The organism is Pseudomonas sp. SST3 (genome assembly GCF_003325755.1).
The window spans coordinates 1-57,191 of record NZ_QORI02000001.1; the positions used below are offsets into that span (position 1 = coordinate 1).

Annotated in this window: 52 protein-coding genes and 3 pseudogenes; 30 read left to right on the forward strand and 25 right to left on the reverse strand. The window is 59.1% G+C overall.

Going from position 1 to position 57,191, the window contains the following annotated elements:
* Positions 1-243 precede the first annotated feature (243 nt).
* Positions 244-897, forward strand: coding sequence for a DUF2931 family protein (locus tag DQ405_RS00005; RefSeq protein ID WP_168422707.1), 654 nt, complete (start codon positions 244-246; stop codon positions 895-897).
* Positions 898-1,037: 140 nt separating this feature from the next.
* Here DQ405_RS00005 and DQ405_RS00010 read toward each other — a convergent pair whose 3' ends face one another.
* The 10 genes from DQ405_RS00010 to glcD form a co-directional block, all read right to left on the reverse strand.
* Positions 1,038-1,424: a helicase gene (locus DQ405_RS00010; RefSeq protein WP_168422347.1), complete on the reverse strand. Its 387-nt coding sequence runs from the start codon at positions 1,422-1,424 to the stop codon at positions 1,038-1,040.
* 135 nt (positions 1,425-1,559) lie between these two features.
* Complete coding sequence (locus DQ405_RS00015) at positions 1,560-1,832, reverse strand: HU family DNA-binding protein (protein WP_168422348.1); 273 nt, start codon at positions 1,830-1,832, stop codon at positions 1,560-1,562.
* A 147-nt stretch (positions 1,833-1,979) separates the two neighbouring features.
* Positions 1,980-3,191: an NAD(P)/FAD-dependent oxidoreductase gene (locus tag DQ405_RS00020; protein ID WP_168422349.1), complete on the reverse strand. Its 1,212-nt coding sequence runs from the start codon at positions 3,189-3,191 to the stop codon at positions 1,980-1,982.
* A gap of 1 nt (position 3,192) precedes the next feature.
* The gene (locus DQ405_RS00025; protein WP_168422350.1) at positions 3,193-3,360 is read right to left on the reverse strand and encodes a rubredoxin; all 168 of its coding nucleotides are present in this window, start codon (positions 3,358-3,360) and stop codon (positions 3,193-3,195) included.
* 144 nt (positions 3,361-3,504) lie between these two features.
* Entirely contained in the window at positions 3,505-5,214 is a 1,710-nt protein-coding gene (locus DQ405_RS00030; protein WP_168422351.1) for an L-lactate permease, read from the reverse strand.
* A gap of 221 nt (positions 5,215-5,435) precedes the next feature.
* The gene (locus DQ405_RS00035; protein ID WP_168422352.1) at positions 5,436-7,619 is read right to left on the reverse strand and encodes a malate synthase G; all 2,184 of its coding nucleotides are present in this window, start codon (positions 7,617-7,619) and stop codon (positions 5,436-5,438) included.
* 25 nt (positions 7,620-7,644) lie between these two features.
* Positions 7,645-8,049, reverse strand: a complete 405-nt coding sequence (locus tag DQ405_RS00040; RefSeq protein ID WP_168422353.1) for a heme-binding protein — start codon at positions 8,047-8,049, stop codon at positions 7,645-7,647.
* A 129-nt stretch (positions 8,050-8,178) separates the two neighbouring features.
* A complete protein-coding gene (gene glcF, locus DQ405_RS00045) occupies positions 8,179-9,396 on the reverse strand; it encodes a glycolate oxidase subunit GlcF (RefSeq protein WP_168422354.1) in 1,218 nt (405 codons plus the stop codon).
* 186 nt (positions 9,397-9,582) lie between these two features.
* Complete coding sequence (gene glcE / locus DQ405_RS00050; protein WP_168422355.1) at positions 9,583-10,641, reverse strand: glycolate oxidase subunit GlcE; 1,059 nt, start codon at positions 10,639-10,641, stop codon at positions 9,583-9,585.
* Complete coding sequence (gene glcD / locus DQ405_RS00055; RefSeq protein WP_168422356.1) at positions 10,641-12,140, reverse strand: glycolate oxidase subunit GlcD; 1,500 nt, start codon at positions 12,138-12,140, stop codon at positions 10,641-10,643. The genes glcE and glcD overlap by 1 nt, the downstream gene beginning before the upstream one ends.
* Positions 12,141-12,377: 237 nt before the next feature.
* On the opposite strand from glcD, the gene glcC reads away from it, so the two are divergent.
* The 6 genes from glcC to DQ405_RS00085 all read left to right on the forward strand — a co-directional run bounded on the left by glcC (position 12,378) and on the right by DQ405_RS00085 (position 18,449).
* Positions 12,378-13,148 carry a transcriptional regulator GlcC gene (gene glcC / locus DQ405_RS00060; RefSeq protein WP_168422357.1) on the forward strand — a complete coding sequence of 257 codons (771 nt, stop codon included), beginning with the start codon at positions 12,378-12,380 and terminating at the stop codon, positions 13,146-13,148.
* Between the two features lie 105 nt (positions 13,149-13,253).
* The gene (locus DQ405_RS00065; protein WP_342030385.1) at positions 13,254-13,793 is read left to right on the forward strand and encodes a chorismate lyase; all 540 of its coding nucleotides are present in this window, start codon (positions 13,254-13,256) and stop codon (positions 13,791-13,793) included.
* 58 nt (positions 13,794-13,851) lie between these two features.
* Positions 13,852-14,748, forward strand: a complete 897-nt coding sequence (gene ubiA / locus DQ405_RS00070; RefSeq protein WP_168422358.1) for a 4-hydroxybenzoate octaprenyltransferase — start codon at positions 13,852-13,854, stop codon at positions 14,746-14,748.
* 136 nt (positions 14,749-14,884) lie between these two features.
* Positions 14,885-15,574: a phosphate regulon transcriptional regulator PhoB gene (gene phoB, locus DQ405_RS00075; protein WP_168422359.1), complete on the forward strand. Its 690-nt coding sequence runs from the start codon at positions 14,885-14,887 to the stop codon at positions 15,572-15,574.
* Between the two features lie 134 nt (positions 15,575-15,708).
* Entirely contained in the window at positions 15,709-17,010 is a 1,302-nt protein-coding gene (gene phoR / locus DQ405_RS00080; protein ID WP_168422360.1) for a phosphate regulon sensor histidine kinase PhoR, read from the forward strand.
* A gap of 98 nt (positions 17,011-17,108) precedes the next feature.
* Positions 17,109-18,449: a hemolysin family protein gene (locus DQ405_RS00085; protein WP_168422361.1), complete on the forward strand. Its 1,341-nt coding sequence runs from the start codon at positions 17,109-17,111 to the stop codon at positions 18,447-18,449.
* A gap of 77 nt (positions 18,450-18,526) precedes the next feature.
* On the opposite strand, the gene DQ405_RS00090 is transcribed toward DQ405_RS00085, so the two are convergent.
* A complete protein-coding gene (locus tag DQ405_RS00090; RefSeq protein WP_168422709.1) occupies positions 18,527-19,423 on the reverse strand; it encodes a peptidoglycan DD-metalloendopeptidase family protein in 897 nt (298 codons plus the stop codon).
* Between the two features lie 162 nt (positions 19,424-19,585).
* Positions 19,586-20,500, reverse strand: a complete 915-nt coding sequence (locus DQ405_RS00095; RefSeq protein WP_168422362.1) for a response regulator — start codon at positions 20,498-20,500, stop codon at positions 19,586-19,588.
* Positions 20,501-21,174: 674 nt separating this feature from the next.
* Here DQ405_RS00095 and DQ405_RS00100 point away from each other — a divergent pair.
* Genes DQ405_RS00100 through DQ405_RS00120 form a run of 5 tightly spaced genes read left to right on the forward strand, consistent with a single transcriptional unit; the run spans position 21,175 to position 25,773 of the window.
* Positions 21,175-22,383 (forward strand): ABC transporter substrate-binding protein, encoded by a 1,209-nt coding sequence (locus DQ405_RS00100; RefSeq protein ID WP_168422363.1) that lies wholly within the window; start codon positions 21,175-21,177, stop codon positions 22,381-22,383.
* A gap of 14 nt (positions 22,384-22,397) precedes the next feature.
* Positions 22,398-23,198, forward strand: a complete 801-nt coding sequence (locus DQ405_RS00105) for an ABC transporter ATP-binding protein (protein WP_168422364.1) — start codon at positions 22,398-22,400, stop codon at positions 23,196-23,198.
* Positions 23,191-23,901, forward strand: coding sequence for an ABC transporter ATP-binding protein (locus DQ405_RS00110; protein ID WP_168422365.1), 711 nt, complete (start codon positions 23,191-23,193; stop codon positions 23,899-23,901). Before DQ405_RS00105 ends, DQ405_RS00110 begins: the two co-directional genes overlap by 8 nt.
* Entirely contained in the window at positions 23,901-24,788 is an 888-nt protein-coding gene (locus tag DQ405_RS00115; RefSeq protein WP_168422366.1) for a branched-chain amino acid ABC transporter permease, read from the forward strand. Before DQ405_RS00110 ends, DQ405_RS00115 begins: the two co-directional genes overlap by 1 nt.
* Position 24,789: 1 nt before the next feature.
* A complete protein-coding gene (locus DQ405_RS00120) occupies positions 24,790-25,773 on the forward strand; it encodes a branched-chain amino acid ABC transporter permease (RefSeq protein ID WP_168422367.1) in 984 nt (327 codons plus the stop codon).
* An 11-nt stretch (positions 25,774-25,784) separates the two neighbouring features.
* Here DQ405_RS00120 and DQ405_RS00125 read toward each other — a convergent pair whose 3' ends face one another.
* The 3 genes and pseudogenes from DQ405_RS00125 to DQ405_RS27045 all read right to left on the reverse strand — a co-directional run bounded on the left by DQ405_RS00125 (position 25,785) and on the right by DQ405_RS27045 (position 28,337).
* On the reverse strand, positions 25,785-26,552 hold the full coding sequence (locus DQ405_RS00125) for a ParA family protein (RefSeq protein ID WP_168422368.1): 768 nt from the start codon (positions 26,550-26,552) through the stop codon (positions 25,785-25,787).
* A 92-nt stretch (positions 26,553-26,644) separates the two neighbouring features.
* Positions 26,645-26,929, reverse strand: a pseudogene (gene thyA / locus DQ405_RS00130) (thymidylate synthase); the annotation flags it as partial.
* 976 nt (positions 26,930-27,905) lie between these two features.
* Positions 27,906-28,337, reverse strand: coding sequence for a hypothetical protein (locus DQ405_RS27045; RefSeq protein WP_174824634.1), 432 nt, complete (start codon positions 28,335-28,337; stop codon positions 27,906-27,908).
* A gap of 85 nt (positions 28,338-28,422) precedes the next feature.
* Here DQ405_RS27045 and DQ405_RS00140 point away from each other — a divergent pair, with 85 nt between their 5' ends.
* Positions 28,423-28,701 (forward strand): helix-turn-helix domain-containing protein, encoded by a 279-nt coding sequence (locus DQ405_RS00140; protein ID WP_342030386.1) that lies wholly within the window; start codon positions 28,423-28,425, stop codon positions 28,699-28,701.
* Between the two features lie 1,022 nt (positions 28,702-29,723).
* Here DQ405_RS00140 and DQ405_RS00145 read toward each other — a convergent pair.
* The gene (locus DQ405_RS00145; protein ID WP_168422369.1) at positions 29,724-30,473 is read right to left on the reverse strand and encodes an MBL fold metallo-hydrolase; all 750 of its coding nucleotides are present in this window, start codon (positions 30,471-30,473) and stop codon (positions 29,724-29,726) included.
* Positions 30,474-30,484: 11 nt separating this feature from the next.
* Complete coding sequence (locus DQ405_RS00150) at positions 30,485-30,919, reverse strand: hypothetical protein (protein ID WP_168422370.1); 435 nt, start codon at positions 30,917-30,919, stop codon at positions 30,485-30,487.
* 195 nt (positions 30,920-31,114) lie between these two features.
* Here DQ405_RS00150 and DQ405_RS00155 point away from each other — a divergent pair, with 195 nt between their 5' ends.
* Genes DQ405_RS00155 through DQ405_RS00170 form a run of 4 tightly spaced genes read left to right on the forward strand, consistent with a single transcriptional unit; the run spans position 31,115 to position 33,148 of the window.
* Positions 31,115-31,444, forward strand: coding sequence for an ArsR/SmtB family transcription factor (locus DQ405_RS00155; RefSeq protein WP_168422371.1), 330 nt, complete (start codon positions 31,115-31,117; stop codon positions 31,442-31,444).
* Positions 31,441-31,872, forward strand: a complete 432-nt coding sequence (locus DQ405_RS00160; RefSeq protein WP_168422372.1) for a YeeE/YedE family protein — start codon at positions 31,441-31,443, stop codon at positions 31,870-31,872. Before DQ405_RS00155 ends, DQ405_RS00160 begins: the two co-directional genes overlap by 4 nt.
* 9 nt (positions 31,873-31,881) lie before the next feature.
* Complete coding sequence (locus DQ405_RS00165; RefSeq protein WP_168422373.1) at positions 31,882-32,307, forward strand: YeeE/YedE family protein; 426 nt, start codon at positions 31,882-31,884, stop codon at positions 32,305-32,307.
* A 52-nt stretch (positions 32,308-32,359) separates the two neighbouring features.
* The gene (locus DQ405_RS00170) at positions 32,360-33,148 is read left to right on the forward strand and encodes a sulfite exporter TauE/SafE family protein (RefSeq protein WP_174824635.1); all 789 of its coding nucleotides are present in this window, start codon (positions 32,360-32,362) and stop codon (positions 33,146-33,148) included.
* 232 nt (positions 33,149-33,380) lie between these two features.
* Here the strand turns inward: DQ405_RS00170 and DQ405_RS00175 are convergent, their stop codons facing one another.
* The 6 genes and pseudogenes from DQ405_RS00175 to DQ405_RS00200 all read right to left on the reverse strand — a co-directional run bounded on the left by DQ405_RS00175 (position 33,381) and on the right by DQ405_RS00200 (position 39,169).
* Entirely contained in the window at positions 33,381-34,184 is an 804-nt protein-coding gene (locus DQ405_RS00175) for a cytochrome c oxidase assembly protein (RefSeq protein ID WP_342030387.1), read from the reverse strand.
* 19 nt (positions 34,185-34,203) lie between these two features.
* Complete coding sequence (locus tag DQ405_RS00180) at positions 34,204-34,680, reverse strand: DUF2243 domain-containing protein (protein WP_206678888.1); 477 nt, start codon at positions 34,678-34,680, stop codon at positions 34,204-34,206.
* An 88-nt stretch (positions 34,681-34,768) separates the two neighbouring features.
* Complete coding sequence (locus DQ405_RS00185; RefSeq protein WP_206678889.1) at positions 34,769-35,647, reverse strand: OBAP family protein; 879 nt, start codon at positions 35,645-35,647, stop codon at positions 34,769-34,771.
* Between the two features lie 24 nt (positions 35,648-35,671).
* A complete protein-coding gene (locus tag DQ405_RS00190; RefSeq protein ID WP_168422374.1) occupies positions 35,672-37,054 on the reverse strand; it encodes an MBL fold metallo-hydrolase in 1,383 nt (460 codons plus the stop codon).
* Between the two features lie 68 nt (positions 37,055-37,122).
* Positions 37,123-38,477, reverse strand: a pseudogene (locus tag DQ405_RS00195) (ATP-binding protein).
* Positions 38,474-39,169: a response regulator gene (locus DQ405_RS00200; protein WP_168422375.1), complete on the reverse strand. Its 696-nt coding sequence runs from the start codon at positions 39,167-39,169 to the stop codon at positions 38,474-38,476. The pseudogene DQ405_RS00195 and the gene DQ405_RS00200 overlap by 4 nt, the downstream one beginning before the upstream one ends.
* Positions 39,170-39,362: 193 nt before the next feature.
* Between DQ405_RS00200 and dsbD the strand changes: the two genes are divergently transcribed.
* The 6 genes and pseudogenes from dsbD (at position 39,363) to DQ405_RS00230 (ending at position 45,916) form a co-directional block, all read left to right on the forward strand.
* Positions 39,363-41,108, forward strand: coding sequence for a protein-disulfide reductase DsbD (gene dsbD, locus DQ405_RS00205; RefSeq protein WP_168422376.1), 1,746 nt, complete (start codon positions 39,363-39,365; stop codon positions 41,106-41,108).
* A complete protein-coding gene (locus DQ405_RS00210; RefSeq protein WP_168422377.1) occupies positions 41,108-41,923 on the forward strand; it encodes a TlpA disulfide reductase family protein in 816 nt (271 codons plus the stop codon). Before dsbD ends, DQ405_RS00210 begins: the two co-directional genes overlap by 1 nt.
* Complete coding sequence (dsbG, locus tag DQ405_RS00215; protein ID WP_168422378.1) at positions 41,920-42,696, forward strand: thiol:disulfide interchange protein DsbG; 777 nt, start codon at positions 41,920-41,922, stop codon at positions 42,694-42,696. The genes DQ405_RS00210 and dsbG overlap by 4 nt, the downstream gene beginning before the upstream one ends.
* Before the next feature lie 56 nt (positions 42,697-42,752).
* Positions 42,753-43,400, forward strand: coding sequence for a c-type cytochrome (locus DQ405_RS00220; RefSeq protein WP_168422379.1), 648 nt, complete (start codon positions 42,753-42,755; stop codon positions 43,398-43,400).
* The gene (locus DQ405_RS00225) at positions 43,397-44,314 is read left to right on the forward strand and encodes a c-type cytochrome (protein ID WP_168422380.1); all 918 of its coding nucleotides are present in this window, start codon (positions 43,397-43,399) and stop codon (positions 44,312-44,314) included. The genes DQ405_RS00220 and DQ405_RS00225 overlap by 4 nt, the downstream gene beginning before the upstream one ends.
* A gap of 172 nt (positions 44,315-44,486) precedes the next feature.
* Positions 44,487-45,916 (forward strand): annotated as a pseudogene (locus DQ405_RS00230) (IS1182 family transposase).
* A gap of 281 nt (positions 45,917-46,197) precedes the next feature.
* Here DQ405_RS00230 and DQ405_RS00235 read toward each other — a convergent pair.
* Positions 46,198-47,748: a hypothetical protein gene (locus tag DQ405_RS00235; protein WP_168422381.1), complete on the reverse strand. Its 1,551-nt coding sequence runs from the start codon at positions 47,746-47,748 to the stop codon at positions 46,198-46,200.
* Positions 47,749-48,244: 496 nt separating this feature from the next.
* Between DQ405_RS00235 and DQ405_RS00240 the strand changes: the two genes are divergently transcribed.
* From DQ405_RS00240 to DQ405_RS00265, 6 genes are all read left to right on the forward strand, one after another.
* A complete protein-coding gene (locus DQ405_RS00240; protein WP_168422716.1) occupies positions 48,245-48,436 on the forward strand; it encodes an AbrB/MazE/SpoVT family DNA-binding domain-containing protein in 192 nt (63 codons plus the stop codon).
* Positions 48,437-48,795: 359 nt separating this feature from the next.
* Positions 48,796-49,407 (forward strand): ATP-binding protein, encoded by a 612-nt coding sequence (locus DQ405_RS00245; protein ID WP_241729722.1) that lies wholly within the window; start codon positions 48,796-48,798, stop codon positions 49,405-49,407.
* 463 nt (positions 49,408-49,870) lie between these two features.
* A complete protein-coding gene (locus DQ405_RS00250; protein ID WP_168422382.1) occupies positions 49,871-51,046 on the forward strand; it encodes an SAVED domain-containing protein in 1,176 nt (391 codons plus the stop codon).
* Complete coding sequence (locus DQ405_RS00255) at positions 51,046-52,272, forward strand: nucleotidyltransferase domain-containing protein (protein ID WP_241729724.1); 1,227 nt, start codon at positions 51,046-51,048, stop codon at positions 52,270-52,272. Before DQ405_RS00250 ends, DQ405_RS00255 begins: the two co-directional genes overlap by 1 nt.
* Positions 52,273-53,265: 993 nt before the next feature.
* Positions 53,266-54,066: a ThiF family adenylyltransferase gene (locus DQ405_RS27375; protein ID WP_241729726.1), complete on the forward strand. Its 801-nt coding sequence runs from the start codon at positions 53,266-53,268 to the stop codon at positions 54,064-54,066.
* Positions 54,063-54,554 (forward strand): Mov34/MPN/PAD-1 family protein, encoded by a 492-nt coding sequence (locus DQ405_RS00265; protein ID WP_168422383.1) that lies wholly within the window; start codon positions 54,063-54,065, stop codon positions 54,552-54,554. The genes DQ405_RS27375 and DQ405_RS00265 overlap by 4 nt, the downstream gene beginning before the upstream one ends.
* On the opposite strand, the gene DQ405_RS00270 is transcribed toward DQ405_RS00265, so the two are convergent.
* Positions 54,551-55,096, reverse strand: a complete 546-nt coding sequence (locus DQ405_RS00270) for a 3'-5' exonuclease (RefSeq protein WP_178113952.1) — start codon at positions 55,094-55,096, stop codon at positions 54,551-54,553. The two genes, DQ405_RS00265 and DQ405_RS00270, sit on opposite strands and share 4 nt — an antisense overlap.
* Before the next feature lie 80 nt (positions 55,097-55,176).
* On the opposite strand from DQ405_RS00270, the gene DQ405_RS00275 reads away from it, so the two are divergent.
* Entirely contained in the window at positions 55,177-56,094 is a 918-nt protein-coding gene (locus tag DQ405_RS00275; RefSeq protein WP_168422384.1) for a hypothetical protein, read from the forward strand.
* Positions 56,095-57,191 lie beyond the last annotated feature (1,097 nt).

A 57,191-nucleotide genomic window follows, 5' to 3' on the forward strand; every position in this document is an offset into this window, starting at 1 on the left:
GGAAATCCCGGCGATAAGGGCTATCGCGTCCGCTTAAAAAACGCGGACACCATCGCCCTTAATGCTGGAGTTCGGAAGGTGAGTTGGCTGGACGCTTACACATTACATTCATGTTTCGGCACACTGGAATAAGCCTGTTAAAAACTGGTCGCCCGGCGGGTTTAGTCTGTTGTATATCAACGCTCCCACCCCCGATGGCATCCGCCGACAACATCCTCATGTACCCGATTGGACCTTATTATGATGAGAGCTTTTCTTGCCTTCTTGGGCCTAATCGCTCTTTACGGCTGCCAGGCAGAACCGTTGTCAGCAAAGCACGACCCGAAGAATCGCTGGTGGAGCTTAGAGTTCTTTGGGCCGAACTATATGACCGGCTGGGTCGAATCAAGCGTTGTCGAAGATATCAACGGTAAGCTCTTTGACCACGGCAGTGGCGGGATTATTGGCAATGGAAACCCCGGATACTCAACCGAAACTGCTAGAGGTTGGGTCGGAGGGGTCGGCGGAAACATAAGAGGGGTTGTCGGCGCGGACCTCCCAAAACGTATCTACGTCCGCTGGCAGTCCGTAGTTGAATCACAAACCTATCGAGCCTGGATAGAAATTCCTGAAGAAGCCAGGAAGATCATGCACAACTCCACGCACCGACGCTGCCCCCAAGCACCCGAGCGGACTGCGCGATATATGGCCGCGGCCTACTTAGGGCTGGCCCCGGGCGGGGTTGTTCAAGTTTGGATAGTGGATAGCTGTGGTGATGCGATAAAAGTTGCTCGCGGCAAGGCAGAGATAGAACCACTAGGACCGCACCTTGGAAAGTCCGGCGGCAACTACTATCCGCAACCCGAAGTATCCAAACGTTATGTGAAGAAGTTCGGTATCCCTTATGGCAGCTGGTAAACCCTGTGACTATAGCGCTCTCATACCCTGGCGAGCGCCGCCACCCGCAGCTGGAAGCTAATCTAGCTATAAAATTGAATGGGTCGTCCAACCCTGCCAACTGTGCCTGCCTTACGGCGCCTCAGGTCGTCACCAGCGAATCACGCCGCCTCAAGCTTCTTCTTGCGCGGCTTTAGATATTTGGTCAGCCCCTGGAACCACATTACCAACGCCGGATTGCCCTGGATCTGGACGTCTTTGTTCTGGATGCCCTGCATAAAGGCCAGCTGCTTGTTCTTGGCGTTCATGGTGGCGAATCCGTATGCGCTGTCCTTGAAACCGATCGCAAACGCCGGCTCGGTGGCGGGGCCGCCGTGACTGGTCACGCGTTGATCCTTGACCACGTAATGCCGCGCGACTTTGCCGTCGAGCGTATGCAGCTGGAAGGTCAGGTCTTTATCGCCGAGTTGCTTCTGGAAGTCAGGGTTGGTGCGGCTGGCCTTGGTCATCAAGCGACCAAGCATCCAGAGAAGAAAGCGAAATTTCATGATGGCCGACCGTTAGCGGGAAAAGCGGCATTGTAACGGCTGGTCTGAGCGGCGGAAGCAGCAAAACAGAGGGGTCTGGAATGGACCGCACAGTCAGGCTGACCCGGAGCCTGGGCGGCCCCGGGCGGCGCGATTTTAATTGATCGCGTCTTTCAACATCTTTCCCGGCTTGAAAGCCACGGTGTTGCTGGCCTTGATGGTGACGGGCTCACCGGTTTGAGGATTTTTACCCGTACGAGCACCTCGATGACGCTGAACGAAGGTGCCGAAACCAACCAGGGTTACGCTGTCCTTGCGGTTGAGCGCGTTGGTGATCTCATCGAGTACGGCGTTGAGTACACGGTTGGCCTGATCCTTGGTGAGATCGGCCTTGTCGGCGATGGCGGCTGCGAGTTCCGGTTTGCGCATGGGTAGCCTCTAAGACTTTATTGTTTTTGTTCGCTGTTCTCCGAACAGCGTTCCGACGCGCTGCAACAGCTCTACACTGCGGCAGCGCCACAGGGAGCATGGCACGCTGCTAGCACTCACGCCAGCCCCCGCCGGCGCTTTACCGGATCATTCTTGAGACTTTAACGACAGAACCTGAGGCAGTTCCGCCAATACCGGCGGTAGCTGCTTATTCAAGGCCAGACGCTCCTGCACCGCCGTCCCGGTCAATGCATAACCCAACAGGCTGCCGTCCGCGGCGCGGAACAGCGCCTTGATATCGTTGCCCTCGCCTTCTACGCTCCAGCTTCCCTCGCTGCCGGCAGCGGGCGGCGATACCACCAGCGGACACACTGGGGTTTTTACGGTGATCGGCATCGGGCCGTAGGTAACCGAAGTCGGCTTGCCGGTGAGGGTCCGCGACAGCGCGCGCACGCCGCTCATCAATGGCATCACGTAAAGCAGGTTCAACCCACCCACCTCGGCGCAATCTCCGAGGGCATAGACATGCTCGGCCGAGGTCCGCAATTGCCGGTCAACGCTTATCCCGCGATTGACTGCCAAGCCTGCCGCCTCGGCGAGTTCGGTGCGCGGACGTAGACCGACGGCGCTCACCACCAGATCGCAGTTCAGCCTCTGACCGTCCGACAGCTGCGCTTGCAGCCCCTCGTCATGCCGATCCAGACGCTCCAGCACCGGCCCCAGATGGAAGCGCGCACCCAGCGACTCCAACCCACGCTGAACTGCCGCTGCAGCCTCTACCGGCAGCAGCGAAGGCATGATCTGCTCGCACGGCGCGACCAGTTCAACCTCGTAGCCGCCGTGCAGCAGATCATTGGCAAATTCACAGCCGATCAGCCCGGCACCGACGATCAACACCCGGCGCTTGCCTCGGGCGGCCTCGCGGAAGCGACCGTAGTCCAGCAGATCGTTGATTGGAAAGATCGCGTCCTGGGCATCCCCGGCAACCGGCACCTGGATGGTCTGTGCGCCCCAGGCGATCACCAGGTCGCGGTAAGGCACTGGCTCGTTGCCGATCCACACGCGACGATTCTCCGGATCGAGACGCGTCACCCTCGTATGGGTGCGAATCTCGGCGTTGAGCTGAATGGCCATCGGTCCCGCCATTGCCATGCCCAGCCCGTCGGCCTCTTTGTTCATGGCGAAGCCGGTGGACAGCATCGGCTTCGAATAGGAGCGGCCGTCATCGGCTGTGATCAGCAAGAGTGGCGTTTCGCTGTCGAGCTTGCGGAATTCCCGCGCGAGGTTGTAGCCCGCCAGCCCGGTACCGATGATGACCAGGGGAGCCGCCGGTGCGCTTTTGTTCTTCGATTCGTTCATATCAACCTATCGCGATCATCTCGAAGTCCATCTTGCCGACACCGCAGTCAGGACACAGCCAGTCCTCTGGCACGTCCTCCCAACGAGTTCCCGGCGCGATCCCATCGTCCGGCCAACCCTCGGCCTCGTCATAGATGAATCCGCAGACTACGCATTGCCATTTCTTCATTGCCCACCTCGATCGCTATCGAATGCGCTGCACGCCATACCAGAACAGCGAGGTCCGCCAAATCCTCGCGCTCTGGTGCCAAATATAAGTGGAGATAAACAAAACGGGCGGCCTGAGCCGCCCGTCCGGGACCACTTACGCCGATTAGCTGGCGGTAGCGGTTCCCACCAGCGGATCGGTAATGCCCATTACATAGAAGCCGATCATGCCGATGCTACCGGCCAGTATGAGGTAGTACAGGGTCGGCAGCATGGTCTTGCGTAGCGTGATGCCTTCGCGACCCAGCAGACCGACCGTCGCCGAGGCCGCCACCACGTTGTGAATGGCAATCATGTTACCGGCCGCCGCACCCACCGATTGCAGGGCCACCATCAGCGCGCCAGAAATCCCCAACAGCCCGGCAGTGTTGTACTGGAACTGCGACAGCATCAGGTTGGACACGGTGTTGGAACCGGCAATGAAGGCACCCAACGCGCCGACAGCAGGCGAGAAGAACGGGTACACGCTGCCTACGCTGTTGGCTACCAGCTGGGCCATAGCCACCGGCATAGACACCAGATCAGACTCGTTGACGCCGGAGTTGATCAGGATACGCACCATCGGGATGGTGAAGATCAGCACGAAACCGGCGCCCAGCAATGTTTTGCTCGACTCGGAAATTGCCGCCACCAGCTGGCGCGCCTGCATGCGGTGCAGGAAGAAGGTCACCAGCACCACCATGCAGAGAATCCCGCCTGGCAGATACAAAGGCTCCAGCGTACCGGACACACCGGTTTCACCGAGGATGTCCTTCCAGCCGAAGCTCACCGACATCAATGCGGCCTTGAGCTGCGGGAAGATCCGCGACATGACCAGGAATACCGCCAACAGCAGATAAGGTGCCCAGGCCATCGGCACGGAGATCGGTGTGCGACCGGCGACGTCGTCGATCTTCATCTCGATCTTGCCCATCCACTCCACCGGCCATTCGCTGGCCGGGGCGAAATCCCAGCTGTCCTTCGGCAGCAGGAAGCCTGCCTTGGCCGCCGGTACGACGATGGCCAGACCGACCAGCGCGCCGATCATCGACGGGAACTCCGGGCCGAGGAACACTCCGGCAGCGGCGTAAGGGATGACGAACGCCAGACCGGTAAAGATGGCGAATGGCGCCATGCTCAGGCCTTCGCTCCAAGAGCGGTTGCGCCCGAAGAAGCGGGTCATGATGCTGATCATGATCAGTGGCATCAGGATGCCGCACAACGCGTGGATGATGGCGACACGCGAGAAGATCAGATGGAAGAACGTCTCCCAGTTACTGCCCACCGCGGCCAGTTGGCCGCCGAGAGTCGCCTGATCCAGGCCACCGGCCACACCAACCAGAATCGGTGTACCCACCGCGCCGAAGGACACGGGTGTGGATTGCACCATCATGCCCAGCACGACGGCAGCCAGGGCGGGGAAGCCCAGCGCTACCAGCAGTGGCGCGGCGACCGCTGCCGGCGTGCCGAAGCCCGAGGCCCCTTCGATGAAGCAGCCGAACAGCCAGGCAACGATCAGTACCTGAACGCGTTTGTCAGGACTGACATTGGCGAAGCCGCGACGAATCGAGGCGATGCCACCCGAGTGTTTGAGCGTGTTGAGGAGAAGGATCGCACCGAAGATGATCCAGAGGATCGCGGCGGTGAGGATCAACCCTTGCAGCGTGGAAGCCAGGACCCGGTTGAAGGTCATGTCCCAAGCCAGCAGGCCGATCAGCGCGGTAAGTATGAAAACCAGTGGCATGGCGAACTTGGCCGGCCAGCGAAAGCCGATCAGTAGAACGCCCGCCAACACCAGCGGCACGAAGGCCAGTATGGACAGCAGTGTCTGACTCATTGTTGGGTTCCTTGTTTTTTGTTGTGAACCACTTCTTTATCCCGGGAAGCCCCGGCGCCCCGCATGAATGCCATAGTTTCATGACATCCAAAGGTGCTGATCGACCGTTACGCCGACCCGCCCCCCATGCTCGAAAGCCCCGAGCGCGATCAGGCGCCCGGGGCTTGCAATCTACGCTAATGGCCGACCTGGGCCAGCCATCAGCAATCTTCTGAATACCCTCAAAGTCCGTTTTGCTGCTTGAAGCGCTGGCGCCAAGCATGCAGCAACGGCTCGGTGTAGCCGCTCGGCTGCTCGCGCCCCTTGAAGACCAGGTCGCACGCGGCCTGGAAGGCAGCGGACTGTGCATAGTCAGCCGCCATCGGACGATAAACCGGATCACCCGAGTTCTGCTGATCCACGACCTTGGCCATACGCTCCAGGGTCTCGCGGACCTGCGCTTCGTCGACCACACCATGACGCAGCCAGTTGGCCAGATGCTGGCTGGAGATACGCAGCGTGGCGCGGTCTTCCATCAGGCCGACATCGTGGATATCCGGCACCTTGGAGCAGCCGACGCCCTGCTCGACCCAACGCACCACATAACCGAGGATGCCCTGGCAGTTGTTGTCCAGTTCCTGCTGGATCGCCTCGGCCGACCAGTTGCGCTCCGGCGCAACCGGGATGGTCAACAGATCGTTGGTCAGCTGCTCGCGCTCGCTGGCCAGATCGATCTTCTCGAGCTCGGCTTGCACCGCTTGCACGTCCACTTGGTGGTAGTGCAATGCGTGCAGCGTGGCGCCAGTTGGCGACGGTACCCAGGCAGTGTTGGCACCGGCCTTGGGATGCGCGATTTTCTGCTCGAGCATGGCAGCCATCAGGTCCGGCATGGCCCACATGCCCTTGCCGATCTGCGCCTTGCCACGCAGGCCGCAGTTCAGCCCGACCAGCACATTGTTGCGCTCGTAGGCCTGGATCCATGCGGTGCCTTTCATGTCGCCCTTACGCAGTACGGCGCCGGCTTCCATGATGGTGTGCATCTCGTCGCCGGTGCGATCGAGGAAGCCCGTGTTGATGAAGGCCACACGATTCTTCGCCGAACCGATGCAGGCTTTGAGGTTGACGCTGGTACGGCGCTCCTCGTCCATGATGCCAACCTTGAGGGTGTGGCGTGGCAGGCCGATTAGGTCTTCAACGCGGCCAAACAGCTCATTAGCGAAAGCGACTTCGGCAGGACCGTGCATCTTGGGTTTTACGATGTAGACGCTGCCGGTGCGCGAGTTGCCCTTACGCTGCAGGTCGTGCTTGGCGATCAGACTGGTGATCACGCCATCCAGAATCCCTTCGGGAATCTCATGCCCGTCGCCGTCGATGATCGCCGGGTTGGTCATCAGGTGACCCACGTTGCGGATGAACAGCAGCGAGCGGCCGTGCAGGGTCAGGTTCGAACCGTCCGCTGCGGTGTATTCGCGATCGGCGTTGAGGCGACGGGTGATGCGCTTGCCGCCCTTCTCCAGATCTTCGGCCAGGTCGCCCTTCATCAGGCCGAGCCAGTTGCGGTAGACCAGCACCTTGTCGTCGGCATCGACCGCGGCTGTCGAGTCTTCGCAATCCATGATGGTGGTGATAGCCGCTTCGATCAGCAGATCCTTGACGCCAGCGGCGTCGGTCTGCCCGATCGGGCTGTTCGGATCGATCTGGATTTCAACGTGCAGGCCGTTGTTCTTCAGCAGGATCGCCGTCGGCTCGACCGCTTCACCCTGATGGCCGATGAATTTCTCTGGCTGCGCCAGGCCGGTAGCGTTGCCGTTCTCCAGGGTGACCTTGAGCTGGCCATCCTGTACGCGGTAGCTGACCGCATCGGCATGGCTGCCTTCGGCGAGCGGCGCGGCCTGATCGAGGAAGTTGCGTGCAAAGCCGATGACCTTGGCGCCACGTACTTCGTTGTAACCCGGGCCCTTCTGCGCGCCGTTCTCTTCGCTGATGGCATCGGTGCCGTAGAGTGCATCGTACAGCGAGCCCCAGCGGGCGTTGGCGGCGTTCAGCGCGTAACGGGCGTTGCCGATCGGTACGACCAGCTGCGGGCCGGCCTGGCTGGCGATTTCGCTGTCGACGTTGCTGGTGCTGATCTTCACGTCGGCCGGCTCAGGCAGCAAATAGCCGATGGACTCGAGGAAGGCGCGGTAGGCCGGCATGTCGCTGATCGGGCCAGGATTGCTGCGGTGCCAGTTGTCCAGCTCCACCTGCAGGCGATCACGCTCGGCGAGCAGGGCACGGTTCTTCGGCGCCAGGTCGTGGACCAGCTGATCGAAGCCGCTCCAGAAGGTCGACGATTCAACGCCGGAGCCCGGCAGGACTTCGTCTTCGACAAAACGATGCAGATTGGCCGCCACTTGCAAACGGCCCAGGGTTACGCGCTCGGTCATGTTCTCTTCTCCTGAAATTCGTCTGTCAGTTGCCGATGGCCGCGGCACCGGCCTTGGCTACCTGCGCGTCCTGTGTGGCGGTCACGCCGGATACGCCGACCGACCCGATCACGCTGCCATCGACGATCACCGGCACGCCACCTTCCAGCGAGCAAACCACCGGAGCGGACAGAAACGCGTTACGCCCGCCATTGACCATGTCCTCGTAACCCTTGGTTTCGCGGCGACCGACAGCCGCGCTACGGGCCTTCTCTGTTGCGATGTAGGAGGCGATCGGCGCGCAGCCGTCAAGACGCTCCAGCGCCAGCGGGTGGCCGCCGTCATCGGCGACGACGATGGTGACGGCCCAGCCGTTGTTCTGCGCTTCGGTACGCGCGGCGGCGAGAATGGTGGTGACTTCAGTCTGGGTCAGTACCGCTTTGGTTTTCATGTTCTCTCCTGTCGAATGGTTTGCGTCACGGCGCATAGGGTTTGTCGGAACGAGCTTGCTGACGAATCGATGCGACACCGAGCTGCGGTTATTCGCGACCTGCGGTCTCTCGCTCCTACGGGTTCGGGCTTACTGCATCGCCTCCTCGACGACCTCGATCCAGTGCCGTACCGGCGTCCGCCCGGCACCATCGAGGTGCGTCTGGCAGCCGATGTTGGCAGTGACGATGACTTCCGGCTTGCCGCTTTCCAAGGCGGTAAGCTTGTTGTCGCGCAACTGCTTGGAAAGCTCTGGCTGGGTGATCGAGTAGCTGCCGGCAGAACCGCAGCAAAGATGCGCATCCGGGACCGCAGTGAGCTGAAAGCCCAGCCGGGTGAGCACGTCTTCGACCGCACCGCCGAGCTTTTGTGCGTGCTGCAGCGTGCATGGACAATGGAACGCCATGCGCTTGTCGGCCTTGACGCGAAGACGCTCCAGTTCGGCGCTGCGCAGCACTTCCACCAGGTCCTTGGCCAGCGCACTGACCCGAGCGGCCTTGGTCGCATAAGCCGGATCGTCGCGCAACAGGTGACCATAGTCCTTGATGAAGGCACCGCAACCGCTAGCGGTCTGCACGATGGCTTCGGCGCCGCCTTCGATGGCGGGCCACCAGGCGTCGATGTTGCGGCGGGCACGGTCCAGGCCGGCTTGCTGGGCGTTCAGGTGATAGTCCACGGCGCCGCAGCAACCTGCTTCACGGGCAGTGGAAACACTGATACCAAGACGATCGAGCACCCGCGCAGTGGCCGCATTGGTGTTCGGCGACAGGCTCGGCTGCACACAACCCTCCAGCATCAGCACACGGCGCGCATGCATCACCTGAGGCCGCGGCTTGGCCGGGGTGACCTGGCGCGGCATGTGCGATTTCAGCGTCGCAGGCATCAGCGGGCGCAGCGCGTTGCCGGTACCGAGCAACGCCTTGAACAGGCCAGGACGCGGGATCACGGTACGCAACCCAGTGCGCAGCAGACGCTCGCCGGCGGAGCGTTGGACCTGTTGCTCCATGAAGTCCCGGCCGATATCCAGCAGGTTGTGATACTGCACGCCGGATGGGCACGTGGTTTCGCAGTTGCGGCAGGTCAGGCAGCGATCCAGGTGGGTCTGGGTGCTCTCGGTGACTTCGCCGCCCTCGAACATCTGCTTCATCAAATAGATGCGTCCGCGCGGGCCGTCCAGCTCGTCGCCGAGCAACTGGTAGGTCGGGCAGGTCGCATTGCAGAAGCCACAGTGCACGCAGGAACGGAGGATGCTTTCGGCTTCCTCGGCACGCGGCAGTTTTTTCGCGGCTTCGCTGAGATTGGTTTGCATAATTAGGTCGTTCTCAACACGAATGGCTCTTTGCGTTGGCGCTTCGCGCCAACCCTTCGGGACATGCGCCAGAGGGCGCAATCCATCGTTGTTCGTCGCTCATTTGAATCACCAAACTTCTCTCCTCACGCCTCGTCTTGCACCTTCTGGCACAGCGTCGCAGCGGCCAGTCGCGCTGAGCACGACCTAGACCTCGGAATACATTCGGCCGGGGTTGAAGATCCCCTGCGGATCGAGTTGCGTCTTCAGCTGGCGGTGATAGCGCAGCAGCGGCTCGCCCAATGGCTGGAACGGACTAGCGCAAGCGCTAGCGGTGAAGCAGATGGCGTGGCCGCCGACTTCAGCGGCAATGCCGCGAATGGCCTGCGCATCGGCATCGGACTTCAGCCAGCGCTGAGCACCGCCCCAGTCGATCAGCTGTACGCCGGGCAACGCCAGTTCGGCCGTATTGGTCGGCAGCGTCAACCGCCACAGCGGCCGTGCATCGGCGAAGAAGCCCAGGCGCTGTTCACGCAGGTCCTGCCAATACCCGCCATCGAGGGCTTCGCCACCGATACGCTCACAGGCGGCATTGACCGAGCCTTCGCCGCCCTCGAGACGCAGATGCAGCGCACGGCCATCATGGCTGGCGGCGGTGATCGGCACGGGCTGCTGGCCCCATTCGGCGAGTTTGAGCAGCGCCCGATCGACGCTCATCTCGACCCGCAGACTGCGGCACAGACGTGGCTTGGGCAGCACTTTGAGCGAGACTTCGGTGAGCACGCCGAGACAGCCGAAGCTGCCAGCCATCAGCCGGGATAGGTCGTAGCCGGCGACGTTCTTCATCACCTCGCCGCCGAAGCGCAGATGCTTGCCGTGTCCAGTGATCACTCGCGAGCCCAAGACGAAATCGCGTACCGAGCCGGACCAGGGCCGACGCGGTCCGGACAGGCCCGCGGCGATCATACCGCCGACGGTGGCGCCCGGCCCGAAGTGCGGCGGCTCGCAGGGCAGCATCTGCCCAGCCTCGTCGAGAGCCGCCTCCAGCTCCGCCAATGGCGTACCGGCACGAACGGTGACCACCAGCTCTGTCGGGTCATAGCTGACGATGCCGCGGTGGCTGCGGATGTCCAGCAGCGTGCCCTCGACCGGACGGCCGAGAAACGCCTTGCTGCCGCCGCCCTGAATGCGCAGTGGGGTATTGCTGGCCAACGCCTGGTTGACCTGCTCGAGCAGCTGCTTGCTGTCGTCGAAGGAAACCGTCATCAGAAGCGCTCCAGTTCGGGGAAGGGCAACTGCCCGCCGTGCACGTGCATGCCGCCGAATTCGGCGCAGCGGTGCAGCGTGGGAATATTCTTGCCGGGATTGAGCAGGCCACTCGGATCGAAGGCCGCCTTCACGGCGTGGAACAGGGTCAGCTCGTCGGCGTTGAACTGCGCGCACATCTGATTGATCTTCTCGCGGCCAACGCCGTGCTCGCCGGTAATGGAGCCGCCGACTTTCACACACAGCTCGAGAATCTTGCCGCCCAGCGCCTCGGCGCGTTCCAGCTCGCCTTCGGTGTTGGCGTCGAAGAGGATCAGCGGATGCATGTTGCCGTCGCCGGCGTGGAACACATTGGCCACGCGCAGGCCGTATTCTTCGGACAGATCGGAAATCCCCTTGAGCACGCCTGGCAATTCGCGGCGCGGGATAGTCCCGTCCATGCAGTAGTAGTCCGGTGATATCCGCCCGACTGCCGGGAAGGCGTTCTTGCGCCCGGCCCAGAATTTCACTCGCTCGGCTTCGTCGCGCGCCTGGCGCACTTCGGTGGCACCGGCCAGTTTCAACACCTCGCTGACGCGCGCGCAGTCATCGACCACATCGGCTTCGACGCCGTCCAGCTCACAGAGCAGGATCGCCTCGGCGTCCACCGGATAGCCGGCATGAATGAAATCTTCGGCGGCACGGATCGACAGGTTGTCCATCATTTCCAGGCCACCGGGAATGATGCCCGCGGCGATGATGTCACCCACCGCGCGACCGGCCTTTTCCACCGAGTCGAACGCGGCCAGCAGTACCCGCGCCACCTGCGGCTTGGGTAGCAGCTTGACCGTCACTTCAGTGACGATGCCGAGCATGCCTTCGGAGCCGGTGAACAGCGCCAGCAGGTCGAAGCCCGGTGAATCCAGCGCGTCGGAGCCGAGCACCATGCGCTCGCCCTCGACGGTAAGAATTTCGACCTTGAGCAGGTTGTGCACGGTCAGGCCGTATTTCAGGCAGTGCACACCGCCAGCGTTTTCGGCGACGTTGCCGCCGATCGAGCAGGCGATCTGCGACGAAGGATCGGGCGCGTAGTAGAGGTCATAGGGCGCCGCGGCCTGGGAAATAGCCAGGTTGCGAACGCCGGGCTGAACACGGGCGAAGCGACCAGCCGGGTCGACTTCGAGAATCTTGTTGAAGCGCGCCATCACCAGCAGGATGCCCTGCTCCAACGGCAGCGCACCGCCGGACAACCCGGTACCGGCGCCGCGAGCGACGACCGGCACGCCGCGCTTGTGGGCAATCTTCAGCAGCGTTTCGACCTGTTCGATACGCTCGGGCAGCACTACCAGCATCGGCGTGGTGCGGTAGGCAGACAGGCCATCGCATTCGTAGGGTTTGAGATCTTCCCCGCGGTGGAGGATGTCCAAGCCAGGCAGCTGGGCCTGCAACTCGGCAAGCAATGCCGCCTTGTCGACCTTGGGCAGCTCACCGTCGACGCGTTCGTCGTAGAGAATATTCATGGGCAGTTGGTGCTCTTGATTGTTCACCGCCAGCACGGCCAGCTGCGGTGGATTGCCGCATCATTAGCTCGTCACCCCCTGATCGTCCACCGACAAAACCACTGGTCCTACCAGTTTCTTTCGTCATGCTTTCATCATCCCGGCGTGAAATAGCCATATATCAGGCCTACAACCACCCTCACCTGCATTGCGGTAGACTTTTGCCGTACTGGTCCTACCAGTGAAAGGAGACCCTTAATGCTGTCCGAAAACACCCAGGAACGCCGCCAGCTGGCCGATATCGTTGCCGAGCGGATCGAGCGGCTGATCGTCGACGGCGTGCTCAAGGTCGGTCAAACCCTGCCGTCGGAGCGACGCCTGTGCGAGAAGCTCGGCATCTCGCGTTCGGCCTTACGCGAAGGGCTACGCGTGCTGCGAGGGCGCGGCATCATCGAAACCGCGCAAGGTCGCGGCTCCCATGTCGCCAGGCTGTCCGGCGAGCAGGACGCCAGTCCGCTGATGCACCTGTTCAACTCGCAACCACGTACCCTGTTCGATCTGCTCGAGGTCCGCGCGCTGCTGGAAGGCGAGTCGGCACGACTGGCGGCACTGCGCGGCACCGACGCCGACTTCGTTCTGCTACGCCGGCGCTACGAAGAAATGCTCGCCGCGCATACCGAAGAAGGCGCTGATCCACGAGAGCACGCACGGCTTGACCATGCCTTTCACCTGGCCGTCAGCGAGGCATCACACAACCCGGTGCTGGTTCATACCCTGCAATCGTTGACCGATCTGATGCTGTCCACGGTGTTCGCCTCGGTAAACAACCTCTACCACCGTCCGTTGCAGAAGCGGCAGATCGATCGCCAGCACTCGCGGCTGTTCCACGCCATCACCGAGCGGCTGCCAGACCAGGCCCAGCGCGCCGCGCGCGACCATATCCACAGCATTCGTGACAACCTCAAGGAGATCGAGCAGGAGGAGCAGCGCCTGGTCCGCGCCACCATGCGCCTGGAGGGCTGGACATAAGATCCATCGTGAACGGCAGGCGTAAGGTGTGCCTTGGCTCGGGTTTGGAGCGGCCTTCGTGCCGCATGCTAGACTCGGCGCTTCTTTTCGCTGCCGCTATCGCTCGTGCCCGACTTCCAGACTTGGCTGACCGCCGACCGCTTCTCCGTTCCGCTCGATCCTGCCCTTCACGACTGGCTATTTGTCGATAGAGGCTCGCTGACGCGACGCCTTACCCTTCTCGCCGATGGCGCCTTCAGTGTGCTGCCGCTCGCAGAAGGCTGGCAGACACTGCGTGATGACGAATGCGCGGCGCTGGGCGTGGCGAGCGGCAGCCAGGGCTGGGTTCGCGAGGTGTATCTGCGCGGGCAGCTGCAACCCTGGGTTTTTGCCCGTAGCGTCGCGGCCCGCAGTGCTCTGGAGCACTCCGGCCTCGACCTGCAAAGCCTCGGCAGCCGGTCGCTGGGCGAGCTGTTGTTCAGTGACCGCGCCTTCGCTCGCGGCCCGCTGGAAGCCTGTCGTTATCCAGCCGCCTGGCTCCCCGAAGAGATTCGTCAGGAGCAGCTGTGGGCGCGACGCTCATGCTTCACCCAGAAGGGGCTGGGCGTACTGGTGGCTGAAGTGTTTCTGCCGACCCTGTGGCGCGCGGCACGGATCGATGGCTGAAGGCTGAGCAGACTGCGCGTCACCTGCCGGCACCCCGTAACTGTTTGGAGACCCGCCGATGTATCAGAAGCTTCTGCAATCGAGCAATCGCCTGCATCCGCGCGCCTGGGATTTCATCCAGCTGATGCGTCTGGATCGCCCGATCGGCACGTATCTGCTTCTATGGCCGACCCTCTGGGCGCTGTGGATCGCTGGCGAAGGCTCACCCAGCGTCAAAAATTTGGTGATCTTCGTCCTTGGCGTAATTCTCATGCGCGCCGCCGGCTGCGTCATCAACGACTTTGCCGATCGCAACTTCGACGGTCACGTCAGCCGCACCAAGAGCCGCCCGCTGGCTACCGGCAAGATCACAGTGAAAGAAGCCTGGACGCTGTTCGCCGTTCTCGTCGCCCTGAGTTTCGTTCTGGTGCTACTCACCAATGCGGCAACCGTCTGGCTGTCCTTCGGCGCGCTCGGTGTCGCGGCGCTCTATCCCTTCATGAAGCGCTACACCTACTACCCCCAGGTCGTGCTCGGCGCGGCCTTTTCCTGGGGCATGCTAATGGCGTTCACCGCCGAGCGTGGCGAGCTGCCGCCGGAAGCCTGGCTGCTGTTTATCGCCAACGTGGTCTGGACCGTGGGCTACGACACCTACTACGCCATCGCCGACCGTGATGACGATTTGAAGATCGGCATCAAATCCACCGCGATCCTGTTCGGTGAAGCCGACCGGGTGATCATCCTGACCTTGCAAGGTCTGGCGCTGTTCTGTCTGATTCTCGCCGGCGTGCGCTTCGAGCTGGGACAGTGGTTCCACCTGGGCCTGACGATTGCAGCGCTGTGCTTTGCCTGGGAATTCTGGACAACCCGCTCACGCAAGCCGCAGGTCTGCTTCAAAGCGTTTCTGCATAATCATTGGGCGGGGCTGGCGATTCTTGCCGGAATCATTCTGGATTACGCGACAAAGGCGAGTTAAGAGCTGGAAGCCGTGAGAACCGAGCCAGACAGCGTTTACTCCTGCTCCAGGCGTCAAGCTTCCGACTACTCTGTAACATCCCTGCAATATTTCCGTTATCTAATGCCGAGCGACAAGAAACGGACCGAGAGCGGACATGAACGGTAAATGCATACTGATCGTCGATGACGAAGCACCGATCCGGGAGATGATTGTGGTCGCCCTGGAGATGGCCGGCTACGAATGCCTCGAAGCAGATAACACGCAGCAGGCTCACGCGCTGATCATCGATCGTCAACCAGATCTGATCCTGCTCGACTGGATGCTCCCCGGCACTTCCGGCATCGAGCTGGCCCGACGCCTCAAGCGCGACGAAATGACCGTCAACACACCGATCATCATGCTCACTGCCAAAGATGCCGAGGACAACAAGATCCAGGGGCTGGAAGTGGGCGCCGACGACTACATCACCAAACCGTTTTCGCCGCGCGAACTGGTGGCGCGCCTGAAAGCGGTGCTGCGCCGCGCAGCGCCCAATGACACCGAGGCGCCCATCGAGATTGGTGGTTTGCTGCTCGACCCCATCAGCCACCGCGTCACGATCGATGGCACCCCGGCCGACATGGGCCCTACCGAGTACCGTTTGCTGCAGTTCTTCATGACCCACCAAGAGCGCGCCTACACCCGCGGGCAATTGCTAGATCAGGTCTGGGGCGGCAATGTGTATGTCGAAGAGCGCACCGTGGATGTGCATATCCGCCGCCTGCGCAAGGCGCTGGGCGACACCTATGAAAGCCTGGTGCAGACCGTGCGCGGCACCGGTTATCGTTTTTCCACCAAGAGCTGAACCGATCCGCCTCCGGGCCGCTATGGCGATGTGGTCGCCCAGCCGGTCACTCAGGGTCCGAACCGCCGAGCCTTGGCCGGCGTTGTACAGCATGATTTCCGGCCGGCCCCAAGCTGCCTCAAGGAGCGTTAGCGGTGAACCAAAACTGGCAAGGCGCGCTGGTGCGCCAGCTGCTTCTGCTGTTGGGCGGCGGCCTGCTGCTGGGCCTGATCACTGGCGAGTACGCCTGGGCCCTGGTCGTGGGTCTGATTGCCTATCTCAGCTGGACGCTGCAGCAAATGCGACGCTTGCTGCAGTGGCTCAAGCGCAACACACCGGACGACCCTCCACCGGACAGCACAGGGCTGTGGGGCGATATCTTCGACAACCTCTATCAGATGCAACGCCGAGACATTCGCCTGCGCGGTCAGCTGCAATCGGTGATCGACCGCGTTCAGGGCTCTACTACGGCACTGAAAGATGCGGTAGTCATGCTCGACAGCGACGGCAATCTGGAATGGTGGAACCCCGCCGCAGAGCGCCTGCTGGGTCTGAAGAAGCCACAGGATACCGGGCACCCGGTCGGCAATCTGATACGCCACCCAAGCTTCAAGGAATATTTCGACAGCGGTCGTCATGAAGAGCCTCTGGTGCTTGCATCACCGGTCAATGAGCGCCTCTGGCTGCAGTTCACCATCACCCATTACGGCAACAGTGAGCACCTGATGGTTGTGCGCGACATCTCCCGCCTTCATCAGCTGGAGCAGATGCGCAAGGACTTCGTCGCCAATGTTTCCCATGAGCTGCGCACGCCGCTGACGGTAATTTCCGGCTATCTGGAAACCATGCTCGAACACACCGATGAAATGCCACCGCGATGGCCGCGGGCGCTGAATCAGATGAACGAGCAGGCCGGACGCATGCAGCATTTGCTCAACGATCTGTTGCTGCTGGCCAAGCTGGAAGCCACCAGTCCCCCAGCCAACGCTCAACCGGTGGCCATCGCCACCGTGCTGCAGTCGATTAGGAGCGACGCCCAGGCGTTGTCGGCCGATCGCAACCATGACATCCATCTCGAAGCCGACCCCACCCTGCTACTCAAGGGAAGCGAAGCCGAGCTGCGCAGCGCCTTTTCCAACCTGGTGTTCAATGCGGTGAAGTACACCCCGGCCGGAGGCGAGGTTCGGATCCGCTGGTGGTGCAGCGAGCATGGCGCGCACCTGGCCGTGGAGGACTCGGGGATCGGCATCGAATCCAAGCACTTGCCGCGCATTACCGAACGCTTCTACCGGGTCGACTCGAGCCGCGCCAGCAATACCGGCGGCACCGGACTGGGTCTGGCGATCGTCAAGCATGTGCTGCTTCGCCATCACGGGCGTCTGGACGTTAACAGCACGCCGGGCAAAGGCAGCATCTTTACCTGCCATTTCCCACTGTCTCAGGCCACCACGCAGTGAGCTCCGGCTCTGGCCACTGATCGACGCCCTTATCGGCGCCTTGAATTTACCAGGGGACGGCCCCATTCTTGGGCCGTCATCCACTACCCGAAACCTTCATGGACCCCTCCCCTAGTTACGCTGCAACCTCCTACTTTGCCGATTTCGGCCTGATTCTTTTTGCCCTGCTCCTGGTTCTGCTCAACGGTTTTTTCGTTGCTGCAGAGTTCGCCATGGTCAAGCTACGCGCCACCAAAGTCGAAGCCATTGCCAAACAACACGGCTGGCGAGGACACATCCTGCGCAAGGTGCACTCGCAGCTCGACGCCTACCTGTCCGCCTGTCAGCTAGGGATCACGCTCGCGTCCCTCGGCCTCGGCTGGGTCGGTGAACCGGCCTTCGCCCACCTGCTCGAGCCACTGCTGGCGGCCGTTGGCGTGCAATCGCAGGCCGTGGTGCACGGCATCGCCTTCTTCACCGCGTTCTTCATCATTTCCTACCTGCACATCGTGGTTGGCGAGCTGGCGCCGAAATCCTGGGCGATTCGCAAGCCCGAGCTGTTGTCGCTGTGGACGGCCGCACCGCTGTACCTGTTCTACTGGGCCATGTACCCAGCCATTTATCTGCTCAACGCCAGCGCCAACGCGATCCTGCGCGTCGCCGGTCAGGGCGAGCCGGGGGGTCACCATGAACATCACTACAGCCGCGAGGAGCTGAAGCTGATCCTGCATTCCAACCGCGCGCTGGACCCGGCCAATCAGGACATCAAGGTGTTGGCCTCCGCCGTGGAGATGAGCGAGCTGGAAGTCGCCGATTGGGCCAACTCACGCGAAGACCTTCTGCAGCTGGAACATGACGCATCGCTGGCCGATATCCTCGACCTGATCCGCCGCCACAAGTACAGCCGCTATCCAGTGTTCGATACCGCACAGGGCGAGTACATCGGCCTGCTGCATATCAAGGATTTGCTGTTGGCCCTGGCCAGCGACGAACAGCTGGCGCAGCACTTCGACCTCACCGCCCTGCTGCGACCGCTGGAAAGAGTGCCCCGGCACCTGCCGCTGAATGCGCTACTGGATCAGTTCCGCCAAGGTGGTGCCCATTTCGTGTTGGTGGAGGAAGGCGACCACAAGGTGGTGGGTTTCCTGACCATGGAGGATGTGCTCGAGGTGCTGGTCGGCGATATCCAGGACGAGCATCGCAAGACCGAGCGCGGCATCCTCGCCTACCAGCCAGGCAAGCTGCTGGTACGCGGCGATACGCCGCTTTTCAAGGTGGAGCGGCTGCTGAATGTCGATCTCGACCACATCGAGGCGGATACCCTCGCCGGCCTGATCTACGAAACCCTGAAGCGGGTTCCAGAGGAAAACGAAGTCGTGTTCGCCGAGGATCTGCAGATTGTCATCAAGAAAATGCGCGGCCCGAAAATCGTACTGGCCAAGGTGCTGAAGCAGGACTAGTGGCAAGCCAATCAGCCAAGTGACCGATGAATCTCGGGCAGGCACTGCCGCTCAGGGCATGAAGCTTGACGCCAGCCTCAGTCGCCACCCACAGCAAAGTTCGGCAGGCTGTTGACTGGCTGGGAAAAGTCGAAGGGAATCGACTCGACGGCGAGGCCAACGTTGCGTTGGACCACGAAATGCAGATGCGGGCCGGTGCTGTTGCCAGTATTGCCGGATCGTGCGATGAGCGCCCCGGTATCGATTCGCTGACCCTCGCGAACTTTCACCGACCCCTTCATCAGGTGCAGGTAGACGCCCATGGTGCCGTCATCGTGCATGATCCGCACAAAATTGCCGGAGGGATTGTTGCCGCGTCCGCTCTGGCTGTTCTCTATCCGCACCACCATGCCGCCGCGCGCCGCGACGATCGGCGTTCCTTCGGGCATGGCGATATCGGCGGCGTAGCGACCCTTGGGCGTGAAGTGGCTGTACTTGCCGTTGGCGCCCTGAGTCAGCCGGAACGGACCACCTCGCCAAGGCAGCGGATAGCGGTAGGGTTTCGGCAGCAGGCGCGGATCACCCAGCGCATGGCGCAGCCTGGGCGTGTATCTCAGCGGCTTGCTCGGATCGAGCGGCGCCAGAGTCGCCAGGCGGATCTGACTGCGCGGCGGCAACACCCAACGAATCGGCTTGTCCGGTGCACCGGCGGCATTTTCAACACCGCTCAACTGAAGCTCGATATCCACCGGCGCGAATAGATCGTTGCGCACCAGCAAGGTCTCGCCTGCCGCGTGCTTGCGGGTTTCCAGCCTCACCTGGGCGTCTAGCGTCTCGACCATCCGGTCATTGAACGTAAACACGCGCGCGCCCGGTGCGGCCTGGTCGCTGTAGGTGACCACGCCGTTGGCGTCGGTGTACTTGTAGATGGTCAGGGCCGAGGCCGATGAGGCCAACCAGAACAGCCCGAGACAGAGAACGATGCGCCCCAACATAACGGCAGACTTCACGGTGGTTATGTATTCAGAAGGCGAGCAGCCTAGCAGCGCAACGGGGCATGCGCGAGCCACCGACCGTCGGCCTGTGAAATCGTTCCTTTCGGTGCTCTGCTTTTCGGATGATCGGCAGCTTAGGCGCTCGCCTGGATCGCGCCTCGGTCAGGCACCCGGTACGAAATGCCGCTGCGCGGTGCCGCGAGCAATCAATCGCGACAAGTAGTCGAGTTTCTGCGGGTCGCGGTCGACGAAACGGAAGGTCAGCTGCAGCCACTCGCTATCAGGTTTAGGCTCCAATGCCGCAACGGCGTGCAGATAGCCATTGAGACGGGCCACCTCGCCGGCCTCACCCTGCTCCAGATCGAGCACGGCGCTTTCCAGCACCTGCGGCAGGTTCTCGCCGCGCTTGACCACCAACAGGCCTTCCTTGAGGCTCAGCCCCTTGATTACACAGGCGAGCGTACCCGACGCCAGACGTAGCTGGCCCTGGCCACGGCCATTCTTGGACGCGGTGGGTTTGGGCGCTCCCGGCTGCAACAGCGGCGAGGCGAAAGCCGCTGCCGGGGAGCTGGCCGGTGCCGCGGCCGCAGGCTTGACCGCCGCTGCCCGGCCACCGGTCAGCGCAGAGAGCGAGTCATTAGCCATCCCGGTGCTGGTAGGCCGTACCGGGGCACTGGCGGCCAGTGCGTCGAGCTTGCCCGCGCGGCCCAGCGCCTTGCGCACCTTAGTGGTCAATTGCTCGTTGGAAAAAGGCTTGCCGATGAAATCGGACACGCCGGATTGAATCGCCTGCACCACGTTTTCCTTGTCGCCACGGCTGGTAACCATGATGAACGGCGTGGTCTTCAGCGCATCCTGGGCGCGGCACCAGGTAAGCAGTTCGAGCCCGGACATCTCGGGCATTTCCCAGTCGCAGAGAATCAGGTCGAAGCGTTCGCGATCAAGCATCTGCTGGGCCTTGCGACCGTTCACCGCTTCCTCGATGCGAATACCGGGGAAATGGCTGCGCAAGCCTTTCTTAACGAGATCCCGGATGAAGGGCGCGTCATCCACTACCAGCACATTGACCTTGCTCATCAAACGCTCCTGCCTGAAGAGTCGCCAGCATAGCGGTAGCTGCCAATTGAACAAAGCACAGCCGACCAACGTGGCACTTTGACTCCCCTTGGCCGGACGATCGCCATTCGCTTGGCGGCTCCGCCCTTGGGCGACGTTCGGCTGGCTCGAAATTCCGCCCCACGACAAGCACAGCCATGGCTGGGTGATTCGACTGCCGAGCCGAAACCGCAGGCACGCGGTAGTTTTTCAACGCCTGCTCAGCCCTGACGCGCGCGTCAAGCTCGCCTGCTGCATCGAACGGGCAAGCGAAACTGGATCCTTATCGCCTGATCGGCCAGTTGCGCCTGGCCGATCCCCTGCTACGTTTAGTTCTAAACAATAACTAGAAGAGTCGTATGCCAGGCCGAATGAGCACAGCCCCAGCGTCCAACGACTACCCGTGCCCCGACACGACGACTGACCTTTTTTCCGGCGCAATGCTCATTGCTGCCGCCCCCCGGATTTTCTTGTATGGCCCGTATCGCCGCCTGCGCCCGCAACCGTTAGCGCGGCACCCGTCGACATCCGATCGCTGCGAGGGCTGGCGGCCTCTTCTGCCTCACCCCCACGACCCCGTTACCCACCGAACCGTCCAGTCGTGGCGGCCCGTACGGGCCGCCCTGGAAGCGGTCAACCCTGCAAGGAGATAGGCGATGAAGCTTCTGGCAATTACAACGGCAGTACTGAGCGCAGCAGCCGCGATTCCCGCGTCGGCTGCGGAGATATCCGATGGCAAAGTGAAAATCGGCATCCTCAACGATCAATCCGGTGTCTACGCCGACTTCGGTGGCAAATGGTCCTATGAGGCGGCGAAAATGGCGGCCGAGGACTTCGGCGGCAAGGTTCAGGGCGCTCCCATCGAGATCGTGACTGCCGACCATCAGAACAAGCCGGATATCGCCTCCAACATCGCTCGCCAGTGGTACGACCGCGAGCAGGTCGACTCCATCATGGAACTGACCACGTCATCCGTGGCGCTCGCGGTGCAAGGCATCTCCAAGGAGAAGAAGAAAATCGATCTGGTCACCGGCGCCGCCACGGTGGAGCTGACCGGCAAGCAGTGCTCGCCCTACGGCTTCCACTGGGCGTATGACACCCACGCGTTGGCGGTCGGCACCGGTGGCGCGCTGGTGTCGCAGGGCGGCGACAGCTGGTATTTCCTCACCGCCGACTATGCCTTCGGTTACTCGTTGGAAGAACAGACCAGCGAATTCGTCAAAGCCAAGGGTGGCGAGATCAAGGGCGCCGTGCGGCACCCATTGGCGACCAACGACTACTCTTCGTTCCTCTTGCAAGCGCAGTCCTCCGGTGCCGAAGTCATCGGCCTGGCCAACGCCGGGATGGATACCGCCAATGCCATCAAGCAAGCCGCGGAATTCGGCATCGTCGCCAGCGGTCAACGTCTGGCCGCGCTGCTCTTCACCCTCTCGGAAGTGCACGGTCTCGGCCTTGAAGCCGCGCAAGGGCTGACCCTGACCGAGAGTTTCTACTGGGACCGCGACGACCAGTCCCGTGAATTCGGCAAGCGCTTCTTCGAGCGCACCGGACGGATGCCGAACATGGTTCACGCGGGGACCTATTCGGGCGTGATGCAGTACCTCAAGGCGATCGACAAGGTCGGCACCGATGAAACCGAGGCGGTTGCCAAGGCAATGCACGAGATGCCAGTGAACGATCTCTTCGCTCGCAATGGCAAGGTCGGCGCCAACGGCCGCCTGATCAGCGACGTCTACCTGATGGAAGTGAAGAAACCCGACGAAAGCAAGGAGCCGTGGGATTACTACAAGGTCCTCGCCACGGTGCCGGGCGATGAAGCCTATATCAAGCCGGCCGAAAGCGGCTGCGACCTGGCCAAGCAGTAAGCATGATGGCCAGCATGAGTGACACAACCGGGGAAGCTGCGGTCTCCCCGGACGCTGGTGAACAGCCCCGCGTCGTGCTGTCGGCGCGCGGGCTGCGCCGCGATTTCGGCGGATTCGTGGCGGTGAACAACGTCGATCTGGACGTGCATCATGCCCGCGTCCATGCGCTGATCGGGCCCAACGGCGCGGGCAAAACGACGGTGTTCAATCTCCTGACCAAGTTTCTGCAGCCTTCGAGCGGCAGCATCAGGCTGCTTGACCAGGACATCACCCGCACCGACCCGGCTAAGGTGGCCCGCATGGGCCTGGTGCGGTCATTCCAGATATCCGCGGTATTTCCGCATCTAAGCGTGTTGGAAAATGTTCGCGTGGCGCTGCAGCGGCCCGGCGGACTGGCCACCCAGTTCTGGCTACCGCTGCGCTCATTGAACAAGCTGAACGACCATGCCATGGCGCTGATCGAGTCGGTCGGCCTGCAGGATGACTACAACAGCCCGGCCGCAGACCTTTCCTACGGCCGCAAGCGCGTGCTGGAGATCGCCACCACCCTGGCTCTGGAACCCAAGGTATTGCTGCTGGATGAACCGATGGCGGGAATGGGACACGAAGACGTACACATCGTCTCGGACCTAATTCGCGAAGTTGCTCGCAGCCGAGCGGTGCTGATGGTTGAGCACAACCTGAAGGTCGTCGCTGATCTCTGCGATCAGGTGACCGTCCTGCAGCGCGGAGAGATCCTCACCTCCGGTGATTACCGCAGTGTGAGCCAGGACGCACGCGTGCGCGAAGCCTATATGGGGACGGAAGATGAATGATGCGACCCCGCTGTTAAGTGTTCGCGAGCTCAATGCCTGGTATGGCGAAAGCCACGCCTTGCATGGCATCGACCTGGACGTCCATCAAGGCGAGACCGTGACGCTGCTCGGCCGCAACGGTGTAGGCAAGACCACGGCGCTGCGCTCGATCATGGGGATCATCCGCAAACGGACCGGCACCATCCAGTTCGATGGCCACGACATGATGCGCGTGCCACTGCATCGAGCCGCCCATACAGGGATGGGCTTCGTGCCGGAGGAGCGCGGCATTTTTGCCACCCTGACGGTGGACGAGAACCTCAATCTGCCGCCGATCATCGCCAAGGGCGGCATATCCACGAGCGAGATCTACGATTTATTCCCCAACCTCAAGGAGCGCCGCAACAGCGCCGGCACCAAGCTTTCGGGCGGTGAACAGCAGATGCTGGCGATCGCACGGATACTGCGGACGGGGACAAAACTGTTGCTGCTGGACGAGCCCACTGAGGGCCTGGCGCCAGTGATCGTCCAGCGCATCGGAGACGTGCTGCAGTCGCTCAAGCAGCGCGGCATGACCATCCTGCTGGTCGAGCAGAACTTTCGCTTCGCCAGCAAGGTCGCGGATCGTTTCTACTTGGTTGACCACGGGCGGATCGTCGATAACTTCCATGTCAGCGAGCTGCCGGATCGCATGACGATACTCAACGAAACTCTGGGGGTCTGATGACGGAGATCTTCGGCGTACCTATCCAGGCGTTTCTCGGGCAGCTACTGATCGGTCTGATCAATGGCTCCTTCTACGCCATGCTCAGCCTCGGTCTGGCGATTATTTTCGGCCTGATCAAAGTGATCAACTTCGCCCATGGCGCGCAGTACATGATGGGCGCCTTCGCCGGTTATCTGCTGCTGGCGGTTCTGGGCATCGGCTACTGGCCGGCGCTGATTCTGGCACCGCTGATTGTCGGCCTGGTCGGCGCGGTGGTCGAACGGCTGGCGCTATCACGGCTGTATAACCTCGATCACCTTTACGGTCTGTTGTTCACCTTCGGCCTGGCGCTCGCGCTGGAAGGCGCCTTTCGTTACTTCTACGGCTCGTCCGGCCAACCCTATGCGGTGCCGAGCCTGCTGTCGGGCGGCTACAACCTCGGATTCATGTTCCTGCCCAAGTACCGCGCCTGGGTCGTGCTGGCGTCGCTATTGATCTGTTTCAGCACCTGGCTGCTGATCGAGAAGACCAAACTCGGCTCCTACCTGCGGGCCGCCACCGAGAATCCTACATTGGTGCGCACTTTCGGCATCAACGTGCCCTTGTTACTGACCTTTACCTACGGGCTGGGCGCCGGCCTGGCGGGACTGGCCGGGATTCTCGCAGCGCCGATCTATCAGGTCAGCCCGTTGATGGGGTCGAACCTCATCATCGTCGTATTCGCCGTGGTGGTGGTAGGCGGCATGGGCTCGATCTTGGGAGCAGTCATCACCGGTTACATGCTCGGAATCCTCGAAGGGCTGACCAAGGTGTTCTACCCCGAGGCATCCAATATCGTGATCTTCGTGGTCATGGCGATTGTGCTGCTCGTGCGCCCTGCGGGCTTGATGGGAAGGGATGGCTGACATGCAGCAAACGACCGCAATATCCGCAGCAAAGCGAAAGCGCTGGAATGTCGAGACGATCCTGATCCTCATCGGTGTCGTCGGGCTGGTCCTGGCGCCCCTGCATTTCTACCCCGTGTTCCTGATGAAGGTGATGTGCTTCGCACTGTTCGCCTGCGCCTTCAATCTGCTCCTGGGCTATACCGGCATTCTCTCGTTCGGCCACGCGGCGTTCTTCGGCGGCGCCGCCTATTTCACCGCCCATGCGGTCAAGGAGTGGGGGCTGACGCCGGAGTTGGGCGTTCTGGTCGGCGTGGTAGGCGCCGCGTTGCTGGGGTTGGTGATCGGTTTTCTGGCGATCCGAAGGCAAGGCATCTATTCGACGATGATCACCTTGGCGTTGTCGCAGATGTTCTTCTTCTTTTGCCTGCAAGCCCCTTTCACGCACGGCGAAGACGGCATCCAGGGCATTCCGCGCGGCCATCTGTTCGGCCTGATCGACCTGAAAGAACCGCTGAACATGTACTTCTTCGTGCTGACGGTGTTCCTGCTCGGCATGTTGGCGATCTGGCGAATCATCAATTCGCCCTACGGCATGATCCTCAAGTCGATCCGCGAGAACGAGAGCCGGGCGATTTCCCTTGGCTATTCCGTGTCCCGCTACAAGCTGGGCGCCTTCGTCATGTCAGCAGCCCTGGCTGGCCTGGCAGGCGGCCTGAAGGCACTGGTGTTCCAGTTCGCCACGCTCACCGACGTGAGCTGGCAAATGTCCGGCGAAGTGGTGCTGATGACGCTGCTGGGCGGGATCGGCACGCTGGTGGGCCCGGTATTCGGCGCGGCGCTGGTGACCACGCTGGGCAATTATTTTGCGACCTCGGAACTGCCGGTCACGCTGGTCACCGGCATCATCTTCATGGTCTGTGTGTTGATTTTCCGCCGAGGCATTATCGGCGAACTCTATGCGTCACGCCTGGGCCGCAAGATCGAGGGCTCGCGTACGGAGTGATCGAGCTCAGCTCAAGCTTCGAGATAATCGTGCAACGCGACGAATTGTTGCGTCAGCTTATGCCTCGGGTCGAAATGGATCAGTGGCATGCAGACCTGATGCGACTCGCGCATTCGCACCGAACTCATCAGGTGTACCGGCAAAACAGGCAGTCCCTCCGCCAGCAGCTCGTCGATCATCTGTTGCGGTAGCGCCGCCCTTGGCTGGAACTGATTGACCACGATGCCTTCGACTTTCAGCCCTTCGTTATGGTCTTCCTGCAGCTCCGCGATTTCTTCCAGCAGGCTGTACAGGGCCTGACGGGAGAAGCTGTCGCAGTCGAAGGGAATCAAGCAGCGGTCCGCGGCAATCAATGCAGACACGGTAAAGAAATTCAGCGCCGGTGGCGTGTCCAGATAGATCCGCTCGTATTCTTCGGAAAGGTTTTCCAGAAGTTTTCGCAACTTGTTGATCTTGTGCCTGGCTTCAAGCTTGGGCTGCAGATCGGCCAGCTCGGCCGTCGCGCTGATAAGATCCAGATTCTCAAAGCGCGTTTCGGTGATCGGCGGCCGCGCCTTCTTGCCCGCTGCGCCGCCGGCCAGCACCTGCTTGAAGAAATCTGCGATGCCAGTGGGCAAATCATCGCCCGCTAGACCAGTGAGGTAATAGCTGGAATTGGCCTGCGCATCGAGGTCGACCAACAGTGTCCGGTAGCCCTGTGCCGCACTCACCGCGGCGAGGTTACAGGCGATGCTGGACTTGCCGACCCCGCCCTTCTGATTGAACACGACCCTGCGCATGCCACAGCCCTCAAAAATCCCTGGGCGGTCGAGTCTATACGGCAAATATGACAATCAGGTGATACACCAGAAAAAAACGACCAGCGCATCACTCAGACAGCGACGGATGCCTTGATGTGCGGGTGCGCTTCATACCCCACCAGTTCGAAATCCTCGAAGCGGAAGGCGAACAGATCCTTCACAGCGGGATTGAGCTTCATTGTCGGCAGCGGCAGCGGCTCGCGGGTCAGCTGCAGGTCGGCCTGTTCCAGATGATTGGCATACAAGTGGCAATCCCCACCGCTCCAGATGAACTCACCCGGCTGCAGATCGCAGACCTGCGCGACCATCAACGTCAGCAATGCATAGCTGGCGATGTTGAAAGGCACGCCAAGGATGTTCATCACCCCAGAATACCGCTCACAACGCCTAATAAACTGACTTCCAGACCATATTTTTATATGTGCATTAAATATGTGCATGGTATGACCGCAACTCCCATACTGTAAAAATAGCCAGTCCTATGCAAGGGATTTCGTTGCGTGCGGCCAAGCCTTGGGGCTTCACTCATTATCATCGCAATATCGTTAAAGATGCTTCTCGTGCTGTGCTTCTCCTCTGATGGCTCAACGGCCCCGAGGATTCGCGTTCTTACCTTTGGCCCTGGGGCTCCGCCTCGGCTCCAGTCATGTGCGAGATTTGTTTTCTCGTTCAATAATCTTGACTGCATCTTCGTCCTCGCCGAATCGTTTCTTAAGAGTGCTGAACGACTCGAGAAGATTCTGCATGTGCTCGTTCGGTGGTTCGGAGAGATCATGGTTGCTGCACGTTCCTCCGCACATCTGCCAGCTTAGGCAAAAGCTCCGTGCGCACTGACTGAACCAGTTCCTCAAATTCGCTTTCAGTGAAAACCCTACGCATGCCGGCATCGTCCAATGCGAGTACGTCCTCACACACATGCTGGATATGAGCCGAAGCACTTGCTCATGGGGCCATGAAGCTAAAGGTGAATCCGTTAGTTTGAGTTGCAGCTTTAGGAAAACCAGTGCACAACATCGGGTGTATCAGAAATAAAGGCGTCGAAATCGAACTCGACAGCACTGTGACAGGCCATGTTCAATCGAGGGAATTACTTGGAGCGCCGTCCGGCAACCAGGCTCCTTAATGAGCGGATTTGCGGCTCATTCAGACGCGAGTCTCAGTTGGTGGCCGCGCGACGCGCTTAGCAATGCTCATCCTTCGCTAACCGAGAACAACCCTGATTCACCGCGCTACGACTACTTAGGTGACGGACATCTCGACTGCAGGCTTAATTCAGGCTGGCACCGACTACCCTGAAGGAGTGCCGCAGCGAGACTGCTAATGCCCGTGCAGTTAAGGGGTCGTTGAACAATAGATTTGAGCGCGCCCTACATCAACCGAGCTGATGTGATCTCTATCCGAGTAGACAACCCCTGACGCGGTTCTAAGGTCATAGCCCAATACGTTTTCATCGGTATCGGAGATGCGAACCAGCTCAGCAAGCGGTTCCATCTGCCATACGCCGGATCCATTAAGGCGAGAGGGAGTGATGACCTGCACGTCCTCTATCTTGGCTTTGGCAGCGATACCTTCAAGCATTTGTTCCAGCTCTGCCTCGGACGCTACAAGGTACATCGTTCTCCAGCTAGCATTACCTTTGCCTATATTAAGGGTTACGCAAAACCAGGGACGATGCTGCTCGAGCTCAACAAAACGCCACAACTGATAGGGTTCCCCAAATATAGGCACAAGCGGGATTTCAGCATGCCGGTGGGTGGTGAACATCAATGATCTCTATATTTAAGCTATACACAGCATAGCTCATTCAGCTTCGAAAAGGCTTCATCGTTCCTTTTGCGAGGCAGCAAAAGTGGAACTGAATGATGCGCTTGGGCTGGTGATTAAGGAGCTTCGGCGACAGAGGGAATTACCTCAGGAAGGACTGGGACCTAGTCAGAGCTACATCAGCGCGATTGAGCGCGGCAAGTGGAAGCCATCGTTGGAGAAGATAGAGCAAATCGCAGCAATTTTGTCGGTTCATCCCGCTTCCTTGCTTATCCTGGCCTATCTAAGACAGGCACCAGCGGGAGAGGCGGATCAGATCCTCAGCTGCATCCAAACTGAAATCCAGGAGCTACGATCTACCTGAAAGCGGCTCGGTGGCATTACCTCCGCAGTGACGCTTTGATCGGTGATCCTTGGCTCGCTGCCCAAGGAACCGCCTGATAGCTCCATGGTAACCTTGGTGAACTCCGTGACTCGCTTCCCGCCGAAGGGCTGTGCCAATGGACCAAAACAATAGAAATCAGATTGAGAGCCTTTGAGCATCAGCCATCGAGGCTGCCATTGAGAGGACTAAATCCATGGCTGAACTCAGCGATAGCGAAATGGACCGTGACGAGGAAATGATTCCTAAGCTCGCAGCGGCCGCCACGCATGCTGCTTACCTACGTTCAGTTGCGGCAGGCCATACCCTGCTAATAGCGAAGAATGGTGTACTTGTTCGGGTTGAGCGGGACGGTTCGGAGATACCGCTCCGCGCATTAAGTGCCAAGCATAGGGTGAAACCTGGGGAGGTTTTCCGCATAAAGCAACTATCTAGTAGCTAGCAAGAATGTGGTAAGAGATGGCTCTTGTCGCTTGACAGTAGTTGCCAAAAAGCAGCCGCAATGGAGATATCTTCATTCTGTAGCCGGAGCGAGTGGCGCTTATCGTGCACTTCGGGTACGCAGGGTTTGCCGTTCAGAGATTTACGTCCTTGCACAATGACGGCGTTTAGCTAAACAAGCCGTGCGTGAGAAATCATCAGATACGGTCGGCCTGGTTGTTGGAGGATCTATCCGGCTCGCTCCGACTTGGCGCCAGGTTTCTGCCCGCCGGTGTTTCGCTCTCCGGAGGGCGCTTCGATCGAAGATGGGTTTTCCTCGTCCAGCTGACAGATCTTGCAGTTCTGGCTATCTGGCCGATTGGTTTCGACATAGCGAACGCGACGGCTTGCAGACTGCCGGTCTGCACTCACGCGAAAACGGGGTCGATCAGGGTTGTTCATATTCAAAGCCTCGTGTAGCGAGATGGATGCTTGAGCCCTGCCTGTCCTTCCGGAACGGTTGTTCGTTTTAGCGGAACCGTCAGGGGGCTCCAGGCGCTGATACTGGCTTGGCATGACGGTGGTCAGCCCTGAGGGCTGTGCTCAACCTGTTCGCAATAGCGACGGAGATTATCCGTAAGGTCGGGTGGGCATACACCGCACTGGCGATTTCCGGGCACGGCATGATCAATGAACTTGGGATACGGCAAGTTCAACCCCGCCATGATTTCCTTGAATCGCTCCAGGGATATCGCTTCGCCTAGCCGAGGGTTGCGCTGCTTTTCCTGAGCGATGGTAGAGACTCGACGACTACTGTAGTCATGGCCGGGATAGACCAGAGTGTCGTCTGGCAGTGTGAAGAGCTTGTTTCTAACACTGTGAAACAGGTCATCGGCACTGCCGTTCTGAAAATCGGTCCTGCCGCAGCCGTCGATGAGCAAGGCATCACCGCTGAACAGGCGATTCCCTAACAGATAGGCGAAGTGCCCATCGGTGTGCCCCGGTGTATGCAGGGGCGTGAACTGCAGACTGCCAAGTATGAAAGGAACGCCTTCTTCGATACCCACATCCGTGCAGGGCAATCTATCGATTGCTGGCCCCGCAATGCGGCAACCCGTCCGCTTCTTCAGCTCCAACGCGGCGGTAATGTGATCGGCATGTATATGGGTGTCCAATGTGAACGCCAGATTCAAGCCCAGCTCGGCCAGCTCGGTCAGGTCGCGGTCCGTTGCTGAAATAACCGGATCGATGAGGACGGCTTGCCGGGTGTTCTCGCACCCAAGCAAGTAAGTGTAGGTGGACGACACGGGCTCGAACAGCTGGCGGAATATCATAATGGTCTCGGCTAGTGGTGAGTGCTCAGCGGTGCCTGTTCCAGGGCACCTAGCAATTCATATTTTTCCTGATCAATCTCGCCTCGCGTGCGAACACCCAGGCGGCGCAGAATTGCCAGCGGTGGGCACCATCCCTGCAGGCCGTGTTGCAGAAGAAACGGCAGCACGACGCCAGGCAACAGGAACCACTTTCTATTCACCGTAAGTCCAAGCACTAGCCCGGACAGCGCAAGTGAGGAGGCATTGACCTCGAGTACACGCTCGACGTCCCACTCACGGTCAAGGACATCGATGCGCTGAAGAATCGCGCTTCGCCCCATCGCGCTGAATCGACGAATGTTCTCGTCGGTTTGGCGATCGATTTCCTGGTTAACAGGTTGGGACGTTGAGCGGCGGACCCGGTCCGCCTGGTCATGGTTCGTACTGTTTTGCTGTATCGATGACATTTCGATCTCCTGATTCGCGCCGACGGGTGGCGCTGCGGGGTGAAGAGCCAAAGCGATGCTGCACTTTTTTAGGGACTGTATTGGACGCGGAGTTCCGACCGGGCATCCGCTGTCTCTGCCCATACGTAATATTGAAATATATATAGATAAAGTATATTGTCAAATCTACCTGACACACTGAAGAAAAAGACCTTTATGGCAGATCTCGATATCGAAACGCTTCGTCGCAGCGCCACGGATGCCTGCGGTTTATTGAAGGCGCTGGGGAACCCTGACCGTCTATTGTTGCTGTGCCAGCTGACCCAGGGTGAGTACTGCGTGGGTGATCTCGCTAGTGCGACGGGCGTTGAGCAACCGACCTTGTCTCAACAGCTCACGGTCCTGCGTCACAATGGCTTGGTCAGCACGCGACGCGTGGGCAAGCAAGTTCACTACAGCATCGCCAGCCATCAGGCGATGGAAGTCATGCAGGTGCTTTACCGGCTTTACTGCCAGCACCCAGAAATCGAGGACCCATCGAAATGACGATCGACTGGGCAAATTTCACACCGTGGTCTTCGTTCGCCGGAGGCGCGCTTATCGGTCTCGCTGCGACCCTGTTTATCCTGCTGAACGGGAGAATCGCGGGCATTAGCGGTGTGATTGGCGGGTTGCTGCGGCCAGCCAAAGGTGATGTGTTCTGGCGTGTTTCATTCATCGCCGGACTGGTCATCGCACCGGTGCTGTTTCAGGCGGCTTTCGAGCAACCAGACATTGAGATTAGTGCGAGCACCTTGACTCTGATTGCTGCCGGATTGTTGGTCGGCGTCGGCACACGGTACGGCTCCGGTTGCACGAGCGGGCATGGCGTATGTGGATTGTCGCGACGGTCGCCGCGCTCGCTGGTCGCGACGGCCGCGTTCATGGCCAGCGGCTTTCTGACCGTGTTCGTCATCCGTCACTTGCTGGGCTGAGGAGTTGCCATGAAATTGCTGAGCGCATTTGTAGCGGGGCTGGTTTTCGGCCTGGGCCTGCTCCTGTCAGGGATGGCCGACCCATCCAAGGTGATCGCGTTTCTCGATCTGGCCGGGGCGTGGGACCCCTCGCTCGCGTTCGTCATGGGCGGTGCGATCATAGTCGCCAGTATCGGCTTCTTCTTCGCGTCAAAACGATCCCGGGCGGTGCTGGGAGATGTCATGCGGATGCCTACCGCTACTCGGATAGATCGCCGTCTCGTACTGGGTAGCCTGGTATTCGGAGCGGGTTGGGGGCTGGCCGGTTATTGTCCGGGGCCGGTAGTAGCGTCGCTCTTGAGCGGCCGGAGCGAGCCACTGATCTTTGTCATCGCGATGCTGGCGGGCATGACGCTATACGAGCTGCAGACGCGCTTTTCGGGCAAGCCGCAGTGATCGGTTGCACTCTAATTCGCGAAGCCAAGGCGTGCGAAAGAGAACGGTGCCGATGATTATTGAAATGGGGCTCGGACTATCGGTCGGAGTCGTCTTGGCGCTGACCGGTGCCGGTGGCGGTATCCTCACCGTACCGTTGCTTATATTCGTGGTTGGCCTCGACCTGCCCCAGGCTGCGCCAATCGGCCTGATGGCGGTCGGCCTTGCCGCATGGGTCGGCGCGATGGTCGGACTACGGGACGGTATTGTCCGTTACAAGGCCGCGGCGCTAATGGCCTGCTCCGGTGTGCTGCTCGCCCCTGCCGGGGTCTGGGTGGCTGGGCGGGTAGCGCACGATATGCTCGCCCTACTGTTTGCACTGGTGATGTTCTGGGTCGCGTTCAGAGCATTCAGGCGTCCGCCGACCGATGATTCGGCCCGAAAAGCGGTTCCATGTCGGCTGAATCCGCAGACCGGCCGCTTTCATTGGACCTACCGCTGCGCGGCAATCGTCGCAGCATCCGGCACCTTGGCGGGTTTCCTCTCGGGATTACTGGGCGTAGGCGGTGGCTTTGTTCTGGTTCCCGCACTGAGCCGCTTCAGTGACCTCCCTATGCGCTCGATCACGGCAACGTCTTTGGCCGTCATAGGCCTCGTATCGGTCAGCGGCGTGTCGTCTTCGGCCTTAGCGGGGAACATCGACTGGGCGGTGGCCATACCCTTTTCGGTGGGTGCGGTTGCTGGCATGTTAATGGGTCTTCTGATCTCCGCCCGATTGCCCGGACCACTGCTGCAGAAAGGTTTCGGTCTGATTGCAATCATTGCTGCCACTGCTCTGGTAATCCAAAGTCTGGGCCAGTGAGGCACGGAGCGATAGTTGCTAGTTTTTTCCCCTAGCGGGTGGAAACTCGCGGTCCTGCTCTGCCGGTAATAGCGGAGATGCAGAATGATAGAGCCGACCGCAACATAGCAGAATCAGAGCCGGCATTGAGGAGTGGTGCCCCACGCCTGGGAGAGGAGACTCACGTCGAATCTCCGATTTGAACCCGATCGTTTCTTACCGCTATATCGGATCTGCTTGCTGCTACTGCTCTTTAGTACAAGCCCTGCCTTCGATCGGCGAACGCCACTGGAAGAATGTTCCGACGGCGAAACCACATCGCAAAGAACGCGATTATCAGCAACAGCTCAGCAAGATCACCGCCGTAATACATCCATTGTGCAGCCGCTTGGAGTTCGCTTAGATCCGCCATGGCGCCGCGTGGATAGCCGTAGCCGTACATAAGCTTACCTAGATTTGCGTGCGCTGCTGTCGCAAGAAATACCACCGTTAGCCTCATAGTCATACCGGCTCGGTGCGGAGCGGGGTCGGGGCCGGCGATTGACCACGTGAAAAGATAACCTGAGATCACAAAATGCAAGTGCAAGAGAACATAAACGAGCGGGTCCGTCATGCTTAAGACATACAGAGGCGTCAGGTAAAGAACATACATACCACCTATGTCGAGTAAGGCTGCCGTTATAGGGTGTATCAAGAAGCGGATTGGACGCGTTGCGAGAAACGCCACAATACGGCGCGCGATAGTAACGGGAATATTTCGAAGCAAAAGCGTACCAGGGGCACCGAGAACTAGCGCGAGCGGACCGAACATACCGAGAAGCAAATGCTGGACCATATGACCGCTAAGATCCCGGTGAGCCCAATCAGAGAGCGGGGGTGATATCGCGGCAATGATCAGCAGAATTCCGACAGCGAAGCTGGCGGTTCGCCAGCCGCTCCACGTTGATCTTCTGAGCTCCCGGCCCGCAACGACCAAATAAATGATGAGTAAGACAGACGGTAGAACTACCAACAGCACAACGAGCGCGGCGGAGCCACCCATGCTGACGTTATGCACTCCGTGATCCACCAGGCACCTATTTGCTGAGTTGCGCAGTGATATGGTGCCGTGCTCTGCGGAGGAGTACGAAACCGATCACAAGCAAAAGAACCCCAAAACCGTTCCATGCCAAGTCATACGGTAAAAGGTTATCGACGTAGCGGACTTGATGCAGGCCAAGCAGCTTATGATCAACGATTCCGTCAAAGAGCTGGAAGATACCCAGCCCGAAAAAAAAACCTGCCCAAGCATGGGTTCGCGCGAGTGAATGACGGGCACGCAGATCGGAAAACATGAAAAAACCTAGCACGAAAAAAATTAGCTCTGCCGAATGCAGTAGACCGTCGGAAACCAAGCCAAGTGCTGGAGTAGATAGGTCGTAAAAGTGGTGCCAAGCCAATATTTGGTGGAACACAATCTCGTCTATCGCAGCCATAACGCCAACACCGAGCAGTATCGTTGCCAGCATTGAGCGACGCGTGTCTAAGGTGGGCCTCGATTCGGAAGCAGCCATAGTCATCACCTGTTATTGGTTTGAGCAATCGCTCCTAATGATCCCGTGTTGTCACTTGTAAGCTGCGAACTCAAACTGCGCGCCCCCTCTATCTGGAAACCGGTTCCGATTGCGCCGGAGACTGACTTGCGGCTTGTTTATCAACAACACCGGGGATGGGCCGGGTTGGCTCTTCAAATTGGCCCTTGAGCGCATCAACACCGTCCTGGGGCTTGGCCAGTGGTACAAGATCCTGTCTGGCCTTACGACGTTCCTCAGTATTGATATCCATACGTTTGTCTCGGCTTTCCACCAATCCCTCTTTGGCCTCACCAATCCGATTAAACGACCACGCCAACCTCGGCTCTCCTAATGGCAGCGACTCACCTGGTTTGCCTTGGGTAGCGTCCCAGGTATGCCAGGTTTTGCCGTAGCTATTCATCTTGCTCTTCATCAGTGCGTGATCAGCCTGCTCCGGCAAACCGGGCGCAACCAACTGTCCGGACAAAATTTCGCCATTGTGCGGATGCCAGTACTGCTTTTCGGCGGTCGGCAACTGCTCAAACAGGCGCTCGGAGATGATGTACTCGATACCGTTGAGGTTAGCGTCTCGAGTATTGCCATCAAACAATGCGCATTGGGCAAGATCTTCATTGACCTGATTACAAAAATGGTGCGCTTCCATTTGGTGAGATGGGTCATCTTTCATGGGATGAAAGCCGACCAAATAGACGTTCATGGGATCCAGAGGCGAATCCGTTTGGAGCATGGCTGCTCCTGCCTCCAAAACATTGGTTTTGGTAGATTCTGCTCTTCCAGCGGGTTCAGTTGACGAGCTGACCGTGCCGAAACCGGTACAGCCCGAGACTACCGCCATGGTTGCGATGCAGAAAATTTTCCTGTTCTGCTGAACTAAATATTTTCCGCAAGCGGGCAGACGCTGATAGGTTGTTTTCAGCGAAAAAGTTTCTGGCTGCATGTTTTTCATCCTCTTTTCTTGTTGCTTGGTTTGTTATGCCACAGGCAAGTCTGCTGCCCTCCAGGCAGCCCATGAGCCAGGCACATTGACTACTTTTTTAAAACCGTTCTTTTTCAAAATGCTCGCCGCGATCGATGCTCGGTATCCAGAACCGCAATACGTTGCGATAGTTTTATCCCGGTCCAGGTTGCCAAGGGCTGTGTCTATATGAGCGACGAACGCATGATGGGCATTGGGGATATGGCCTGCCTCGTATTCAGCAGGACTGCGCACATCAAGCAACATCACATCCGAATCGTTTCGTTTGCGATCGAGCTCATGAACCGACCATTCACCAATGGACTCTAGGGGTAGCGCCGCGTTCTGCCAGTCCGTCATGCCATTACGCAAATAGCCCTTAATATCGTCCAGGCCTATCCGGTAGAGTTGGGTGACAGCCTCATGAACATCGTCAGCCGACTCGCCCACCAGCAGGATCGGGCGAGTGCCATCGAGCATCCAGCCAGCCCAGTTCACGAATTCGTTACGCAACGCAATGTTGATCGCCCCGGGCACATGCCCGCCACCAAATGCGAGGATCGAGCGGAGGTCTACGACCTGCACGTCTTGCGCGGCAAGTGCCTTGAAGCCGGACGGCGCGAGGGGTGGCGGAATCGAAGGTCCTTCCATCTGTACGGCGGGACGCACGTTCAGTTTTTTCAGGCGCGCATAGTGACGGGGTGGCTCCGGCATGTCGGCCAGCAGCCAATCGATGAATTCCTCTTCGCTGCGCTGCTCGCACAAGGCTGGGTTGAAGAGACGCTCGTTGCCGATCGTGGAGTGGCGTCGGTCGCCGATGGACTTGCCGCAGGCCGAGCCGGCGCCGTGGCAGGGGTAAATTTCCGTCCGGTCGCCAAGCGGCAGGTAATGATCGAACAAGGTGCGGTATAGCTCGCCTGCCAGCTTTCGCTCGCTGCCTTCGCCAAGCAGATCGGGCCGCCCTACGTCCAGATTGAATAGGGTGTCGCCAGTAAATAGCGCGAATGGCTGGTTTCCCTGCTGGGCGTCAAACAGCTGCAGGGAAATGTGCTCAGGCGTATGTCCCGGCGAATGCATGACCTGCAGCCTCACCTGCCCGAGCTCTATCGTCTCTCCATCGCTGGCCTGACGAAGGTCGAACTGATAGCTATCCGAGCGGCCACCGATGATCTGCGCCCCGGTGCGCTTCGCTAATGTTTGGGCACCTGAAACGAAGTCCGCATGGATATGTGTTTCGATGGCATAGGCGATTCGCAAACCCCGCGCTTTCGCCATTCGCAGGTAGACGTCGATATCGCGACGGGGATCGATGACCGCAGCCACGGCAGCTTTGCTGTCGCCAACCAGATAGGAAATCTGCGCCAGGCCGTCCGTATAAACAGGCTCGAAAACAAGCATCGTCACCTCCGATGATAGTTAACAGGATTGTTCAGTTAACTATTCGGACGGTGTGGATGGCCGGACGTTCAGGCTATCGACTTTTCATCTTCAGATTGATCGGTGAGTTGCAGGCTGACAACCAACTCGACGACGAGGCCATCCGCTTGCACGAAACGCAGATCGCAGCCACAGCGCTCAGCGATCGCCTTGACGATGGACAGGCCCAGCCCACTGCCTTCACCGTCGTCACTCCGCCAGAAGCGTTCTGTCAGGCGCTCGACCAGTTCCGGTGCGACGCCCGGTCCGTGGTCCTGCACGCTGAAGCGAACCCTGCTTTCGTCTAACTGTGTGAGCGTCAAGTGAATGACAGTGCCATCACGGGTATGGCGGCGGGCGTTGTCGAGCAGGTTGCGCAATGCTGCGACTGCCAAAGCCGGCGGTATCGCCAGAGGACAGAGCGAAACGTCTTGCGCCCCGCACAGTTCGATGCGCGGCCCAGGCTGCTGACTGGCGTCAGCGATCGCCAGCCGCGCGACTTCGATGGCCGCGCAACGGAGGCCGTCATCAAAGGACACGCGACCTTCCACCCGTGCCAGCATGAGTAACTGCTCCAGGATCCGGTGCAGACGATCCGTGCCGATCTCGGCCTGGGCCAATGCCCGTTTCGCGGTGTCGCCCTCGGTCATGGCCGCCACCTGCAGGTGGTCTTGATGGCGGTCAATGGGCTGCGCAGTTCATGGGCGGCGTCATCGGTCAGCCGACGTTCACGTTCGAGCATTTGCGCGATTCGGGCAAACAGCTGGTTCTGTGTTTCGACCAGGGGCGTCAGTTCTCGCGGCAACCGATCGATGTGCAACGGCTCCACTGAATCGGCGCTGCGTTGCGCCAGGGCCGTGCGGATTCGTCTGAGGGGCGCAAGCCCGTTGCCAATTCCGATCCACAACACGATCAGGCTGCCTAGCAACGCGACGAAAACCGGCAGCGCCGCAGCCAGAAGGACAGAACGCTGCAGCGTGGTGCGCTCGTCGAGGCGATCGGCGGTGGTGATGCGCATGCCGTTTTGGATGAAAGTAAAGCTACGCCAGGCGGTATCGCCAATCAGTTGGTTATGAAAGCCGGTGCGCTGGGCATCGAGAGCGCGATCGGGCGCTGCATGGCTACGCGCGAGGATCTCACCCCGTAAGGAGCTGACCTGGCACGCCAGCCCGTTCTCGATACCCAGCTGCTCTGCGCTCAGACGCCTAATGCCGCCTTCGCTCAGTTGCGGCTGTGGCAATTGCACGAGCAGACCCGCCACCATTCGGGCCGACGCGGCAAGGCGCTGATCGAAGGACTGCATCAATTGATTGCGAACGTCAAAGAGCATCCATGCAGCGGCGAGCGCCCAGAGCAACACGAAGGCGGAGCCAAGAGTGAGGGTCAGGCGAAGGCGCAAGCTCATTGGTCGGGTGCCCCGGTGGGGTCTGGCGCATGGCCGGCAGGCCCCAGGCGATAACCAAGCCCTCTGACGGTTTCGACGATGCCATTACCGAGCTTGCGCCTCAGATGGTGGATGTGGACATTCAGGGCGTTGCTTTCGACGTCATCAGCAAGACCGTAAATCGCGTCCTTGAGCTGCTCGGCCGATAGCACGTGGCTGGGGTTTTGTAGCAGCGCCTGCAGCAGTGCCTGTTCGCGGCGCGACAGGTCGACGGGTTCGCCTGCCATGAACGCCGTGCAGGCGGCTGGGTTGTAGCTCAGCGGACCGTGCTCGATAACTTGCGTTGCCCGGCCGGCAGCACGGCGCAGCAGGGCATGCAGGCGGGCGGCGAGTTCACGCAGGTCGAAGGGTTTGACGAGGTAGTCGTCAGCGCCTGCCTGAAGCCCGGAGACACGCTCGGCCACTGCATCCCGGGCGGTCAGAATGAGTACTGGCAGCTCGAGGCCCCGACGGCGCAGGCGCTGGAGAAAGCGCAGCCCGTCTTCGTCTGGCAAGCCCAGATCGAGAATCATCAGGTCAAACCTGGCGGTGCGCAGCAGCGAGTCGGCCCGTCCGGCCGTAGCGGCATGGGCCACGCTGAAGCCCTGGGCTTCGAGCCCAGCGACGATGCCACTGGCGATGAGTGCGTTGTCTTCTGTCAGCAGTACGTACATGGGTGGGATCGCTAGATATACAGCGGTCAGTATGATCCGCCTGGATTAACGGCGCGTTAGCAGATGGTACGCCGAGCTGATCATGCCTAAACGCTTCACCGCCTTACTAATTGTGTCCGGACACGCCTTGTTAATCGCCTCTTAATCCCGAACCGCCAAGCTCGCCTCCGAATCGGGTAATCGGATGTGGTGCATGCGAGCGATCATTATCTTTTTGGCCTGTTGCCTCTGGGTCATGCAACTGGCGAACGCTTCGCCGTTCACGCTTGATCCAAAGCAGGAGGACTTCCTGCCTGTGGACCAGGCATTCACGCTGCATATCGAAAGGCCCGACGCTGGCGGCACCGTGCTTCGATGGGACATTGCCCCCGGCTATTACCTGTACAAGGAGCGGCTGAGATTCGTAGGGCTGCCATCGGCGAGCGAGCCCGTGTTACCGCCGGGCGAGCCTTACCATGACGAGTATTTTGGTGACTCGCGAATCTATCGCGACAGTCTGGAAGTTGAGATCCCAGATGGAGATGTTTCGACGCTCGAACTCGGCTGGCAAGGCTGTGCCGATGCCGGGCTGTGCTATCCACCGCAAACTCGCACGGTAGAACTGACAGGTAGCAGCTCTCCTCCGCCCGCGCCTGTTCAGGCTGACGATCAAGCCTTGGTGAGTGGTTTGCAGCAGCAGTCGCTCGGCTGGAGCCTGCTGATCTTCTTCGGACTGGGCCTGCTGCTTGCCTTTGCACCCTGTTCGCTGCCGATGTTGCCAATTCTGGCGGGCATTGTGGTGGGCAGCCAGGCCGGTCCTCGCCGCGGCATGGCGTTGGCTGGATCCTATGTCGTCAGCATGGCGTTGGTCTATGCCGCCCTTGGTGTGGTGGCGGCGCTGCTTGGCGCGAATCTGCAGGGATGGCTGATGCAGCCTTGGCTGATCGCGAGCTTCGCTGGGCTTTTCGTGCTGCTGTCCTTGCCCATGTTCGGATTCTTCGAGCTGCAACTGCCGGCGGGCCTGCGCGATCGGCTGGAACAGGCCGGACGCAAGCGTAAGGGGGGCAGCCTCGCGGGGGCCAGTGCGTTGGGCGTTCTGTCCGGGCTGCTTGTAGGACCTTGCATGACCGCACCACTGGCCGCGGCGCTGCTGTACATCGCGCAAAGCGGTAACGCCGTGAACGGTGGCCTCGTACTGTTTGCGCTGGGATTAGGGATCGGTACGCCGCTGGTGTTGCTGGTGACAGCGGGCAATCGCTTCCTGCCCAAGCCTGGGCCATGGATGGACCGCGTCAAGGTTTCGTTCGGTTTCCTGTTTCTGGTCGCGGCCCTTTATGTACTCCGTCCGCTGTTGTCTGACTCCTTGTGGGTGGGGCTGTGGGGTGCGCTGCTGGTGGTGGGCGCCAGTGGATTGCTGCAACTGTCGCGTCAATTGGTGCGGCATCAGGCGTTCAGCCGGTCAGTCGCGGCGCTAGCCGGGGTATGGGGCGTAGCGCTGCTGCTGGGGGCGGCAGGCGGCGCGCAGGATGTCATGCGACCGCTCGGTGTGTTCACAGGCGGCGTTGCGTCCGTTCAAGGTATAGAGCCTGCACACGGATTTGTCGGTTTCAGCGAGCCGGCTGTTCTCGATCGTGAACTGGCTGCCGCCAAAGCCGCCGGCCAGTGGGTATTGGTGGACTATTACGCGGACTGGTGCGTGTCCTGCAAGGTCATGGAAAAGGAAGTGTTTGGCGACGCGCAGGTGCAAGCCGCGCTTACCGGCGTGCGGATTCTTCGCCCGGATGTGACGCAAACCAATTCCGCCAGCCGTGAGTTGCTGAGCCGCTATCAGGTCATGGGGCCGCCGACGCTGCTCTTTATCGGCCCGGATGGGATCGAGCGGCGCCCGCAGCGCATCACCGGCGAGGTCGACGCGATCCAATTTCTAAGCAGATGGAACGAAACAATGGAGCGAGGCTGATGCTTACGATCAACGTGGGGCCCTTGGCACTCGCCGTTCCGCATGTGCTGATGGTGGTGAGCCTGTTTCTGGCGATGCTCACCGGCTGGTGGGTCGGGCGGCGCAGCGAGCGGAATCCGGAGCAGCAGCTGTTCAGGCTACTGCTGGTGGCGCTAGTGGTCGCCCGGCTGGCCTTCGTACTGATGTATGTCGAGCATTTCAGAGAAGAGCCCTGGCGCGTGATCGACATACGTGACGGCGGCTTTATTGCCTGGCCGGGCCTGCTGGTGGCCGTACTGCTGGGCACTTGGCTCGCTTGGCGCGATGGCGGGCTACGCAGACCACTTGGCGCTGCGGTGATGGTAGGTATGCTCAGTTGGGGATTTGGGATATTCGCATTGCATGCCTTCGAGCAGGGCACGCGACTGCCCGAGATGGGGTTGCGGGACTCCCATGGCAAGCCGGCCGCCTTGCAGGATTACGTCGGCAAGCCGCTTGTGGTCAACCTGTGGGCCACTTGGTGCCCTCCCTGCAGGCGGGAAATGCCGGTCCTTGCCAAGGCGCAGCAAGACAACACCGAGGTGAATTTCCTGTTCGTCAACCAGGGTGAGGGCGAGCGATTGATCGCCGACTTCCTTGAAGCCGAAGGGCTCAGCTTGGAAAACGTCCTGCTCGACACCGGCGGTCGCCTCGGCCAGCACGTAGGTTCTGCAGCTCTGCCCACCACGCTTTTCTATGACGCCGAGGGACGCCAGGTTGGCAGTCATCTCGGTGAGCTTTCTCATGCCAGTCTGGCGCGCGCTCTTGAGCAACTTGAGGTAAAAAACCAGCCATGAAATCCGTACGATCGCTTTCCTTTTTTATTTCTACGCTGGCCTTGCTACCGGCGCCCCTGGTGCTGGCAGAGGCTCTGCCTCCTGCGGTTCAGGCCATTGAAGCGCGTGGGGCCAAAGTAGTCGGCAGCTTCGACGCACCGGGCGGATTGAAGGGCTATGCGGCGCGTTATAACGGACAGGGTATCGCGCTGTACCTGACACCGGACGGTGATCATGTCTTGATCGGCAGCCTGCTGGATGCTAACGGGGAAGACCTGACCAAGGCCCCACTTGAAAAACTAGTGTACGAGCCGATGAGCAACGAGATGTGGCAGCGACTGGAAAGCAGCACCTGGATTGCTGACGGCGCGGCAGACGCACCGCGAACCATCTACATGTTTTCCGACCCGAACTGCCCGTTCTGCAACATGTTCTGGAAACAGGCGCGGCCCTGGATTGAAGCCGGCGACGTTCAGCTTCGTCACGTCATGGTTGGCATGCTGCGTCCGGATAGTGCCGGTAAAGCCGCCGCATTGCTGGCGGCAAAGGATCCCGAAGAGGCCCTCAATGCACACGAAGCAGCGGGCAAGGCGAGCAAGCTCAAACCGATCGAGCGCATATCGCCAACGGTGAATGAGCAGCTAGAGGCGAACCTCACCCTGATGGGTGAAATGGGCGCCTCGGCTACGCCAGCGATTTATTACCTGGACGATGACGGACGGCTGCAGCAACATCAGGGCGCACCTCGGCCCGATGCGTTGAATGGCGTCATGGGGCCGTTGTCAAAGCGCTAGATCGGCAAAGGTCCGCCAGCACCGATGCTGCTTAAAATAATAATGATGGAGGCTACATGAACGTCCCCCTCTTGCCCTTGGCTGGGCTCTTCCTTGCGGTTTCCGTGCCCGCGCAAGCTGCGGATGCGACTGCGGTCTACAGCAAAGGCGGGGCCAACCCCGCCGCCATGGCGTGTGCTACCTGTCACGGAGCCGAGGGTGAAGGGATGGCCGCTGCGGGCTTCCCCCGCCTTGCGGGCCTGTCAGCCGAGTACATGCGTAAGCAGCTGGCTGATTTCGCGTCCGGTGCACGCGCCAACCCAATCATGCAGCCCATTGCCGCAGCCTTGAGCCGCGAGGAAGCCGAAGCCGTCTCCACGATGCTGGCTGACAAGCCGCAACCACGAGTCGAGCGAATCGACCGCACCGCTTTGGCCGATGGTCCTGGCGAGACACTTGCATTGCGCGGTGCGTGGGATCGCAATATTCCAGAATGTGTCGCCTGCCACGGTCCCAGCGGAACAGGTGTAGGCGACGCCTTCCCACCACTGGCCGGGCAATCCGCGCAATATCTGGCCTCGCAGCTGACTGCCTGGCGTCAGGGGACCCGCAAAAATGATCCAAACGATTTGATGGGGCACATTGCACGTAGCCTGACAGAGGACGAGGTCAAGGCCGTATCGGTGTATTTCGCAGGTCTGACCGACACAGGAGCAGCCAAATGAAGCCCCATACAAGCGCACTGCTGTTGATTGCATTTGCCTTCCCTGTCTTGGCGGACGATATCGCGATGGAAGATCAGTCGCAGATCCTAACCGGGGCCGGGGATCCGGCCAGCAGCAAGTACTTCCAGCCGCCAAAAGAAAGCGAACTGCCTGACAACGCGTACGGGCAACTGGTACAGCAAGGACGGGCCATATTCGTCGATACCAAGACGCATGCGCCCGACTATGTTGGCAACGGCCTGGCCTGTGCGAACTGTCACCTCGAACAAGGCCGGAAAGCCAACTCCGCACCGCTCTGGGCCGCCTATACAATGTATCCGGCGTACCGAAAGAAGAACGACAAGGTGAACAGCTATGCCGAGCGCCTCCAGGGCTGCTTCCAGTTCAGTATGAACGGCAAGGCCCCCGAGGCCGATGGCCCGGTGATAGCCGCGCTTTCAGCCTATTCCTACTGGCTTGCGACCGGAGCACCGACCGGACAAGAGCTGCCAGGCCGGGCCTATCCTGAAGTTCCGCAACCCGAGGGCGGATATGACCTGGCGAAGGGAGAACAGGTTTACGACGCACAGTGCGCCGTCTGTCATGGTTCAAATGGTGAGGGGCAGAAGTCGGGTGACACTTACGTGTTCCCACCGCTCTGGGGGGCGGACTCGTTCAACTGGGGTGCGGGCATGCATCGGATAAACACGGCCGCGGCGTTCATCAAGGAAAACATGCCATTGGGCAAAGGCGGTACTCTGTCAGACGAGGATGCCTGGAACGTGGCTGCATTTATGAACAGCCACGAGCGACCGCAGGACCCGCGCCTGATCGACGGCTCGGTCGAGAAAACTCGTGATAAGTACCATGCCAATGACGGTGTGAACCTTTACGGCGAAACCGTTAATGGCAAGATACTAGGGAAGGGAATCTGACCAGCAAGCAGGCGCTGGGGTCCCCACATGCGGCTGGCGGACAATCTGTCCGAACTGATGGGTTGAGGAGGCCCGCTCCTTACCTGACAGTCCGCTTTTGGCCCAGAGTGTGTAAAAACGCTCGGGCAAACACTTGCTATGATTTCTGAGCCTGTCATCGCAAGGGAAGCCCATGAAACGGTTTATCCAGGGTGAACACCGAGGTCAAAGCACCTTACTTCCTGAAAGCCTCGACGATTACGTCAGCGATACCAATCCCGTACGCGTGGTCGATGTCTTCGTCGACGAACTTGACCTAGCCACGCTGGGTTTTGATGGTGTCATTCCAGCCGAAACCGGCAGGCCGGCATACCACCCTGCGACCCTTCTGAAGATCTATATCTACGGCTACTTGAACCGCATCCAGTCGAGCCGCCGTCTTGAGCGAGAAGCTCAGCGCAACGTTGAACTGATGTGGCTGACCGGGCGCTTGATGCCCGATTTCAAGACCATCGCCAACTTCCGAAAAGACAACAGCAAAGCCATTCGCGGCGTCTGCCGCCAGTTCGTTTTGCTCTGCCAACAGCTGGGGCTATTCGGAGAAAACCTGGTTGCATCGATGGCAGTAAATTCAAAGCAGTTAACAACCGCGACCGCAATTTCACCAGCGCAAAGCTGAAGCGCCGAATGGAAGAAATCGAGACAAGCATCAACCGTTACCTGACCTCCCTTGATGCGGCTGATCGGCAAGTATCAACTGCCTCTGAGCCTGACGCTGTGCGCTTGGAGGAGAAAATCGAGAAGCTTAAAAGTCAGATGAAAGAGCTTCAGGTGATTGAGTCTCAGCTCAACGAATCGCCTGACAAACAGGTCTCGCTGACTGATCCAGACGCCCGCTCGATGATGACGCGCGGCAATGGAATCGTTGGCTACAACGTACAGACGGCGGTCGACACCCATCACCATTTGATCGTTGCCCATGAGGTCACGAACGTCGGATCTGACCGCGACCAACTCAGCTCGATGGCGAAACAGGCTAGGGAGGCCATGGCTTTGGAAACGCTGGCGGTAGTGGCTGATCGAGGTTACTTCAAGAGTGAAGAAATCCTGGCCTGTCACGACGCAAACATCACCGCCTACGTTCCAAAGCCAATGACTTCAAGCGCCAAGGCTGATGGTCGATTCAACAGAGATGCCTTCGTTTATGACGCAAGGAAAAACGAATACATCTGCCCGGCGGGAGAGGCCCTGATATGGCGCTTCTCCAGCGTTGAGAAAGGCATGAATATGCACTGTTACTGGAGTTCAAATTGCCAGAGTTGCGCACTGAAAACTCAGTGCACGCCAAGCAAAAATCGTCGAGTAAAACGCTGGGAACATGAAGCTGTGCTGGAGGAAATGCAGCGCCGTCTGAACCAAGCGCCAGAGATGATGCGGGTTCGTAAACGGACTGTTGAGCATCCCTTCGGGACGCTCAAACAATGGATGGGTTCGACGCATTTCTTGACTCGTAGGCTCGTCGGAGTCAGCGCGGAGATGAGCCTGAATGTGCTCGCCTACAATATGAAGCGGGTTATGAAAATCATCGGCACCGAAGGCTTGTTGAAGGCGATGGCGGCGTAAAAAGCCCGCTTTTCGGGGCTCCAGGAGACGCTAAAGCGCTTCATAAACGCTCTGGAGCGTTACCGGTGCTGATCGTGGTAAATGCTTAGGCAATCGCCTCGTCCACCATCGCTGGGCTACGGCACCCAAGCTGCGAAAGTGTTTTTACACACTCTGGGCCGAAAGCAGCCCCTCGTGGTCGGCAGCTTTCGGCTAGAAGCGGCCGGTCAGCAGCCCTCGTAACGGCGGCGCGTCGTCACCCCCGAACGCATTTGCAATGCCCGCACACTCGCCGCTCAGCGTTATTCGCGTAAGAAAATCTCGATGCTGCCCTGCTTACGCGGCTCAAAGATGCACCTCGCCGTGTAGCCGATCTCCGTACCAAAAACGTTCTTGGCATCAAAGTTTAAAAGCACCTGGACGTTCCCGGTGGTCTTGGCGGTCGTTGCACTGGTACCAGTGAAACTGTGGAAGTTGACCGAACTCGGGATGGTCGCGCTCCGTTTCGTCATGTCCCTACACGCAACAATGGCCTCACCTTCGTCCCAAGAGTTTTCTGCCTGTGTACGCACCTCGGCGCCGCTCTTAAGTTCAGCCTCGGTCAGGTAGATCCGGTTCTCGTTGGTGCAGTCAATGAAGAACTTGAGTGATCGCAGCGTGCTTTCGTCGCTGAGCTGGACATTCTCGACGTAGTCGCATTTTCCGCTGTCAATCACGCGCTCAGCCGCTGTGCGGCGGAAGCTTTTAATCTCCGTTAGCCGGCTGCGATATTTGGCCGTGAGCTTCGGATACTGTGCCGAAGTGTATTCGTCGATCGCGTAGTCTCGGATGCGAGTGGTGTAGTTCTCCTGGCGCTTCCGCTCGGCCTTGGCAGCGGCCTCCTTGGCTTCGAAGGCTTCCTTTTTCAGTTCGTATTCACCCTTGAGCGCGACCAGATCAGAATCAGAAACCGCGCTGTACTTTTCCATGATCGCTTTCGCGTCCGTAAATCGCTCTTCTTGGATGGCCCGACTTAGGTTTTCGAGGACCTCTAAGCGCTTCGCCGCGAACTCATTGGCGGCTTGAGCCTCTACCGCCAGCCTTTTCTGTTCGGTATCCACGCGACGCTGCTCGGCAACTCTCTGCCGCTCAATCGCCCGCTGCTTTTGCTGTTCGGCAAGGAGGGCCTGGCTCTCGCCGTAGACCGCCTGGGCATGCTGGAAGTAGGAGATGTTGGCCAGTAACACGATGCCCAGAATCGCCCAAATTCCGAGGTTGTATCGGTCGTACCACGGTGCTTTCTGTACCATTTTCTGGTGTGTCAGCGGGTTGAACACCAAGCCGGCAACCAGCATCAGCAAGGCCCCCAGCCAGCCTTGGTGGATGGCGGTGTAGACCGCGACGGCGATGAACACTATCGAGAAAAGCCAGCGGGCCGGGATCAACAACTTTTCAGCCTCGCCGGCCGGCTGGATCGCGCCGGCTGCATACTCTTCGACAGGGAACTGACGGGGGAACACATCGCCGTCCAACAGTTGGAGAAGCATGGTCGTGGCGAATTGGTGGAAGACAGCCTGATCGGCCCGGGTCCTGATGAAACCCTCGACCTTCGGGCGGACGACCATAGTGATGAACTTGTCGAGCTCAGCTTTCCACTTCGAATCGTCGACGACCTGATATCCCTTATCTTCGACCAGCAAAACCGACTTGTCTTTCAGCTCAACGTAATGCGTTTCAACGGCGGCCATCACCGCCTTGCCGTAGGCGACCCCCTTTTTCTTGGTCTGCATCGCAGCCAGTTGCTCACGAGTCAGCCAGAAAAGGTAAGCACCCAGCGCCAGCAGCACCAGAACGAGATAGAGCTTGGGACTCATGCGGAACTCCTTTTCAGAGCATCTGTTTGTGGTTCTTTTGCACACACACCATAGCATTCCGCCAGCAGCGGAAGCTCGCCTGCATGAGTAGTTGTCGTTACATATCCGAGGAAGCGTGGGGCTGTGGGAAAAGGCAAAAGGGGCCAGATTTACTTTCCTAACCTTAACGCCCGCTCTTGGCCGGCTTCTGCCAGTCAGTCGTCACAGGCCGCTTTGGGTTGGCGGCGGGTAGCCAAAGGGCAGCTACCAGCCCGTTAGCCCGTATTTCAGGAAAGCGAATATAATAATGTCGATTGCTCCGAGAATAGTTGGCACCTTGCCTCCCCTTGGAGACACCCGAAAGCCCACCCAATTAGGTGGGCTTTTCTATTTGTGCGATCCCATCGGCATGCCTGTACCCAAGCCGCTACGACATGGCGTGCGCGACGGCAAGGCACCTCCCCTCGATGAAAATGCCATACTTCAACTTACAGCTTTCTGCGGCGAGGGTAGCGTTATGGACACATCTGATAGCTGGCGAGTTGTCTGCCAAGATCCGGGAGACGGCAGCGGAGACGTTATCGTTGAGCTTCCATCCGAGCTACTCGAGAAGCTTGGTTGGACGTTGGGTGATGAGCTGGCGATTGAGAAGAAGGAGGAACGCATCTCCCTAAAGCTCAAACAGCGAACCGTGAACACACCATCCTAGGGCGGACAGCGCAGCATTCGGTTTCGGCCAAAAGCAGCCGATCCGCACTACGGCTTAGCGATCTGCGACCTTACACGACAACAAAAATCTTCAGCGGACGAAAACCGCTGGATATCATGGCTCAGGGGAGCATGATTTCCCGGAGAATCGAGTCGCTGAGCCCCAACGCAGTGGTGAGGACGCCTTTCATCCGAAAGGCATTTATGGCCTTTCTTTAGCTCAAAGCTCAGGTTTTAGCAGGTCTTATCAATGAGAAGCCAGGTACATGCACCAGAGAGCTCTCGCCGTGATGATCTGCGTAAGCGTGTTCATATTGCGATTGAGCGCATCCGCATCGGACGTCGACAAAAAGCGTAATCATGGTTGGCCGGCGTGGTGTCGGCAAAACTGCTCTGCTCAACCTGTTTTTTCACGAGACGGATCATTCCCAGACCCAGTGCGTGCGGGTAGATGCGACGGAATCGCGCTCGCTGCCGTCGATGCTTACCCCTGCCTTTCATCTGGCCTTGCTACGTATGAGCACGGTGGATGCAGCGAAGGCCTCCGCTGCTCGAGGTCTACGAGCGCTGTCTAGCTTTGCCAGAGGTCAGAAGGCTAAGTTTGCCGACATTGACGTTGAATTGGATTACGAGCCAGAAGCCGGGCTGGCTGATAACGGGGACCTCGATGGTGATCTGACAGCATTGCTCATTCAGATAGGTGCAGCAGCTAAAGCTGCGGATACAGCCTTGGTCATTTTGTTGGACGACATGCAGTACATCGAAGAGGCCCAGCTGGCCGCGTTGATCTCAGCACTGCACCGTGTTTCACAACTGGTCCTGCCCGTCATTCTCGTAGGTGCAGGTCTACCACAAATTCGGGGTCGAGCTGGGAACGCTAAATCCTACGCAGAGCGAATGTTCGATTATCCGGAGATCGAGCCAGTAATCCAACAAACGTCGATCGGTGTTCCTATGGATGCTTTGAAATAGCCAGGTATTTGCGACCGACTGTAGGCGTAGGCGTGTCCGAACGAAGCCTAACGTCCTTAACCTCAAGGCTCGTTGGCTGACTTTCAGGCGCTACTCCCGAAAAGTGAGGTAGGAAGCATTATCTACAGGGCTAAGCGGAGCGATGAACATTTCCCAAAGCCCCACGCGTCAGGGCGACGCAAAGATGCCGGGCATCCATGTTGTCATGGGACGGGATGACGGCCACCTCGGTTTCCAGGCCTTTGAGCAGCAGGGTGCCGCCAATCACCCGCGAGCCAGCTGTCGATTCTCGTGACGATTGCGCTCCCGCTTGCGAACGGTAGCGGCGCTCAACAAACGGCTGGAGGTGCCGATATTTATATTAGCCGCTTCGCTTCCCCAGGCTTGAATTCCGACTCAGCGCCCCTATCTGATCTCAAAGAGCCAGTACGCATCAGTGTTCCTGATATCTCAAGGAGGCCTCGTGGGAAAACAAGAAAAAGCCAAAATTGCCACCGGTCGCTACAACACCGACGACGTGACGAAGCGTGTCGTGTGGACTCAGGCTGCAGGCCATTGTGAGTTGTGCGGCACCGATCTAATGTACGACTACCGTGCAGGTAAGCCCATGAACTGGGGCGAGGTAGCCCACATCCTGCCAGCTAGTCCAAAGGGCCCACGGGGTCAGTCTGACCATGACGAGGGCAAGGCCGCGTCGCTTACCAACGACCCAGCCAATCTCATGCTTCTCTGCCCTGGCTGCCATGACAAAATCGATCGGGATGCTGATGGATATCCGGAAAGCGATCTGAGCGGCCTGCACCAAGCGTATCTGGAGCGAATCCGGCTGGCGGCAACCACTCCTGACGGTGGTAGAGCGATTCCAGTAATTGTCCAAAGCCAGCATTTCGCGACGAACAACGACATACCCGTTCGTGATCTGTTGGTGGCAATGTCGTCAGAGGGACTGACTGCATTCGATCATCCCATCAAGATCACTTTTCCGGCCCCGAGCCATCGTGGCAGGGATGCCCACTATTGGCAGAGTATTCAGGACAATATTCAGCACGAATTAGAGCAGCAGCTAAAGCGCCGCGGAGGAGCCTATGGTGATGCTCCTGCGCTGGCCGTAGTGGGCGTGGCAGATATCCCGGCGCTGATCATGCTAGGGCAGTCCTTAGGTGATCGATCCAAGCGCCTGCTTTTCTCGTTCAATCGCGAGCACCAACTACGTTGGCCTGACCAGTCAGCCGAGCCTCCGAGGTTTCTGTTCACCCCGCCCGCGGATGGTGAAGGCCCGCTTGCTCTTGTGTTGTCTATCTCCGCGCAAGTCCCCACTCGCGATGTCGAAGAGGCATTGCCTAGCGCACGTATCGCAGAGCTGACCATCCCAGTGCCCAGCTATGCGATGGTTCAGAACCGTCGCGTGATACACGCGTTTCGCGACGCTCTACAAACACACTTGAGCCGGCTTGAGGCCATGACTGCAGACACAATCCATGTGTTTGCAGCAATTCCCGCTGCTTTGGCAATTGAGTTCGGTGCCTTGCTCACCACGCAACACCAACACGCCTACCTGATTTTCGATCGAGATAAAGACAACCAAAACAGGTTCACGCCAACACTACAGTTGGGCCACCAAGCCCAGGAGCTTCATTGATGTCCATGAGCAATGAGCAGACCAAGCGCGGGAGCTGGGAGCACTTTCTGCTCCGCGCCGCGAGGGAGATCTCACTGTCGGAAGCACAGTATGAGAAGATCAACGACCGATACTCCCAGCTGGAGCGGATCCTCAACGCGTCCGACGATCCACTACTGGCGGAGGCGCATATTTTCGTCCAAGGCTCCATGCGCCTGAAGACGACAATCAAACCCGTTTCTGACGCTCCAGAGGATCTGGACACCATCGATGCGGACGCCATTGTTTGGCTCCCTCATGCCCAAGGGGCTGAAGCTCAAGAAGTTCTGGATGCCATTGAGGAACGCTTCAAAGCTGGCAGCCGCGTCCAGGAAGAAATCAAGCAGCTACGTCGGGGCATCCGGATCATCTATGCCGATGAAAACCCCGGATTCCACATCGATGTCACACCGGCGCGTGCCATCAATGGGAATTCTCAGGGCAATGGCGAAGGTAAGCTGGAAGTGCCAGATCGGGTAACTGGCTGGAAAGCGAGCAGCCCGATCCCCTACTCCAACTGGCTGCATGTGGCTTCAAAGCAGACGATTTCGTTGGAGCATCTGGCCGTCGCAAAAAGTCAGCGCGCCTTTGATGCCGCCACTCAGGATCCGCTGCCGCAGTATGAGGACTACCTCGATCAAGACCCACTTCGGGCAACGATTAAGCTGCTGAAGCGACATCGGGATGAGTGGGCCATCCGCACCAAAAATGCAGACCATCGTCCGATTTCGGCAGTTATCACCACACTCGCTACCCACGCCTACCTTGAAGTGGCGAAAGAGTCTCAGTCGTCGCCGCTAAAGCCGCTGGACGCTATCCTCGAAATCGTCCGGCGGATGCCGGATCACGTCAAACGCCAAGGGAATGAATGCCTGGTCTGCAACCCGGCGGATAACGGCGAAAACTTCGCTGAGAAATGGAACAGGCCGCTCGACGGGCACCGTTACCGCCGGGCATTCCAGGAGTGGCATGAGAACGCCAGCGCATCAGTGTCCCTGGGGCTTGAAAGCTTCGAGTCCGCAGAGGCTTTTGTCAAAGCAGTGAAGGAAAACTTTGGCATGGGCTCTACCTTCATTTCGGCAGTGAACAGCGAGATTCCGTCCAATTGGACATGCCTGGCCGCCCGGACGGAACCACCCGAAACTCCACATCGATGGGAGCACTGTTTGGTGGTTTCAGCGGAACAGCGAGCTCTCAAGAGGATGTGAAGCCAGTTGGGCGTCTTGGTTGATCACACCGATACGCCTCTGCAGCGCGGTATAGCCGCGCTGCGAGGCGCGCTTGGCGAAGATGCCGCACTAGCACTGCTTCGGCCTGTGGCCACACGTGCTGACGAAGCTGCGAGTTACTGCTTTCCGTTGCCAGTGGACTATACGGGCACGGAGCGGCTCCTACGCATCTGCTTTCCGAGGAATTTCCCCCGCAGCGGGTTAAGGCTTACTGTCGAGCCTTCGCCATGGCTTATATGGCCCCACGCCATGGAAGTCGGGCTTTGCCTTCATGGCTTCCAAGAGCGCCCAGTCATGGGCACCCCCGAACATGTTGTATCGGACAGCTTGGCTCGGTTACGCAAGATAGTTAACCTGTCCCGAATGGGGTCATGCGCAGCTACCCGGGACGCCGAATTTCGGCGAGAAATCACAACCTACTGGTCTAGGCAGCAGGGACTGTCCCTACAGAACCTCATTCTTTTAGATCGCCCCCAAGCCGCCTCAAAGCTGTTTGCCCTAAGCGACCCTCGGCAAGCATTGCCGTCTGGCCAGGAGACAGTCTGGCTCGCAACTGATCTGTCATCACTCAAAAACCACTGCAGGCGCACGATTGGACGTTCTCCAAGGATGCGTGCCCCGGAGACCCCTGGATTTTACGCGAAGCTTCAGAGTTATCCGGACCTACGTCTTCCAGCGCCTGAGCTACTGCTCACATGGCTCATGCCGCACTTAGCCCCTGGCGATAGCGCTCAGCTGTTAGCTTGGTTCAGTGAGCGTGGCTCGCTACCCAATCGTTGGATTGCTTTGGAGCTTCCTGGAGATTCCAGCGCTCCAATCTACTGCCTTAACGTTCGCACTTACGGCCCGCAGCTGGATCGAGGCTCGAAGTTTTACCTGCGGTCAGCGCGACGCAGACCAGCAGTTACGGTCAGCCATCCCCCGGTTCTGATCCGAGCAACGACGCTGGATGTGCTGGACCGGACGGAAATTTTGTCCCGTGACCTGAGCGGTATGGCGCAGAATCTGGAAGGGACTCGCGTAGTTTGTGTTGGGATAGGCTCGTTGGGCAGCACGGTTGCCCTCCAGTTGGCGCGCTCGGGTGTCGGGCATCTGACACTCATTGACCCTGACCACTTGGTGTCTGCGAATCTTGGCAGGCACGTGCTTGGGGCCGATGACCTAGGCCTCCCAAAGGCCGAAGCGCTTCAGGAAAAAATTCGCAAAGACCTACCCACTACGGAGGTCACGGCGTTCCCAACCTTCGCCGAAGTGGTGATGTACACGAATCCCGAGGTTTTCGAGAAAGCGGACCTGGTGGTGGTTACTACCGCGGATTGGCAGTCGGAGGTGGCACTGTGGGGACCCAAGTCAAATGGCACCTCCTGGGCTTTACTTCAGGCCTGGAGTGAGCCCCATACACAAGTGGGGCATGTGCTTCTTGCGCCTTCTGGAGCATTTGATGCTCGAGGCCTATTCACACAAAACGGTGATTTTAAGCATAAGTTCACCGAGTGGCCGGAAGGTGGGGTCATCGCCCTTCCCGCCTGCGGAGAGAGCTTCATCCCAGGAGGCTCTCTAGGAATGGTGAACATTGCTTCGATGGTTTCTCAAACCGCATTACGAGTGTTGAGCGGCAGCATCGAAAGGCCGAGTTGGGTCAGCAGCATCAATAAACCTCATGATGTGACGACGCTGGGCGGGAGGTACCTTGGGCCAGAGCTGCCTGCGGGGATACAGCAAACCCAATTGGAGCGTGATTGGCCGGAGCTGCTGCTGGAGAGAGCTCAATGACCCCAATTGCCTGGCAGTGGAGCTGGCCCGGGGTGGACATGCATCTGTTGGTATCGCAGGACGTCGCAAGCTTACTGGAGAGTTACAGGCAGCGGCGTTTTGATGTGGAGCGAGGGGGACAGCTTTTTGTCGACCCCTCAAACGCTAACGGATTGATACTCGTCTTGGCGACTCCACCCCATAAAAATGATCGGGCAGGCAGGACGTGGTTTGAACTGAATGCTCGTCGCTGCCGGGAGGAAATTGAACGGGCTAATGCAGCAGGGCTCCGCCTGGTGGGTTACTGGCATACCCACCCGCAAAGCATTCCTATGATCTCCCCCACAGATATCAGGAGCTTTTCCAGCTTTGCAGCGCACTACACTCAGGATCTACCACACCCGCTGGCTATCATCGTAGGCAACTCCAACGGCCCTGAAGGCATAAAGGCTTGGTCCTTCAGGGAGGGACACTATGTCGAGGCCGCATGGACCAACTGGCCTACCTAGCGATTGCGACCTTCTGCCAGCATGAGAGCGAACAACTCCCCCTGAAATCGTGCATCTTCCAACGCGTTATGGTTGGGTGCGCTATGGGGGCTGAGCCGAGCTGTCATCTGAGAGGATTTGGTTTCCTTCCAGCGACACCCGGTAACCCCCATGTAATACGCCTTCATATCGATTGCGGTGAAGCCAAAGGGGTTCATCCCAGAATACTTATGGAAGTAGTAATTGATGAAGGACCAGTCAAATGGAGCATTAAGCCCCACGAAAACGATTTTCTGCCCTGCTAGGCACACCTGAGTCAGCCATTGCTCCAGATTGAGCATCGCCACCTGCGGAGGAAGCCCTTCACTTTCGAGCTTGGTGAGGTCGAGGCCAGTCACGGCGACTGCCTCCGGATCGTGCTCTAGGCCATCTGGCTGAAGCTCGAGATAGATGGACTGGGCAGGCTCTGAGACGAGGCAAGCCCCTATGGAAAGCAGGCTATAAATGCCCGGTACCGGCCCAGAAGTCTCGACATCGACGGAAACATAAAGCTCATCGATCATAATCTTGCCCCTTATTTTTCCGACAGTATGCTGGGAGTTGGATAAGGCTCACACCCCAACTCGATGGAGAGATAAGCGTCGTGGATAATGCTCGTGACTGCGTTACCAAGGGAATTATTGAGGCCGAAGACCTCAAGCTGTTGGCAGTAGTGGACACCTATGGCTACCAGTGCACTGGTTGTGACACTCAGGCCTTCCCGCGGTCCTACCGCCCGGAAAATCTACTGCGCGCCCACTTTCAAATTCGCGACCCTCACGGCCCAAATTGTAAGGCGGAGGGAGAAAGCAAGATATTAGCTCAGGGTAAGAGCGGCAGTGTTCAGCAGGAGTTAGAGACCTACCCGGGTCTATCTCCCGCCCGCTTACAACTAATAGACACTCGCACGATCGTCGATCCCGCCTTACCTCGCATAGAAAAACAGACACAGAGCGTTGGTCGGCAGGATACAACGGGCAATACGGCTCGCAGAGAAGGAAGACGCGCAGCTAACAGTATTCGCCCAATCTGCCGTGCATTTTTGTGCTTCCCCTACGATCGCCATCTTTCGCTAGAAGTCCCCGGTGTTGCTCCGACGACCTATCAAACCGCCTTCAAAAAACTCCGTTCGAAAGGTTTTGAGCTGTTTGCCCAAGCGCGTGTTTTCTATGGTGAGTTGGCATGGTCTCATGCCGTAGAGTCCTCAGAACACCTGACCATTTCGCTCAATGCGGGAGAATGGGCCGATAAAAAGCTTTCGCCCTACCAAGTGATCGTCCACTGGCAAGAATGGTCAGCGGTTGCACGCGGGCGGCTCAAGAATGAGCTGGAAGTAGCCCGAAAGGAGGGAATGGAAGCCAGAAAAGCGAAGCAAGCGTCACGCAGCTATCTATTCTTTATAGGTAACCAAGACGCACAGAACTCTGCTCTGTTCCATGTGATGGACCATAGGCTTATTTGCACCTTACACGACGAATTAGTGTTCCCGCCGAAGACAGCAGTTGGGTCGCCTTCACAGTAGCTACTGCAGTAGCGCTGGGTTGATGGGGCCACAGTGGTCAAAGGCTGTGGGATGCCCGGCTGCCCAGAGCATATCCCGACGCTTTGGCATAGAGCATGGCAGATTGCCCATTGCTCCAACGACATACTGCATCAGCTCCTTCAAATCCCAGCCACGACGAGTCGCCCAAGGGGCTGTGAAACTGCACTGAGTTGACCAGCCATTTGCACAGCTGACCACTCAATTGCATCCAACTGCCCACGCTTTGCATTCGACTTGACTAGTGCACGTCGGAGTAACGACCGGCAGAGAACGGCCAAAAGCGAACAGCTGGTAAGGCGCCTACAATCCTGAACTGTTAGCTAACCGCAAAAACTCGCCTCCCTTCGACACAGGTCCGTCTGCTCAACAATCGTAGACATCTGATGCTAATGGCCCAAAACCACCATCCGTAAGCGACTGCTTTCGGGCCGGACGTACACACTTACTCCGAACAGGTTCATGAGAGGCAAGGCATCAGGTTCCGCGATAGCTCTTTTTCCGGGAGGTATTAGGCGATACAGCAGGTAGTTGATGTATCGCATTCAGATTCCTTTCCGAGAGTGGCCTACCTTGTCGATGCCTAGGTAGTGCACTTTCGAGAGGAGAGCCAACCTTGGCCCCCTCGACGCATTTAATAGGACATTAGATGAGGGATGCAATTAAGGGGCGGAGGATGCGAATGAGTGTCGGCGAATGCGAATGAGTGGCGAAGCCGTGCGATTGGTTGCCGATTTTGAGAAGTTTATGATGTCGGTTTTGCGTGCGGATCACTGTCGGTTAGGTATGCGCATTAGTGTCGGAACCATGCGAATACTCAACTACAACCGCATTGAGTAAGTCGTGGCAGAAAAGGGGACGCACGCAAGGGCAAGGGCAAGGGCAAGGGCTGCAAGCTCCGTCCTACCACTGCATCCAACACTGAAATCTCCGGTCATCACATGGATAAAACTGGTCCTGCTGTTGTGCCGCTGCGGGGCCGCTCGACTCGGCGCTAGCGTCAAGGCCAATGGCCCCCACACCTTGGTTGGCCTTTCGTGAAATGCGGCGGCATCAAGGTTGCCGGTTTGGGTGCGCAT

Excerpts from the sequence above, each read along its gene's own strand:
- DQ405_RS00005 (WP_168422707.1), top strand. The coding sequence starts at position 244 with ATGAGAGCTTTTCTTGCCTTCTTGGGCCTAATCGCTCTTTACGGCTGC.
- DQ405_RS00010 (WP_168422347.1), bottom strand. The coding sequence starts at position 1,424 with ATGAAATTTCGCTTTCTTCTCTGGATGCTTGGTCGCTTGATGACCAAG.
- DQ405_RS00015 (WP_168422348.1), bottom strand. The coding sequence starts at position 1,832 with ATGCGCAAACCGGAACTCGCAGCCGCCATCGCCGACAAGGCCGATCTC.
- DQ405_RS00020 (WP_168422349.1), bottom strand. The coding sequence starts at position 3,191 with ATGAACGAATCGAAGAACAAAAGCGCACCGGCGGCTCCCCTGGTCATC.
- DQ405_RS00025 (WP_168422350.1), bottom strand. The coding sequence starts at position 3,360 with ATGAAGAAATGGCAATGCGTAGTCTGCGGATTCATCTATGACGAGGCC.
- DQ405_RS00030 (WP_168422351.1), bottom strand. The coding sequence starts at position 5,214 with ATGAGTCAGACACTGCTGTCCATACTGGCCTTCGTGCCGCTGGTGTTG.
- DQ405_RS00035 (WP_168422352.1), bottom strand. The coding sequence starts at position 7,619 with ATGACCGAGCGCGTAACCCTGGGCCGTTTGCAAGTGGCGGCCAATCTG.
- DQ405_RS00040 (WP_168422353.1), bottom strand. The coding sequence starts at position 8,049 with ATGAAAACCAAAGCGGTACTGACCCAGACTGAAGTCACCACCATTCTC.
- glcF (WP_168422354.1), bottom strand. The coding sequence starts at position 9,396 with ATGCAAACCAATCTCAGCGAAGCCGCGAAAAAACTGCCGCGTGCCGAG.
- glcE (WP_168422355.1), bottom strand. The coding sequence starts at position 10,641 with ATGACGGTTTCCTTCGACGACAGCAAGCAGCTGCTCGAGCAGGTCAAC.
- glcD (WP_168422356.1), bottom strand. The coding sequence starts at position 12,140 with ATGAATATTCTCTACGACGAACGCGTCGACGGTGAGCTGCCCAAGGTC.
- glcC (WP_168422357.1), top strand. The coding sequence starts at position 12,378 with ATGCTGTCCGAAAACACCCAGGAACGCCGCCAGCTGGCCGATATCGTT.
- ubiA (WP_168422358.1), top strand. The coding sequence starts at position 13,852 with ATGTATCAGAAGCTTCTGCAATCGAGCAATCGCCTGCATCCGCGCGCC.
- phoB (WP_168422359.1), top strand. The coding sequence starts at position 14,885 with ATGAACGGTAAATGCATACTGATCGTCGATGACGAAGCACCGATCCGG.
- DQ405_RS00085 (WP_168422361.1), top strand. The coding sequence starts at position 17,109 with ATGGACCCCTCCCCTAGTTACGCTGCAACCTCCTACTTTGCCGATTTC.
- DQ405_RS00090 (WP_168422709.1), bottom strand. The coding sequence starts at position 19,423 with ATGTTGGGGCGCATCGTTCTCTGTCTCGGGCTGTTCTGGTTGGCCTCA.
- DQ405_RS00095 (WP_168422362.1), bottom strand. The coding sequence starts at position 20,500 with ATGAGCAAGGTCAATGTGCTGGTAGTGGATGACGCGCCCTTCATCCGG.
- DQ405_RS00100 (WP_168422363.1), top strand. The coding sequence starts at position 21,175 with ATGAAGCTTCTGGCAATTACAACGGCAGTACTGAGCGCAGCAGCCGCG.
- DQ405_RS00105 (WP_168422364.1), top strand. The coding sequence starts at position 22,398 with ATGAGTGACACAACCGGGGAAGCTGCGGTCTCCCCGGACGCTGGTGAA.
- DQ405_RS00110 (WP_168422365.1), top strand. The coding sequence starts at position 23,191 with ATGAATGATGCGACCCCGCTGTTAAGTGTTCGCGAGCTCAATGCCTGG.
- DQ405_RS00115 (WP_168422366.1), top strand. The coding sequence starts at position 23,901 with ATGACGGAGATCTTCGGCGTACCTATCCAGGCGTTTCTCGGGCAGCTA.
- DQ405_RS00120 (WP_168422367.1), top strand. The coding sequence starts at position 24,790 with ATGCAGCAAACGACCGCAATATCCGCAGCAAAGCGAAAGCGCTGGAAT.
- DQ405_RS00125 (WP_168422368.1), bottom strand. The coding sequence starts at position 26,552 with ATGCGCAGGGTCGTGTTCAATCAGAAGGGCGGGGTCGGCAAGTCCAGC.
- DQ405_RS27045 (WP_174824634.1), bottom strand. The coding sequence starts at position 28,337 with ATGTTCACCACCCACCGGCATGCTGAAATCCCGCTTGTGCCTATATTT.
- DQ405_RS00145 (WP_168422369.1), bottom strand. The coding sequence starts at position 30,473 with ATGATATTCCGCCAGCTGTTCGAGCCCGTGTCGTCCACCTACACTTAC.
- DQ405_RS00150 (WP_168422370.1), bottom strand. The coding sequence starts at position 30,919 with ATGTCATCGATACAGCAAAACAGTACGAACCATGACCAGGCGGACCGG.
- DQ405_RS00155 (WP_168422371.1), top strand. The coding sequence starts at position 31,115 with ATGGCAGATCTCGATATCGAAACGCTTCGTCGCAGCGCCACGGATGCC.
- DQ405_RS00160 (WP_168422372.1), top strand. The coding sequence starts at position 31,441 with ATGACGATCGACTGGGCAAATTTCACACCGTGGTCTTCGTTCGCCGGA.
- DQ405_RS00165 (WP_168422373.1), top strand. The coding sequence starts at position 31,882 with ATGAAATTGCTGAGCGCATTTGTAGCGGGGCTGGTTTTCGGCCTGGGC.
- DQ405_RS00170 (WP_174824635.1), top strand. The coding sequence starts at position 32,360 with ATGATTATTGAAATGGGGCTCGGACTATCGGTCGGAGTCGTCTTGGCG.
- DQ405_RS00180 (WP_206678888.1), bottom strand. The coding sequence starts at position 34,680 with ATGGCTGCTTCCGAATCGAGGCCCACCTTAGACACGCGTCGCTCAATG.
- DQ405_RS00185 (WP_206678889.1), bottom strand. The coding sequence starts at position 35,647 with ATGAAAAACATGCAGCCAGAAACTTTTTCGCTGAAAACAACCTATCAG.
- DQ405_RS00190 (WP_168422374.1), bottom strand. The coding sequence starts at position 37,054 with ATGCTTGTTTTCGAGCCTGTTTATACGGACGGCCTGGCGCAGATTTCC.
- DQ405_RS00200 (WP_168422375.1), bottom strand. The coding sequence starts at position 39,169 with ATGTACGTACTGCTGACAGAAGACAACGCACTCATCGCCAGTGGCATC.
- dsbD (WP_168422376.1), top strand. The coding sequence starts at position 39,363 with ATGCGAGCGATCATTATCTTTTTGGCCTGTTGCCTCTGGGTCATGCAA.
- DQ405_RS00210 (WP_168422377.1), top strand. The coding sequence starts at position 41,108 with ATGCTTACGATCAACGTGGGGCCCTTGGCACTCGCCGTTCCGCATGTG.
- dsbG (WP_168422378.1), top strand. The coding sequence starts at position 41,920 with ATGAAATCCGTACGATCGCTTTCCTTTTTTATTTCTACGCTGGCCTTG.
- DQ405_RS00220 (WP_168422379.1), top strand. The coding sequence starts at position 42,753 with ATGAACGTCCCCCTCTTGCCCTTGGCTGGGCTCTTCCTTGCGGTTTCC.
- DQ405_RS00225 (WP_168422380.1), top strand. The coding sequence starts at position 43,397 with ATGAAGCCCCATACAAGCGCACTGCTGTTGATTGCATTTGCCTTCCCT.
- DQ405_RS00235 (WP_168422381.1), bottom strand. The coding sequence starts at position 47,748 with ATGAGTCCCAAGCTCTATCTCGTTCTGGTGCTGCTGGCGCTGGGTGCT.
- DQ405_RS00240 (WP_168422716.1), top strand. The coding sequence starts at position 48,245 with ATGGACACATCTGATAGCTGGCGAGTTGTCTGCCAAGATCCGGGAGAC.
- DQ405_RS00245 (WP_241729722.1), top strand. The coding sequence starts at position 48,796 with ATGGTTGGCCGGCGTGGTGTCGGCAAAACTGCTCTGCTCAACCTGTTT.
- DQ405_RS00255 (WP_241729724.1), top strand. The coding sequence starts at position 51,046 with ATGTCCATGAGCAATGAGCAGACCAAGCGCGGGAGCTGGGAGCACTTT.
- DQ405_RS00265 (WP_168422383.1), top strand. The coding sequence starts at position 54,063 with ATGACCCCAATTGCCTGGCAGTGGAGCTGGCCCGGGGTGGACATGCAT.
- DQ405_RS00270 (WP_178113952.1), bottom strand. The coding sequence starts at position 55,096 with ATGATCGATGAGCTTTATGTTTCCGTCGATGTCGAGACTTCTGGGCCG.